Genomic DNA, 57,671 nt, shown 5'->3' with positions numbered 1-57,671 from the left:
TTGATACTTGACAACTACGACTCGTTTACTTACAACATCGTACACTCGGTAAGAGAAATGGGAATAATCCCCGATGTAATACGCAACGACAAAATATCGCTCGACGACATCGACCGATACGACAAGATAATAATATCGCCGGGACCGGGCATACCGTCGGAAGCCGGTGTGCTGCCACAGATGCTCAAGCGTTACTCACCGGTGAAGCCGATACTCGGAATATGCCTCGGCGAACAGGCCATAGGCGAATGCTTCGGAGCTCGACTCAAAAACCTCTCGACAGTATATCACGGCATTCAATCGACGATCGACATAACCGCAAGCGACTATCTGTTTGAAGGGCTTCCCGATAAAATAGAAGTTGGACGCTATCACTCTTGGGTCGTCGACCGTGAGGATTTCCCCGACAACGATCTTGAAGTGACGGCAATGAGCAGCGACGGCAACATCATGGCCATCCGTCACCGGATATACGATGTGCGGGGAGTACAATTCCATCCCGAATCAATACTCACCCCGTCAGGCGACACTATAATAAGGAATTGGATTAATCATTAAAACACGACTAACGATGAAGGATCTATTATATAAAATGTTTGAACACAAAAGCCTTTCGCGCAATGAGGCGCGCGATGTGCTGCATAACATTGCTGACGGACGATATAACGACTCGCAGCTCTCGGCGTTCATGACTGTATATCTCATGCGCAGCATAACACTTGACGAACTGATCGGCTTCCGCGATGCACTCATTGAGCGTCGGCGACCATTGGACTTCGACGATGTGAAATCGATTGACATCGTAGGCACCGGAGGTGACGGCAAAAACACCTTCAACATCTCGACAGCGACATGCTTTGTTGTCGCCGGCACAGGCCGCAAGGTCATCAAGCACGGCAACTACGGCGCAAGCTCAATATCGGGAGCGTCAAATGTGCTGGAACAGCACGGAGTCAAGTTCACGAGCGACCCTGACCGGCTTCGCAAATCGCTCGATGAAAGCGGAGTGTGCTATCTGCATGCACCATTCTTCAGTCCGGCACTCAAAAGCGTAGGCCCGGTGAGGAGATCGCTCGGTGTGAGAACATTCTTCAATATGCTCGGACCGCTTGTCAATCCCACTCTGCCGAAGCATCAGCTGCTGGGTGTCTACAACCTCAAGCTGCTCCGATTATACAACTACATCGCTCAGCACGAAGGCATAAACTGCACTGTCGTACACTCACTTGACGGATACGACGAAATATCGTTGACCTCGCCATTCAAGGTTGCGTCATCACAAGGCGAACGCATCTACACTCCTGAATCGCTTGGATGGAACCGAATCGCTCAAAAGGAGCTGTCGGGAGGAAATTCAATTGAAGACGCCGCGAAAATATTCGACAATGTGCTGCACAATACGGCGACCGAAGCTCAGCTCAATTGCGTCATAGCCAACGCCGCTTTCGCAATTGTCACGCTTGAACCCGAAATTGAACTTAACGATGCCATAGAGCAAGCCACCGACTCGATAAAAAGTGGCCGTGCACTAAGCGCATTTGAACGATTTGTCCAACTAAACAACTAACAACGATGGATTCAATACTCAATGCAATAGTCGACAACAAGCGTCGCGAAGTAGAAGCCAAGGCCATGCTAGGAATTTACGACAAGGCGTTGTCCCATGCCACAAAGTCGGTCTACACACCGGTGTCGATGAGCCGCAGCATCACCGATAATGAAGTTGGAATAATTGCCGAATTCAAGCGTCGATCGCCGTCACGCGGCGACATCCACCCCGGTGCAGTAGCCGACGAGATAGTAAAGGGATACACCAAATCAGGTGCCGCTGCATGCTCGATTCTCACCGACACCGTATATTTCGGAGGCGCATTGAGCGACCTGGCTCTTGCCCGAAAAAGCACTTCGCTACCGTTGCTGCGTAAGGAATTCATAGTCGATTCATGCCAGATATTCGAGGCTCGGATATATGGTGCCGATGCCATACTACTTATAGCATCAATCCTGTCATTCAACGACATCGTGAAGTTCACCGACACTGCCCATCAATTGGGAATGGAAGTGCTGCTTGAGCTGCACGACATGGATGAGCTCGACCGATTCAATCCCGAGGTCGACATGGTGGGAATCAACAATCGCAATCTATCGACATTCGTCACCGACACCGATGTTTCGCTCCGAATGGCATCGGCCCTCCCCGACGACATTGTAAAGGTGGCTGAAAGCGGCCTCTCCTCCATCGCTGAAATTCATAGGCTCCGCGATGCCGGCTATCGTGGATTCCTGATAGGCGAAACATTCATGAAGCATCAACACCCCGGCAACGCTCTTAAAGATTTCATCAATGCAACAGAATAAATCCACATTCCCCACTCCTCGCCACAGCGAGATGATGATTAAGATATGCGGCATGCGCGAGCCCGACAACATCGCCCAAGTCGCATCGCTGGCACCTATGCTTATGGGATTCATTTTCTATCCCAAATCGCCTCGCAACGCCTGTGAATTGGATCCCATGACAGTAATGTCGCTTCCCGGCTTCATAAGACCCGTCGCCGTATTTGTAAATGACGATTACAACCACATAATCGATATCTGCAACCGTTACAGCTTCAAGATAATCCAGCTCCACAGTGAGGAATCGCCCGAACTGTGCCGCCGGCTGCGCGACAGCGGACTTACAGTGTTCAAGGCCGTAAGCGTAGGCAGCGAAATCGACTGGACAAGCCTTCAGCAATATGACGGAAGCGTCGACATGTTCCTGTTTGACAACGTAACGCCATCGTCACACGGAGGCACAGGCCGCAAGTTTGACTGGCAGCTTCTCGACGACTATCCGTTATCCATTCCCTACATGTTAAGCGGAGGCATAGGCCCCGACGATGTCGACTCGATAGTCAATGCAATGCGTCCGGGAATGGCCGGAATCGACATAAACAGCCGATTTGAGTCAAGACCGGGCCACAAAGACCTCCACAAATTAATCAACTTCATCCTTTCACTAAGAAAATTCAACGAAAATGAACCGACTGCAACACCTTTTTGGGAGAAAACAAAATAATATCCTGTCAGTGTACTTCACCGCCGGATTCCCCGCCATCGACTCAACCGGCGAAATAATAAAGCAACTTGCCTCACAAGGCGTCGACATGATTGAAATAGGCGTACCCTTCTCCGACCCAATGGCCGACGGCAAGACCATACAGCACAGCTCGACCGTGGCACTCAACAACGGCATGAACCTGCAGCTGCTCTTGTCGCAAATAGCCGAGGCAAGAAAGGAAGCACCCGACACACCGCTCGTGCTGATGGGCTACCTTAATCCCATGATTCAATATGGAATCGAGCGACTGTTTGAACGCTGCAAGGAAGTGGGTATAGACGCATTGATAATTCCCGACCTGCCGTTTGGCGAATATATGTCGGATTACAAAGCTCTTTGCGATAAGTACGACATACCCATAATAATGCTCATCACCCCCGAAACCGATGAACAACGCATCCAGTTGATCGACAAAAACTGCTCGGGATTCATCTACATGGTTTCATCGGCATCGACCACCGGCACCAAGGATCGCTTCACCGATGAACAGATAGCCTATTTCAAGCGCATCAACCGCATGCCGCTACAACACAACAGGCTCATAGGATTCGGTATATCCAACCCCGCGACACTGCAAGAGGCCTTCGGCAACTCATCGGGGGCCATAATCGGGTCATTGTTCATAAAATGCCTCAACCGGCACAGCGACAATATATCGCAAGCTGTCAGCGAGTTATTAACGACGATAGGAATTAAGTGACAAAAAAACGCAAAACTATTTTGCAGCGTCCAAAACAATTTGTAATTTTGTCGCCGTAAAACTCCAAGGAAAGATGCCGGAGTGGTCGATCGGGACGGTCTCGAAAACCGTTGTACCCTTACGGGTACCCAGGGTTCGAATCCCTGTCTTTCCGCAACCTAAGCGGACAAAAGTCGGCTTAATCAAGACAAACCACGGACTATCAACAAGTTCCGTGGTTTTTTTGTGCCCTGACGCCAATAACGCCGGACGCACGAAAGCCCACGAAAACGGCATTACGGACATTTATTTGCTACAAATTGGCTACACACTTTTGAAGATGCCGAAAATGTAGCAAGTGTGTAGCAAATTCGGCTGTAACAATTTGATATAACACGACTTACAAAGACGTACATCGGACTGTAACGGTCATAAATCAGCCAAATTTAAGCTCAAAATCATAAAATCGGACAAATGTGTAGCTAATTTGTAGCAAGTTGCGTTGTAACACATTGATAATATGCGATATACATCAATGTAACTTGTTCAAACATCGGAAATCCGATGTCCGGTGTCTGACGCGAAAACATTTTGTCCGTAACGTGTCCTCCATTGGCTTGAATCTGTCTCAACTCAAATTATTCACTAATCGTTTCAATGCTGAACACTAAATCCAGCATTTGAAATAAAAAATGATTTAAGATGAAACAGAACACCTTCAACATTCTCTTCTACATCAGGAGAGGACAACTGAACAAGCAAGGGGAAGGGGGTATAATGGTGCGCCTTTCCATCAACGGAGAAAGGGAAATGTTCTCTACCAAACTTGCAGTCAATCCCGAAATATGGGATTCAAAAAGCGGCAGAGCCATAGGCAAGACCGCCAAAATAAAGGAGCTTAACGGCAAACTGTCGGATATTCAGGTTCTCCTTAAACGACACTACTATGACCTTGAACAGCGTCATGGCTATGTGACCGCAGAAATGGTGAAGAATGCCTATATGGGCATTACCGCCAAAGCAGAATCCCTTATTCCTTTATATAAGGAGTTTCTTGAAGACACCAAGAAGATGATAGGGATTAACCGCAGCGACAAGACCTATCAGAAATATGAACGCTGCTACCGACGTGTGGTGGAGTTTATGAAGGAGAAATATAATATCTCCGACATACCTCTGCGTGAACTGAAACAAAAATTCCTTGTAGATTTTGAGGTTTTCCTCGCTACCCGATACAAGTGCGGGCAAAACACGGTTTACAAGTTTCTCCAACTTTTCCGCATGGTGCTGTTGAAAGCGCAGCGTGAGGGTATCGCTTTCCGCGATCCGTATCTCAATCACAAGATGAAGAAAGAGAAGGTTGACCGAGGCTACCTCTCGGAAGATGAAGTTCTCGCCATCGCCAAAAAAGAAATCTCCATCAAACGGCTCGATCAAGTACGCGACGTGTTCATATTCGCCTGCTATACCGGATTGGCTTATGCCGATATAGCCGCGTTAAGGGCAGATAACATCAAAAAGATGTTCGATGGCAGATTGTGGATAGTAACTCACCGTCAGAAAACCAAGACCAACGTGAACGTGCCACTCCTGCCTATGGCGGAGAAAATCCTCCAAAAGTACGAAGGTCAATTCCAAGACGGTGAAATCCTGCCAATACTGAGCAATCAGAAGATGAATGCCTATCTTAAAGAAATCGGCGACATTTGCGAAATAGAAAAGAAGATTACCTTTCACCTCGCGCGTCATACTTTATACTTCTCTAAAACTATGATTATAACTATCTAAATATCAACACAATTCAAACTTACATAAATTTACGACTAACACGAAGGTAACATATTCGTCGAAAAAAATTAGCCTGATTTATAATTGAAAGACAGTTGCAAATATACTACTTTTACCTTTTCGTTGGAATTATTTTTTGCCTTCAAAGAAAAAAACAAGCCCAATTATCCGCTTCCCTCTTTTTTATACCCATTCAAAATCGTCTTTGCTTTCGACCTTGTTCAAAGATATACATGAACAGGTCAATAAATATGTCAGTCAGTTCATGTATATATAGTACATGACTTCTGACTTGTTTTGTCTTTAGACCGAATCCGATTTCATTGTCATCGTAGAGACCCGTCTTTAATCAAGTCAGAATATTAGTCAGTCAGTTCGTGTATATATAACACGACTTTCTGACTTGTTTCGTATAAGGTCTTTTTTCTTTTTTTGAAGGCCTCTTCTTTTTTTGTTCCACGTTGTGTTAATGATGTTCCATTTATAGAGCTTTCAGCATTTACGATTCCCACGAAAGTTTGTTTTCGTGTGCAAAGTTACGGAGAGAGAACGTCCACCAAGAAGCGTTCCCTATCTTCAGCAAAATTTGACGGAAACTTTCCGCAATCACAGATTCCGGCATTTCATAAAATTTTATCCTTGATTTCTTGTCTATCGTCCTTTCACTCTCCGTCTGAAACGGCACATGAAAACAATCCTTTCAGGAGAAGTCGAAAGACCTTGAGTAAAGGGGAACAAGTTTAACAAATTAAAGTTTAAGAATATGCCTAACTGGTGCTGCACAGCGTATGCGATAGAGGGCGACGCAAAGGAATTACAAAGCCTCTATGATTTGATGAACAAGCTACAGGAGTCAAAAGACCCTTCTGTTCCGAATGGATTTGGGACTACTTGGTTGGGATGTCTTGTTGATGCCCTTGGCGAAAAATGGGAAGATGTATCTTGCCGTGGAAGCTGGAACGATTTGGAGTTTGACGGCAGAGTGCTTACTTTCAATACAGAAACAGCATGGGCTCCATGCAATGAGACGCTCGATGTGGTATGTAGGAAATATCCGGCATTAAACTATCTATATCGGTCGGAGGAACCAGGAATGGCTCTGTATTATACCAATGACGATGAAGGCAGATACTTTCCTGATAGATTTGTTGTCGAAGTGTGCATTTCAAAAAAGGAATACTACACCGAGTATTTTACAGATTTACAGAGTGTATATGAGTGGTTGGAGGAAATCTGCGATATGCAAGTCCAGTCAAAGCTGGATGTGGATGCGATTGTAGGACAATGGAGAAAAAAATATGCACATGCCCACTGCTATATCCACGAGTACAAAATTTCCGCTTGACCGATTTTTCAAAGGCATAGATAAGGCTGAAAATTCCTAATTTATAATGCTGAAATCCGTATTGGCTTAATTCCGATACGGATTTTTAAAATTCAGTCTGCCGACAGTTGCGCCCTGTTATAAGGTACAAGGATTTGTTCAAAACCTTTGCAAGTTATCCGGTTATAATCTTTTTTTCTTTTATAAGGCTTCCAGCAGCTTTTTCTCTGCGCCCTGTGGAGGATTCTATTTTTCTACGAAGGTAAATCGGCTTTCCCAATCATGTCAATGCCGACTGTAGTCGCGAGTGAACCGTAAAATCTTCCTCTTCTCCGTCGAGCGTATTTTTCGTATCAGCCTTGCAGGATTGCCCCAGCCTCCTTCTTTATTGCAGAAAAATAAATCCCAACGGTCGCAAACAGGCCGAATAAAGGGAAATAATAACAACCAAATAAAAAGACAATGGGCAAATACGATTTTATCAAGACAGGCAACCTGCTTTATTGGAATGACCCCGACAACGGCATATCCAGTGGGGGCTACAAAGTTATTTCCGTTCCTGAAGAAGTGTATGAGGACAGCATCATTTTGATTGCAAGCGACCACTCTGAAGCGGAGGTACTGGCTTCCGAATTATCACCGATACCCCCGACAAGAAGCCATAAGGAGGAATTTCTGAAATGGAGAGAGAAACAAGAAGCGGACGGTACTGCGTTTTACAATAGGCTTTCAGAAGTTATTGCTACCGAGATTGATTTGGAAGTCGGCGACATGGTGGCGTTCACAAATGATTACGGCGTTGTATTCGGTCCGTATGAAATACTCGCTTTCGGCAAACCTTGGAACGGTGACAGATGTGTGTACCTTGACAGTGATGCCTATTGGTTTGCAGACCGTCCGAACCAACTCACACTGATGAGCAAGGGGACTTCAGAATAACAGACCTAAGCATAGACCATCCGCTACAATACGGGTGGTCTTATACCTCAAGACCATATCGGGCTATACCTTTTATAGTTCCGCTTCATGCTTATCCTATTTTATCCATCCAATATCCCTGTATAAAGCCGGATCTGCTTGCCGTGACATCGCCACGGTTTGTTTTCCTGTGCAAAGTTACGGTGGACGAACACCGTTCAAGTATCGCCGTGCTACCTCTGATGAAATTTGACGGAAACTTTCCGCAATCACAGATTCCGGCTTTTCATAAAATTTCATTCCCGGTTCCTTGCCCTCTGTTCTTGCCTCCCCCGTTTGAGCCGCACGTAAAACAAACCCTTACGGTGAAGTCAGAAGGCTTCAAAGGCAGGGAAATTAAATAATTGAAATATGAAAGTGATATGTACGAAATGCGGAGGTATGAATGTGGCGTGTGAAGCCATGATTAACCCCAATGACAAATCTTTCCGTAATTATACGGACGAAGCATTTATTTACGGATGGTGTGATGACTGCGGCAACGGTGTTGTCCTCTCTGATGTCGATGAAATCAAAGAGGATATTGACAAACTCTATGCAAATTTTTGTGCCGAGCATGGAACAGAGCCGCTTTATGCGATGTGTGAAATCGTGTGGAAAGATGAAAAATTTATTGAGCCGTCCCCTGTAACCGTAAAGTTGTCCTCAGATGCGGACGATGCCACTGATGAAAAGATATTCTTCTATTGCGATGGTATCGAAGACCTTAAATCTCTCGCTGTATTTGGAGTGGAAGATTTCGTCATTACATCCTGCAACTATTTAACCAATGAATTATAACAAGATGAATAAGTACAACTGGAAAGGCTATGATTTTATAGGGACAGTACCCGAATTTGCAGAAAAGTTCGGGTACTGCAAGACCCCTACTTTTGTCAATGCAGTAAAAAGAGTTCCACGGCACAAATACAACTGCATGGACGCAGTGGAGCAAAGAGCCTATGAGGAAAAGCGCAAACGTGCGAAGCGAGCCTACTGCATCTATATGAACGAAGAGATGACTGACAGCTACATCATCACGAAAGAGGAGTATATGGCAACAAACCTCCCAATAAAGGAGAAGCGTCACGAACCATTCTTGCTCTCGTATCGTAACAGGGTATTGCCATATAACTTCATCGGAAACAGCCATGATGAAATCCCTGTCAAATCCGCCATGGTGAAATACTCTGCCGAAGCTGTGAAATTCGCCGAACAACTTTTGCTTGCCGCAGGATATTTCAACGGAAGCGACCCTGTGGAAAAGCCATCGGTAAAGGTAAACTACACTTCGCTATACCTGACTTATGCCAACGGCATCAGCATTACATTTGATTCCGAACGGAACCATGACGGAGTGGGCAACTGCCATCTGGAGGTTATAGACTTTAACGGAGAAAGGATTTACAACGGCTGGCGGAGATTAAGCAGCGTCGATGAAATCCTACACTATACCACCATAAACAAGGACAGCAAAGACGCCTCTTGCTATTTGGGGTGACAATGACGGACAGGCAGGGAAGCCCCTGCCTGTTTTCTTAAATCATCCGTTGCCATTTCTCTTGTATTCCACGGAGTTCACCTGTGGTTATATCTACGATTTCCTGTTATAGCCATACATGACAGTCCATTTATATAGTCAACTCCGTCCTTTTCTATTTTGGATTTATCAATTCCTGCTTGTCGGTCGGGGTTACAGAATATTACGGTGCAAAGGTAGAAGCCGCTGTCAGATCGTCAAGGTCTGGCACACGGTGTTTGTCACTGCAAGATGGAGACTCCGCTCTATCTTTCCCTCCAAAACCTTGCCTTGTCTGCCATGCGCCACCTTTACAGGCACTGTAATATTCAAAATCCCGACGCACAAGCGAAAAGGCAGGGATAAAAACCAATAACTTTAACACAGACAAAACCATGTATGAGACAGAAGAAACATCGGACATCATCGGCGCATACTGCACGCTTATAGAGGACTATCAAGGCATCTGTGACGGTCAGATTGTTGGAGATTACGGCACAGAGGTCGTAGTACGGCTTTCAAACGGCATAGAGATGGCAACCCATCGGGACGAAGTGATTGTTTTCGATTGACACGTGCCAATGTATGGATGCGGCAATCCGGGCAACATGCTCGGATTGTACCGTCCTGGTATTTCCTGTTATATTTCTTTTTTGAAGGCCTCCCTTTATATTCCACCAGATACGGTTACTGTAAGATTTCCTTTTTTATCTTACAATCCCTTTGTTAATGGCAGACTGTTTCGCCGATGCAGTCAGTCCGTGCCCTCCTTGGAGACACGCCTGGAGCGTGCATTTCCTTTTTGGGCTTGCTCTTTCTGCTTTTGCCGGATTTATTCTGTCAGCGGTTAGCCGGATGCGGCAAAGACTGCGGCACTTCATCCGTCATCTTTCCAATCATCCATTATCCGTATGGACATCGACCATGGGCCAGCCATTCTTGAGAAGCGGTCAATACGTCCACGTACAGCCGCACTCACATACACAGCCACGAGGCGGTCTCTTTGCTGTCGGTACTGCGTCAAAATGAAAGGAACGTGCAATATTCGGTTTCCGAGTTTATGCGGAAGTCGCCATGACGTACAGCCAACCGGTAAAGTATGGTGTCGCCAAGTCACCACAACAGTGTTACGGCGAGTCATACACACTTATTTTTCCTGATGCGAAGTTATGATCATGGCGGAGCTTTGGCTCCTACGGGACGGACATTGCCTTTGACCAACGGCTTTCAACAAATCTTCCTTTTTCTTTTCACAGGCTCAACAAAAAGAGTATTTGCCGAACCTTCCGCTGGTGCTACCCTATGCCCATGTCATCTTTTTGCATCGTAAAAATTAAATGTTTAACTCTTTAATACTTAAAGTTATGGCAACTTCAACAAACAACACCAACTCTTTCAACCTCAGTGGCTTCGTAGCCGTCAACGCAAACATCCGCAACTTCGAGAAGAACTCGGTTGCCCGTTTCCCCCTCTCCATCAGCCGCACGGAAACCAACGGTGACGAGACCACCCGCAAGTCGGCCCTTGTAAACTGCGAGTGCTGGCGCAAGTCCGAAGAGGCATCGACCTTCGAGCTTCTCAAGAAAGGCAAGCTCGTCCAGGTTTCAGGCTTCATCCGTCCGGAAGAATGGACATCGGAAGACGGAACCAAGCACAGCCGCATCGTCTTCGTCGCCACATCCGTCAGCGAACTGTCCACCGAAAAGAAAACCGATGGCAAAAAGCCGGCGAAAGGCAAGACTTCCAAGAAGAAGGCTGCGTGACGCTTCCAAACCTCTCTTCTCAAAAGACGGCTACGGCCGTCTTTTCTTTTGCTCACCGGCTGCGGTCAAGCCCTTTATATATTCTGGCTGTCACCGGTTGTAAATCCCAATCACCAGTTATATCTCATTGTTCATCCGGCGGCCGGTCATCCGTTTTCTGCGGCGAATTTGGAGGTGGCAGGGCAAACATCAAGGCACACTCCGTTCTGAAGGCCTTGCCTAATTCCCCTTATGGCCACCATCCCCTCAATGCCGCAAGAAAACAGGAATGGCCGATCCGCAAGCCGGGCTAAGGCAGGGAAAAGGTCATCCCACAAGTCTAACAGTTAAATTCAAAAGAAAATGGAAAAGAGCATCGAAAAAATCCCGACCTACGCATTGCCTTATCTGGTGAATGGCGATGCAAGTAACCTGAACGCTGACGAGATTAAGCAGATTGACGACATCTGCCGCGAACAGGGCATCGAAGTCGTCGTCCCCATCACAGAAAGCGAAGAAGGAGGCGCAGAACCGTATTTCAGCAGCGTCCCTTTGTTCAGGCAGCCGACCGAAGTGGAGGATTGCATCATTATCTATAAAAATAATGATTAGTGCCATGAATACAGATGACCGCAACATCGTGTTCAGCAAAGCCACGCTGGATGAGATAAGGCAGGATGGGCAAACCGTCCTGTCAAGCAGTGACGGTGTTTCTATTCCGATGATATTCCGAAATCTTAGCGGTAAGAACTTTTCGAGAGCGGAATACCTGGACTACCTCAAACACGTGGCATACGGTGATATGGGTTTCGTTCCCGGCACAATCACGTTGTGGCATGGCGGGATTCTGACAGCGGAAGCTGTACTGGAGAAACCGGCATACTGACAATCAAACCTCTAAAATTGTTGATTATGGAAAAAGAAAAACTGACAGCCCATGACGAGGAACTGATAGAACTCGCATACTCCACGACCTACCGCAGCAGCATCCGCACGATGATACGGGAAGCTGATACAGAACGATGCCGTATAGTCCTACGGCACATCATGGAAGATGCCGATGTGGATTGGGAAGATTGAGCATGACAGAGGGACTGCTGACATCCGGCAGTCCTTTTCCATGCGAAATCCATTTATAGCAGACATGATGTCCTTGAACTTGCCTTTTATAAGGTTTCGTCAACGCTGGCGAGCCACTGGGACATCCGACGCTGCCAGTCACGCTGACACCCTGCATTACGTTCAAGTCCGAGCGGCCTCCGGCACAGGGCGAGCGTGGGCCGGCAGAGTGTGTCATGCTTCCACACACAGCCTGTCGGTGACACCCACGGTTCGCTCTTCACCCCGACTTACCCTCCACTCCGGGCTGTCGTGCCTGTGCTACGGCCAGTCCCGTGACCTTCGCCTGCTTACTCTTATAGCAATTTAGGAGCCTTTTATAATGACGCTTGTCCGACATGGCCGATACTCCCTTTATAATCTTTGGTAACGCTGGCGGATCGCAGGGACACCCGATGCTGCCAGTCACGCCGACACCCTGTATTACGTTCAAGTCCGGGCGGTCTCCGTCACAGGGCGAGTGTGGGCCGGCAGAGTGTGTCATGCTTCCACACACAGCCTGTCAATGACACCCACAGTTCGCTCTTTGCCCCAACTTTACCTTCATTTCGGGATGCGTGCCTATGTTGCAGCAGGTCCCGCGATTTCCGCCGCCACCCTTTATAAATACTCACCGCCATTTTTAGAAAATTCTTTTCTGTTCGGAACCGTCACTACCTGTGGTTATCGGCGCGAAGTTCGGCATCCGGGCTTATATGCCAAGGTTGTACGGAGTTTCTGCGAGATTTTACTGCCGTGCGGTAAAATCATCTTGAAAACCTTGTCCCTAAAGCCTCTTAGATGCCCCTGTGTTGCGCAGATAACCACCTTGCGGACGGCTCCTGAAGGAGCAGGAAGTAAGGGAAGAAATAAATCTTCAACATTAAGGTCAGATATGAGATACAACAAGAAAAAGGCATTAGCCGACAATGTGAACGCCATTGAGACAGCGTTGGCGGTACACAGTCAGGGCAGACAAGCCACTGACAGCGAGAAAAAGACATTAGCCCTTTATTCGGGTTTCGGAGGTATCAAAGAGGTGCTGAACATCGGCACGGATAAACCCATGCCCGACGGCATGGCAGAGCCTATGATGCGGTTACAGGAACTCTTGCAGAAATTCGCAGACGGCAAGGAAGCGGAATATAAGGCATTGGTTGACGGAATAAAGGCATCCGTGCTGACTGCTTTTTACACTCCGCAATTCATCATTGACACCGTGGCAGCGCAGATACACACCATCTTCAGCGACAACGGTATGCGGATGCGTTCTTTTCTTGAGCCAAGCGCAGGGATTGGTGGCTTTTTGAAAACAGCCATGCAGGGAGCAAACACATACGCTTTTGAGAAAGACCCCATGACAGGACTTATCCTGTCGCTTCTCAATGACAAGACAACTACCGTCACGGCAGGGTTTGAGACTATCGGGGAGCAAGACCTACAGGACAAGGGCTTTGATGTCATTGCCTCCAACATTCCGTTTGGCAATTTCCGTGTGTTCGATGCCGACATGTGGAAAAAGGGCGGCATATACGAGCAATCCACCAAGACCATACACAACTACTTTTTTATAAAGTCAATGGAACTGCTCAATGAGGGCGGCATACTTGCCTTTGTGACCTCAAGGGGCATAGCTGACACTCCGGGCAACAAATTTGTTCGTGAGTATCTTGTGAACCATGCCGACCTAATCACGGCATTACGGCTTCCCGACAATATCTTCATGGAAACAGGCGGCATCGAGGTAGGCACAGACCTGTTGGTATTCCAGAAGCACACAAGGAAAACAACCCTGTCACAGCGTGAGAGGCTGTTTGTTCAGACCGCCAAAGAAAACGGAGCGGACGGCATAGTAACGGAATATGCCAACAAACTTTTCGCACAGCCCAAGACCGCACTCGCCACTGACAGCCGTATCGCCATGAACCAGTTTGGGAAATATGTAAGGAAATACCAGTGGCAGGGCGAGGAAGCGATGATGCGGCAATACTTCTCCGCATTGCTCAAAATGGATTTCGACCGTTTCTTCCATAAGAGCCTTTTCCTTAATGACGGACAGGACGCACAGGGGCAAATGTCGCTTTTTGACCTTTTCGGTGAGGAAATCACACCGCAACCGAAAGACAGGGGCAAACGTGCATATACCGACAAAGTGGCATGGTGGATGAAAGACGGAGCAATGGTGATGTTTGAGGAACAGCTCGGCAACCTCAAGATGCGCAAGTCAAGCCGTTATGCTGATGTTGCGGTGGATTTTGTGCCTATGGCTGACATTGAAGCGGCGAAAGAAAGGGCAAATGACTATTTCCCCATCCGTGAAACCTATTTTGAACTGTCATACAAAGAGCGTGAGAAAGAACAGGAATACCCCGAATTGAGGGAACGTCTTAATGCGCTATATGACAAGTTCACAGCCAAGTGGGGGCTGTTTCACGACAACGACAACAAGGAATTTATCATGCTTGACAGCCTCGGCATCGAGGTATTCACCATTGAAATGCAGTCGGGTGACACCATCGGCAAGGCTGACATCATGCGTGAGCCTGTGGCATTCAAGAAGATAGATGCCATGACCGTGCTTTCCCCCATGGAAGCGTTGGCGACAAGCCTCAATTTTTACGGCAAGGTGGATATGCCGTTTATCGCCCGAAGCTCGGACAGAAGCGAGACGGATGCCATAAATGACCTAAAGGGCGAGATATTCTATAACCCCATATCGGGAGAATGGGAGAACAAAGGGAAATTCATTGCCGGGAATGTGATTGCAAAACACAAGGAAATCATGTCATTGCTGCAGGAACTTGACGGAAACGAAAAGGAGTATGCGGAAACCTCGCTGAAAGCATTGGAGGAAGCGACCCCCGAAGCAATCCCCTATGAGGAACTGGATATAAATATGGGTGAGCGTTGGATTGACTCAAGCCTGTATGCCGCTTTCGCAAAAGAACTTTTCGAGACCGATACAACGGTTATGTATTTCGATGTGAACGACACCTATGTTGTTTCCTTGCAGGGATATTCAGCTGTAGCCTATCACACCTATTCTGTCCGCAACTATAACGGTGAAGACTTGTTTGTCCATGCCCTGCAGGACACCGTGCCCGAAATCACAAAAGAGGTGTACCGCAAAGGTGACAAGGTGCGTGTGCCGGACGAGGAAGCCATACAGGAAGCGGCTACCAAGATACAGGAAATCCGCAGCAAGTTCAATGCATGGCTTGACAGCCAGCCCATAGAGGTGCGTGATAACCTTGTGAGAGCCTACAACGAGCGGTTTAACTGTTATGTCCGTCCGCATTATGACGGCTCGGCGCAGACATTCCCCGGTCTCTCGTTTGAACAGTTCCCTTACGATGACCTCTATTCCTCACAAAAGGATGCTATCTGGATGATTAAGCAGAACGGCGGCGGCATCTGCTGGCATGAGGTCGGTACAGGAAAGACCATGATAATGTGCGTAGCCGCATACGAAATGAAACGTCTCGGACTTGTTCGCAAGCCTATCATTATAGGGTTGAAAGCCAACGTGCATGAAATAGCCGACACTTTCAGAAAGGCTTATCCGTCAGCGAAGATACTCTATCCGGGCAAAGAGGATTTCACTCCAGCCAACCGTAAAGAGGTGTTCTCAAAAATCCAAAACAATAACTGGGACTGCATCATTCTCACACACGACCAGTTTGCCAAGATACCGCAGTCAGATGAAACGATGTTTGAGATATTTTCGGAAGAACTGCAGGATGTCGAGCGTAGCCTTGAGGTATTGGAGGAAAGCACCATGCGCTACCGAAGTGGCAGGATGCAGAGCGGATTGGAGAAACGCCAACAGAACCTACAGGCGAAACTCGCCAACCTGCGCATGAGCATCAACAGCCGCAAGGATGATACGGTCGATTTCCACTCCATGGGAATAGACCATATTTTCGTGGACGAGTGCCACATGTTCAAGAACTTAATGTTTCAGACACGCCACACGAGGGTTGCAGGCATCGGAAACACGAAAGGCTCACAAAGGGCAGCGAACCTGCTTTTCGCAATTCGTGACATACAGAAGCGGACAGGGCACGATTTGGGTGCGACATTCCTGTCGGGTACTGTCGTAGTCAATGCCCTTACAGAGCTTTATGTGATGTTCAAGTATCTGCGTCCTGATGAACTGAAACGGCAGAGGATAAGCTGCTTTGACGCATGGGCGGCAATATTCACCAAGAAATGCGCCGACTACGAGCTGAACGTGACAGGAAACATCAAACGCAAAGAGCGTTTCCGCACCTACATCAAAGTGCCGGAACTCGCCGCTTTCCTGCGTGAGATAACGGACTACCGCACAGCCGACATGATTAACCTCGATGTGCCGGAGAAGAACGTGCGCTTCCTTTCCCATGCCCCGACCATGGCACAGGAAGAAATGATAGGGCGTCTTGTATCATTCGCCAGTTCCGGAAATTGGACGGATCTGGGGCTTGACATTCCCGAACCGGACAATCTCGACAAGGCGAAAATGCTTATCGCTACCAACGTGGCAAGAAAAATGGCTCTTGACATGAGGCTGCTCGGCGACAAATTCCTTGACGATGAAAACAACAAGGCTTCCATCTGCGCAAGGACGGTCTATGACTACTATGTGCGCTCAAACGCAAACCGTGGCACACAGTTCGTTTTCAGCGACCTTTCCACCTACAAGCCTAATGAGTGGAACATCTATTGCGACATAAAGGAGAAACTGATAATGCTCGGCATCCCTGCAGGTGAGATACAGTTTATCCAGTGCGCCACCACCGAGAGGGCGAGGAAACGGCTGTTTGACGATATGAACACAGGCAGGGTACGTGTGCTTTTCGGCTCTACATCCATGTTGGGTACAGGTGTAAACGCCCAGCAGAGGGCTGTTGCGGTGCATCACCTTGAGATACCTTGGCGACCTGCCGACATGGAACAGCGCAACGGTCGGGCGGTACGCAAGGGCAACACCGTGAAGCTGTGGGGAAACAATACCGTGGATGTGGTAATCTATGGTACAGAAAAGACACTTGATGCCTACAAGTTCAACCTCTTAAAGAACAAGCAAATGTTTATCAATCAGATAAACAATGGCACGATAGCCGTGCGCCGCATCGACGAGGACAGCATGGACGAGGACAACGGCATGAACTTTGCGGAGTTCGTGGCAATCCTTTCGGGAAATACCGACCTGCTGAACAAGGCGAAGCTCGACAATAAAATCATGCAGCTTGAAAAGGAGTTTGCCATATTCAAGAAAGAGCGCGGACGTGCGGAGCGCAAGATTGCGCAGAACGGACAGGACACGGAAAAAGCGGCATCCTTTATTCAGCGTATGGAAGATGACCTTGAGTATGTGGCATCATACAGCGGCGACAAAATCGCTTCCCTGCTCTCGACCGGCGAGGACACGGCGGAAAAGACAGGCCGTGAGCTTCACAGGATAGCAAAGGCATATCGGGGGAACGCCTATACCGTCATAGGCTCATACATGGGGCTTGACCTCTTGGTAAAGAGCGAGTACAACCTTGACGGCTCATTTGACCGCAACACTTTCTTTGTCGAGGGCAAAAGCGGTCTGAAATACCGTTACGGAATTTCCGGTGCATTGCCATTGGGCTTTGCAGACACGGCACTCTATCCGCAGACCACGCTTGACAAACTGCCCTCTATCATAAAGCAGCAGCGTGAGCGCATAGCCAAACTGGAAAGCGAGCTTCCCACATTACAGGCTATCGTCAGCCGCACATGGGGCAGACAGGATGAACTGACCGCACTCAAACAGGAATGTGACGAGTTGAAAAAGCGGATTGACGAGAGTCTTAAGGACAACAGACCGGAACAGGAAGAGGCGGAAACAGACATGCCTCCGATACCCGGCAGAAGAGCGACTGATTACGCTGCCTGATTACAATATAATTTCTGACCTTTCCCTCTGTTTGGTTGTGATAACCGGGCAGAGGGTTTCTTCTGTATAGAAAAAGATTGTCTCGGATGCTTCTCGGACTATAACCGGCATACCTATTATACATATCAGATACCCTCTTATCCACTGTCCACCGGTCCCTTTTTTACATAGTGGGAACCACCTGATCCTACTTGCCTTTTGTATGTAGAAGCACCTGTTATACTCATCTTTTTAGAGTATCTTTCCTTGAAAGCCGTCCGACCGTGGTTTACGGCGCGAAGTTCGGCATCCGGGAGCGATGTGCAAGGTCAGGCTTTGTTTCAGCGAGATTTTGCAGCATGGTGAAAAATCATCTTGAAAACCTTGCCTTTCGCCCCTTGACGATGCCATTGTTATGCGCAGATAAACCTCTTGCGGAAGGCTTCGGAAGGAAGATTCCAAGATAGGGAAATAAAAATTAAAACAAAATTCAGCGATGCGAACAAAAAGAATGACAGCAGAACAAGGCAGAAGATGTGGCATCAGCCGCTTCCCAAACTTCCATTGCACTGGCTCAATAAAGGGCATGAAGAAACTCTATTACGGAAATGATGCGCTTCTCGTAAGGTGTGGGCAGTATGTCTATAATGTGACAAGCGAGCCGTCAATATACAATCAAGCAACAATATAATTTCATACGGACATGAAACAGATAATATGGACAAGTGACTATCTTTTAGATGATAAAGCGAGAAAGGAATACGAGAACTCACAGCGTTACCTACTCGATGATGACGATTACAAAGTCAGCGATGCGGAATGGACAGAGGTTACCAACGATAATCTGACGGACGAGCGCATGAACCTTGACAAACAGATAGAAGGTGTTGTCATAGCATTTGCCGACCTCGGTTTATGGAACGGCAGACGGCAAGGGTACAAGATACTCGGACATAACATCAACGGCATATTCAACGTGTCGGAAGATGAAAACGAATGGTATGGTGACGGCTTCAACATCCGTGGCAGCCTCTCACATCATGACGGCACCCATTATGTACTTTACCGTGTGGCGAAAGACATTGACGAGGCGGAACGTATAGGTGAAATGATTTACAACCGTGAAATAGACGAAGCCGGCTTCCGCAAAAAAACACGCTCGCTTTATCCGTATGTAGCGGAGATTTATGGGTGGAAAACAGGACGTTTCAGAAGGGCTTTTCAAAAAGCGGTGTGACCGATGACACGCTGATTTCTCCATGAGGGGTTGTAAAAAATTCTTTATGGTGGAACGGCGTGCCGTCCTTTCCCTTTATATCTCCGTCTGCCATCCGACCTATTTATACGGAATATTCCCTTTTGTGACATAGGCTCCCCGCCCTGTAATAGCGGAATGTCTGTAAATTTCCAGCAAAACATCAGGAGCGAGGACCGAATGGCCGGCATCACGCTTCTTTCTTTTTTTGCAGGAAATCTTATCGGCAAACATGACACATGCCGTATGCTGACACAAACGGCAAGAGTCATTCTTCAGTTTGCCTGGCAGACCATCTTATTACCCACCCGTGCCTATGCCTTTCAAGTCGTCCATGCGGCCGATTCCTGTTTTTAGCCAACAGATTTCATGGTAAGAACTTGCCTTTAGTCAATAGCCACCTTATTTATCTCGGTCTGCAGTATATCGAGGAATTTTGCGGCATGGGCACCGTCCATCTGAGTGTGGTGGAATTGGAAAGATAAAGTCAACTTTGTTTTGAACCAACTCTTACGGTATCGCCCCCATATCATAAACGGATTGTTGAAGATACCACTATACATCCCCACGGCTCCGTCGATTGCATATTGGACCAATGCGGATGTGCCGATCACCATGCTGTCGGTTATATCATGATTCTCGCAAGTCTCCGCCACTTGTTGCGTCAGACGGAGATAATTGGCATTGAATTTAGCCACATCCGGAGAATATGGAATGTCGCATGAACTTACTTCTCCGGTCTTGTTGGCAACAATGGTATTGACCGCTATCGAATCATAGCGGACAAGTCTGTCGCCCACAGGAAGCATAAAGAACTCTTTTACCTGGCTTGCCGCTTTGCCGATACACCAGCAAAGCAGCATATTGAATTTCAAACCGCTTCGTTTACTGATTTTTCGCAATTTGCTGACATCTATGGTACGAAACAATGTAACCATAGGCATTGGGGCTTTCATCCACATTTCAAATGCGTATGCGCGGGTTGTCTCCGCAGGATTGACTTCTTGCATCATTTTTTTGATGCAAAGTTACGCTGACATTTTTGCATGGGATAGAAGAAAAGAGACATTCACACAGGATGGGTGAACAAATCGGAATATGGCTCACAATGGTTCAATAGTGATTTGGGTGTGTAGCCACTCATAACCTTGAAGTCCCGGATAAAATGCGACTGGTCGGTAAAACCGCAGTGGTAAGCTATATAGGCATAATCCCGTGAACCGCATTGCAACATCCTGAGCGATTTTTGAAATCTGACAATCCGGGCATATTCCTTCGGATTCATGCCCACCTGTTCACGAAACACACGTTCGTATTGTTTCTTGCTCAGACAAGCGTTGTCGGCAAGGATATTGATTGGAATGGCCGAGGTGTTCAATAGTTCCCTTATCGAATTGCCTATTCTTTGAATATTCAATGTCGGTTTTACTTTACCCAGCAGCCACCGTTCAAGGATGCCAAGGGATTCGTCACTACTTTGGCAATCGAATATCTTTGTGGCAATCTCGCTGAGCTGTCGGTTATCAATATCATATCCCGAAATCTCCCGGTTGTAAAAGGCAGATGGCGGTGTGTCTATGAACATCCCTATAGTATGCGGATAAAACACAGCCACAATCATGTCCAAATTTCCATCCGATTGAATATGTGACGGGAAATTCACTTGCCCACTTATAGTAAACCTGTTCTGGAGACTATTTAGTTCGGGAACATATAGTGGTGATTTGCGGTGGAATATAATCTGAGGACAACCAATGGGAAATGTCAGGACACTGAACGGCTCATCGTCCTCCAGCATCCAGTAATAACGTACATACGGGCGTAACTCTTGTTTCGGTTGGATAATCCTCATGACATACGTGTTTTGTATGTGAATACTGTTTCCCTTTATTTTGCAGTCTGATCTGAATGTCTGGAGATGAACTCAACAGATTCTTTCACGGAACGGCAGAATGCCGTCGGCTGTCCGGCAACCGTTATAAACAGATGGACTGATCCGGGAATCAGAACATATTTCAGTTCCACCCCAAGTTGCGTCAGCCTGTCTGCGAAGCCTGCCCCTTGACACCGGAGTATGTCTCGTTCAGCCGCCACAAGCAATGTTGGTGGCAGTTTGGCAAGAGCCGAATCAGCCGCTTCTGCAGGAGATACCAACGGATGGTGTGGTTCTGAGGTATAAGCATCGTTGAAAGCGTTCATTAGTTCACTGTCAAGTCCGAACCCTTTCCCGAATTGTTTCCATGATTCAGAGTCGTCTGCATAAGCTTTTGTGACAGGATAGAAGGTAATCAGACTGTTGAAAGTATTCTCGGGGAAACTCAGTGCCACGGCTATGGCAAGATTTCCGCCTGAACTGTCTCCACCAACAGAGATGCTGTCACATTTCCACTCCGTCATCTTGCTTTGAGCAAATTTTATGGCATCAATGCAATCGTTCAAACCTTCGGGAAAAGGATGCTCAGGCGCAAGCCTGTAATCTACGGCAAGCACAGCAATGCCCTTCTCAGCCATTGCTGCGCAATATCGGGAACAACTGTTTACACTGCCAATCACCCAACCGCCACCGTGGAAATAGACAAGTAGTGGTATCGTGTCGTTATCATAGCGATCGCTACGGAAGAATGTCAGGTTGTTGCCTATGTCAGTGCGGGTCACTCCAATGGGTAATTCAGCTGCCAGGTTTCTTGCATTTCTTACGTTAAAAAGCAAGTCGTCATCGCCGGCAATCGCCTTGCGGATCGCTTCTGTCTGGTATTCCTGAAGTTTGTCCGGCATATTGGCAAGAAATGAATCGGCTTCAATACGTTCCGTATTCTTGTCGCAGTCGGTATTTGCGGAATATAGTGAGCATGCGCACCATATTACAAGTGCAACAATAAGCAACCTGTTGAATTTTGACATCAAAAACATTGATCTAAATGGAATTATCTTTATAGAAAAAAGAGTCCTTTATGTTGTCTATACTTCTTTTGATATATATGGAGGATAATCGTCTTTTGATAATCTTTTTTCCAATGTTTTCGGATTGACATCCCAAAGTGTAGGAAGATACTCATATACAACTTTTCCTTCATTAAGATAAACACGGATTCTGGAATCAAAAGCTACAGGCTTATATTTATCCTCATCAATAGGATTATCCCTATACAGTAATTGGTTTTCCTGCCAACAGAGTTCCTTTCCATCAAAGACGACATCAAATATACCACATACAACTGCATCCATCGTTTGGTTTTGAACTGTCGTGGAAACACAATGCATATACCCTGTTAATTGATTTGTACTTTTCCTCATTGCCAATTCATAACAAAACACACTTGTACCTGTATAGTCTTTAGCGATGGTAGTTCTCACACCGTTCTCATCTAAATTAAAAATCTGTTCATGGGTTATGGTAGTGAGATTAAACTTAAAGCCATTTACTGTTCTTTCCAGATTGGAAAACACCATTTGGTCGCTGTATATACCTTCCAAATTCCCATCTCCAAGTGTATAGACAACCTCATCAGTAGCCAATTTCTTGCCAATAAGGTGATTCTCTAAAAAGTGAATAATTTTATCTTTCATATCTAAACAATTATTAGTCTTTCCAGTATTGGAATTGAATTTATTTTCCATATATTCTACTTTACTGCTTTTTTATTGCATGACATTTGCGTAAGGTCATCTCATCGGCAAATGCCTGTTCACCACGTTCACGGATATAGTTGATACATGCAGGACGGTCTGACCCGAACAAGAGACCTAAAACATTTCCTATAGGATTGGAGAAGATCCTGCAATCTGTAACATCCTTATCGCACTCAGCACAGGTGTGAAAACCGCAGCCTTTGGCACATGTCCTGATTTTGCACCATGAAGTTTTCTCATTAAGGTGGCAACCGGGGCATTGTTCCGTAAGATACTTACGACATGCGCCACAGTACAGCCCGCACGCAGCTATCAGTTGTTTGTTTGCTTCAATCTTTTTCACTACTATTCACATGTGCGCCCCATAGTCCAATAAGGCTGATTATTAAATGCAAAAGCGCGGACCGCAATACCACTTCTAATTTGGAGGTCGTAGGAAACCTTGCATACAGATGTAGTAATAGCAGCCCACGCTATAGCGTGAGAACCACCATGCCATCTTAGTATGCAATTTGAAAATTTCCTACGTTTCCAAATACTTGATGAGCATAACGCTTCTTATCTTTTCGTATGTTTCGGACAAGAGTTGCCTCTATCCGGGTGCAAAGTTACTCATTTTTTGCGGCAATCTCTTATAATTTAATGGCTTTCTGCGTTTGGGCTGTAAGATTTTGCCTCACATCGTATTCTCGCACTCCCCAAAATCCAGTTATATGAAATCAGAACACGCTATGTTCTGAAACACCTCTTCTATATTGTCTTTTTTGTGTTCGTTCGGTTGGCCGGCCTCAGATGATTGTTTTACCGCGAAGTTAAGTCCGTCCGGCAACCGTCAAGGCCATACCTGTCGGTGACTTCCGAAAATCTTCCTCCTGCGGAGCGTATTTTCGTGTCAGCCTTGCCTTTATGCCTGCCGTTAGCTTCGTGTTTGCAGTAAAAAATTCCTCTAAGTCCGGAACACACCGGAAGAAAGGGAAAAGTAAACTTAAAAAATATCAGTTATGGACAACAGACCCAACAAGGAACAGGAACTTGCAAAACAGGTGGAAATGGCTCTAAACTCCTTCAGCTTCAGCCCCAAACTGTTTGCAGCAGTTATCCCGACAATGCACCGCACGTTACAGCAGTCGCTTTGGCGGCTCATAAAGGAGTGCATTAAGGTTATCGCTGACGATAAGACAGGACACGATGACCGCAACATGGCGTCACATCTTGAAGCCAAGGAGATGCTTGAATACTTAAACAAACATGGACGGCACATTCCGTTCGTATAAAATCTTATGGATATGGAACAGACATTCTATCTACTTACAACCCTCATTGAAATGCAGGACAGCGTTTCTGACGGACACGCCCCATATCGTTCACTTGACGATGCGATGAAAGCATTTGAAGATGAAATCGCTGATTGCCAAGAAAACTTCAACGTGCAACACGGTAGCACTCTGATAGACCTGCCACGGTGCAAGGAATGGAGGACAGAGGACGGTTACGGCTATACGGTGACAGTCGAAGAAATGACACTGCTATGAAAAAGCCAAAATACAACTACATCTACAGACTGATTGACCGGATAACCAAGTCCGGTCAATCAAATAATGACAGTTTTACCTATTACGGGCATCTTGTGGAACTGCAAAGCGGTACAAGAGGCTATGTTTCTGTGACACTGTACAAAACAGATGACAGATATGGTGGAGAACTCGCAGATTTCAGTTTCGACTATTGGACGCTTGAACTGCATTTTATCAGCACAGTAGGAAAGGCTCTAACGGAAAGCATCATCTATGCTTTCAGACATTTTTATACTCCCCGGACTATTCGCATATCATACGATGAATACGAGTATGAGGACGAGGATACGACCTATGAGTATGACGAAACAGATTGGGACAAGCCGCCTGTAAAACGGTTCAACAAGTGATAACCATCAAACAAAAAGTATTATGACATTCGATTACAACAAGGAACACAAGACATCCATGTCGCTGGTGCTTGAGAACGGTATTTCAGTAGAGGGCGAGTTTATCGACCTCAGAATAACAGTCGATACCCTGCCAAAAGGGAAGCAGTGGTATCAGATACGTCACAGTGACGATGATGGCTCAGAACCCGCATCGCTAAAAAGGGGGTGCGTGGTTGTAAACTTCTTCGGCACTTTCATCTGCGACCCGATAGACGAAATGAAAGACGGTGACGAACTGGAGATAACAGAATGGGGTTGGTAAATGACCGCCCCTGTATATAACTTAAAATCATGGATATATGAAAGTAAAGAATTTTGCGACATTCGGGCTGTTTGTTGACGGCGAAATTATAGACAGCGGAAGCATACACGCTATGGAGAACGAGGCGACACGAAGAATCTTAAGCGGTCAGTCTGAAGCCGCCCACATATCTGTCTTTGACTTCGACGGCGACAAGGTTGTGGAGAAAGCACCTGTCTTATCGCTCCGCAGAAACAATGACAATATCATCATCGCCAATATGTTGTTGCCCGACAATTCCGAAAACGTCAGGAAAAACCTCACGCTGATTGAGATAAAGGATATTGTCGATGAGATAATGGAGTGTGACTCTTTGGTTGACCGTACCGAGTTTGACACGGTACGGTGCAACATCGGCGGCGGTATGCTGTGGCTCTGTGACCTTGAGAAACTGCAACGGCATTTCGACATAAAGGGTGTTATCGCCGAAGGAGATAATATCGCCCTGCTTATCCGCAATTACCAACTTTGACCTTTTTCCCTTTGCCTTCCCCACCGAGGCAAAGGGAGCCTGCTTTTTTATAACGCTGAAGCGCAACCCCTTTTTAATGCGTAACAGTCCATACCTGTTTTATCTTCCGGTTTTATCCGTCGTACCTGCCAGTTATAGTTCTCTGCCATGATTTCATACATACCGCCTTACCTCTACGGATTATTTCTGCAAAGGTAGCGGCAGGCTTTGTCAAACGGCAAATCCCGGACGGCAAGCCTTATGGGAAATCTTCCTCCATTTGCATGGAGCGTATTTCTCATCCTTGATTTGCCTTTTTGCCGCCATGCCCCTTTGCCGGCAGAAAAATCCCTCGCGGCAAGCCGGACAGCTTCCGAAAAAAGGGAAATGACAAAAATTAAACATATCATATTATGGCAAAGGTAACTGATGAAAAAGTCAAGAGACAGCTGGAGAAAAAGACTACGTTCTTCCTTAAATACTTCCCCGTGCGCATAAAGAACGTGGGCGAGGACGCTGTGGAAGCACGCAAATTGGTCTGGGCGTTCAAGGATGCGGAAGACGGAGCATGTGAGAAAGTGGCACGAATGACTTCCGACTACATAAACAAGGAGTATGGAGGTAGAGCCAAAGACATCGTATTTGTCTGTGTTCCTGCAAGCACGCAGGAGCAGAACGAAAACCGCTACCGAAAGTTCTGTGAGAGGGTCAACGAAATGACAGGCATCCGCAACGGCTTTCCGCACGTGAGAATATCGTGTGACAGACTTGCAGTGCATGAGCACCGCCACGACAAGACTGTCCGCATGGCTCAAGTGATAGAGTTTGATGATGATTATTTCTACGGAAAGGATGTCGTGGTCATGGATGACATCATCACCACCGGCATGAGTTACGCATTGTTCGCCAACCAACTTGAAGTGTTCGGGGCAAACGTATTGGGCGGCATCTTCCTTGGACGCACACATTACCGATATGGGAAATAACATAAATCCAACTGCCATTAACAGGCGGTGTTCCGCAGCCTTTACGGGACACCGCTCATTTCCCCATGGAGGAACGGCAAACGTAAAGGCTGCCTTGACGGAGCTTATCAGAGATTGGCACGGAGAAGGTATCACCAATTATATGTGCGGCATGGCATTGGGCTTCGACCTTATGGCGGCAGAATGTGTGCTGCAGGCAAAAGCGGATTTCAACGACATCACGCTTACAGCCGTTATACCATTCCGCGACCAGTGCGGGATGTGGAATTGGAGTGACCGCCAACGCTACCATGCCATTTTACAACAGGCGGATTTTCACATATTACTGAGCGAGGTGTATTACAAAGGCTGTTTGCTTGTGCGAAATGATTTCATGCTCAAACATGCGAGCCGTATTGTTGCCTACTATGACGGGCGACGTCGTGGTGGCACATACTATACCTGCAACAAGGCTGGAGTCATGAACATTCCTGTCCTTAACTTGTATGACCATTTGTCGGGATGACACACTAAGGATTGTCCGTCCGTGGAGAGGGAATAAACCTCTTCACGGAAAGCGCAAGGCTGCCCTCTTATATCCCGGCCGGTCATGCAGGTCGTCTTAACCTGTTTTACCGCATTTACCTTGTTTACAACCTCTCGGTGTTCTCCTGCTTATATCATTCACATTCTCTGGTCTTGCCCTGGTTCTTTCCCTTCGTCACCGGTTTGGTTTTATCAGATGCGAAGTTCGGCCGTCCCGCTTGATCCGGCGGCTTGAAGTGCATTTCTTGCAAAATCTTCCTCCAGTGGAGAGTATTTGGCAAGAAAAGCCGTCGTATGAAGCTGATAAGACAGCCGTGTGTTGCATCTGTAAAACTCCAAAGCGGTTCCGGGAAAAAGGGACTGAAGAAAGGGGAAAATAAACATTCAATAATAACCCATAAATTCAAAAAAATGGAAGCAACATTAAATCAGACAGCAGTAAAGGACATCACAATGGTTGCAATCTCTGCAATCCGTCCTAATGGTTTCAACCCACGCAAGCACTTTGATGAAGTGAGTTTGAACGAACTCGCAGAAAGTATTCGTCAGCAAGGAATACTACAGCCTGTCACCGTGCGCCCCATAGCAGACAGCAACGACTATGAACTTGTGTTCGGTGAGCGCAGATACCGTGCTGCAACGATTGTCGGCATGCAGGAAATCCCTGCCATAATCAATGACCTTTCCGATGAAGAAGCCGAGGAAATCGCCATTACCGAGAACCTCCAGCGCAAAGATGTGACACCCATGGAAGAAGCCAATGCCTACCAACGGCTCATGGAAAGCGGACGGCACGACCTTTCTTCCCTTGCTGTGCAGTTCGGCAAGAGTGAGGCTTATATCCGTACAAGACTGAAATTCGCATCGCTTATTCCCGAAATCGCCGCCTTGTTGGAAACGGACGAAATCACGGTCAGCGTGGCAAGCGAAATCTGCCGTTACGGTGAGGACATACAGCGTGAGGTGTACGAACAGCACCTGAAAGAAGATGTGACATATAGCAGTTGGCGAGGGCAGAAAGCCTCTGAAATCGCAAGGAGCATTGAACGGCAGTACACCGCAGACCTTGACCGTTATTCTTTTGACAAGACCCTGTGCCTGTCATGCCCCCACAACACAAACAACATGTCGCTTTTCTGTGAGGGTTGTGGAAAATGTGCAAATCGCACATGCCTTGCCGAAATGAACGCATCGTACCTTGTGGAAAAAACCCTGCAGGTATTGGCGGAGAACCCCACCGCAACGCTCGGACATACCGACTATGACTACAACCTTATCGCTGTGGAGCGTCTTATGGCTATGGGACATGAGGTGGAGAGTGCCATGCCATACGGTACGGCTTATCCCCGACAGCCCGAAGCACCTGAAAAAGAGGACTACGACAACGAGGAAGCCTATGAAACGGCATGCAGTGATTACGAGCAGGAACAGAGCGACTATAGGGAAAGATGCGCTGAAATACACCGCCAAAGCGAGAACGGCGAAATATCGCTCTACGTGAAAATAGGAAGCAACAACATAACGCTGTGCTATGTAAAGAAGAACAACACCGCAGACGATACGACACAAGGACAGCCACTTTCTCCTGTGGAAAAGTTGGAGAAACAGGACAAGCGAAACAAGGAAATCGCCCTTGAAAAGACTATCGAGGACACCAAGAAGCAAATCCTTAACATAGATGTGGCAGAAGCCAAGTTCGGAGCGGACGAGGACAGAATGGTTTATTTCTTTTTGCTGTCAAGCCTACGGAGAGAGAACTTTGCCCTGTTAGGTATATCCGAAGAACACTCCCCATACCTCAATGACGAGGACAAGATGAACATCATCGCCAATCTGACGGCAAAGACAAAGGCTGTTATCCGCAGGGATTATCTGATAGCGCAGTTCAAAGACGCATACAGGAACAATGCCACAGCAGACCTTATGCTTGACTTCGCACGTAAGCACATGCCGAATGAACTTGCTGAAATTGAGGACGGCTATAACCAAATCTATGAGAAGCGACACCAACGCATTGAGGAAAGGAAAGCCGCTATCGTGGCTAAGGAAAAGCCAACGGACGAAAATGACGATGCAGCAGAGGCATCCTCCGAAGATGCGAAGCCGGAAGAAGCTGCGGCATAATGAGCAACAGGCAGGGTGGAGAAATCCGTCCTGCCTGTATGCTTAACATACCGTCAGACAACAACGGGCGGCGACACTTCCTGTTATACTAATTCTCGATTCATCCTCCAGTTATAAACTTTTATACTAATCCTTTTGGGCTTCCTCCATTTATACACGCTGGTGTTGTATCATATCAACCGTCCTGTCGGCTCTGTTTTTCTCTTGCAAAGTTACTGCGAGGTGAATTTGGCCCAAGTACCGCCATACTATCCAGACTTTATTTTGCGGAAGCCTTCCTCGATTTGTAGCCAAATCGGGTGTTCCATAAAATAAAGTCCGGATTTCTTGTGCATATTCTCCTGTCTTCGCAGTGATGGGCGCAAGTAAAAATCAAATCCCGACCGGACGGAACGAAGCTCCTGATGTGAGGGGAAATAAAAATTATTCATAAACACTTAAACATGAGCGTCTATATGGAAAAAGATTATGTGATGTCTGTTGCTGAAACGGCAAAGCAACAACTATTTGGCATGACCCGGACTTCTGTTCTTATGTCATGGGGCATAAGTGGTTTATATGCCACAGAGTTCAAGGACATGCCGGCATTGAAACTTAAAGTCAATGGAAGATTGTTCAAGGGGTTTGTAGTAATAGCCCTGAACGGAAGCGACTATTACGAGGTCTATCTCACAAATGATACCGAGACGAGACTTGTCAGCGATGAAGTCTGCTTTGACGAACTTGGAGAACTGATTGACCGCCATATCGAGCGTGGAGACAATCAAGAAGAATACGATAAGTTTTGTAACATCCAACTGATGAAGCTCGTGACGGGTTAATGGCTTATGACAAATACAAGGCGGTGAGATGTCCGAGGATGTCCCACCGCCTTATATGCTACAGATTGATGATACCACTTATAAGAGCATTTTATATCACTGTTTCTTTTGCGGATAATAAGATGCTAAATTCCAGTTTTTCCATAATAGTCCAAGCGGACACAATTCAGCTTCACTTGCTCTTACCCATGGCGTATGAAGACATTTATCTTCTGTTGGGTTTAATCCTTCTTCAGGGTGCTCATTGAAACTTCGTACACACCAGGGATATAATGAACATTGAAAATTCCCATCATGGAGGATCTTGTATATTTGATGCACAGATTTCAAAACTTCCACATTCCAACCAGCTATCCCTTGTGGTTTAACGGTATAGTAATCTTTCTGCTTATTCTTCATCATGGGAGTACCTAAATCATTTACTATCTGAGTAAATAATCCACTGGTTGAAGCAGGTGAATCAGCAATAATATCTAATAAATATGATGGATTATGTTTTCGTAAATACAATGCTTTATCAATAACTGTATCAACCCATCCCTGATATGCTTCGTGTAATTCCGGATGTTCAGGAACCCTATAATAGGATTTCAGTTTTTTTCTTGCCTCATTAGCAATACCTTCAAAAAAATCAAATAGTTTAATGTCTGTATTAACCTTGGCGTTTCCTAATTGAGAATATATATCTTGAGCCTTTTCTGGATTGTATTTTTTATCTCTAAACTGATACAGCATATCAACAAAAACGTGACCAGGATTAGAAAACATCAATGAGCAATCAGCCAATGCTAATACATTTAATATCCTTTGCCCAAACTCAGGGAATATGGCACTTGCAACTTTTTCCGCTGAAGAATATGGAAAATCATCAGATTCTTCATATTCTCTACAACAATGTCTTTCCATTATATAGGCAATGCTCTCTTTTATTGCCGATGCGCCAAAAGATATTATATCATCTTCATTTGCTTGAATACAAACGGCCGGGATACTTGGTAAGTTTTGTTCTTTTCCGAATTTCAATTCAAAATTCTCTACAGAAACCCTTACATTGTCCAAGGTTTTTATATTGGTATCCCAGTCTCCCAATGTAACATCTTGAACCTGTTCATTAAGTCTGATATTATCTTTGTTATCATCATATATATACGGAACTTCAAAGGCTTGTTTACCTTTTGCATATATATCATTGACCACACTTTGAACATACTCTCCATAGGCGTAGCATGTGGTTAGTCCATAGGTGGTAGTTATATCTTGTAAAAAATGGATATATTCATGAAAGAAAAGAGAAAAGTCTCTTTCCGAAAGCTTGTTCAAATCAATTTCTCCATCAATCTTTAGATACATTTCAAAGAAAGCGGGTATATATTCACCTCTATTAGCTTTTTGTCTGTAATCCATATTTCCTTTTCTAAATTTTCATTCGAGATATATGACACAACATTGTCCAGTATGACAATGCTTCCCCTCTCAGTCCTCCTTCTTCTTTCGAGGGCCGAGTGGTCCTTTCCAGCGACCGCGATCAAGCTGCACATTGGCTTCGTTCAGGATGCGGAACACGCTGCTCCGACTACTAAATCCAGACTCCTTGAAAATTTCATCAATGGAGAATCCTTCGAGATACATGTTGACAATACGCTTGTTACGCTCGGCACGCCCCATCGCTTTGTCGCTAATGCTCTCAATATGCTTCTTTATCCTGCTTATATGGTGCGAGGACTTACGGATAGCGTTTGCTTCCTGCGGCAGCAGGGCAATGGCGGTAAGCACGTCACTTGTCTGCGTTCCGGGAAAAAGCTCGTTGCCCGAATCAATCCTGTCACGGATGGACACCAGTCTGATGTTCTTCACCCGGCAGAACTCCAGAAAGAAGACGAGCTGCCTCGCACCACGCAAAGCATTCGACAGTTTGGGTATGACAACAGTATCCCCGAACTGGACACGCCCCATAAGGCTGTCCCACATTGTCCTTGCCTTGTCCGCAGACAACAGTTCCTCTCTTACAATCTCCACACAACCGAAGTCTTCCATCCATCCGCTGTCCGCAGAGAAGTCCTCGTAACCGGGAGCCGTCATTATATATCCTATTTTTGCCATCGTGTATAAGAGTATGATTTTGTCTGCAAAGTTAGCTAAATAATCCGACAACTTATCAGACTCTTCCCAAAATCAGCCATTCTGACGCCATTTCTATGATTATTTATCGGATATAACTGCTAAACGTTATAAAGTTAGTCATATTCACAGATTATTATATGCTGTTAGCAACAGATTTTTCACAGCAAAAAATGAGTATGATTACACTCATTTACAGATTGTCTTTCAATGTCTTTCCTTTGCAACCCCAAAAGTTACAGCCATTTGCAAAAATCGCATTTAGAGTATGATATTTCAATTTAATATAAATATAATTACGATTGTACTTATATCTCGAAATTATACTCTACTTTCGCAGCATCAAACAATCGCTTGTGCGACAAAAACAGATATTGATATGACTGATTATCCGTCAAAAAAGACAATGGCGCGGCAGATTGCCGCCTTGTTACCAATGTTCTTGCTGGGAATGTTGGTTTCCGCCTGCAACGGCAGTGATTCAGAAGCAAAAAGTTTTTCTGACGCCAATGCTGCGTTGGAAGATTACGAAGCCTTCCTGCGCTCTGTATCTAAACAGAAGACACTTTCAAACTCAGAGCTTGTATCTTCCGTTTTGGAATGGAAAGCTCTCGATGATTCAGTGACAGCTGCCATGTTCCGTGACAGCGTACATACGAACCGTGCAGTTGTTGATTCGACATATTTTTCCCTGCGCGATTCCATTACCGATAAACTGACTTCGCTTGTTGACAGCCGTAAGCGGTCGTTTCAGGATTATCTTGACTTCTCGCTGGCCGTCAACAGACCGAGACTTGACTCGCTCTCAAACCAGTTGATGATGTCAGCACACAGATTCTATGCCTCGATGGATTCCGTCCCTGTTTTCAACATGGACAATGTTTCTACCATTCACAGGTATGAAGACATCCTCGATGATGCAACCCGCCGTGGGATTCATACAAAACGAGACCTGTTCTTGTTCCTTCGGAATGAGGACAGAGCCTTCCGCTCTTTTCTCGTTCATCTGCCGACACTCGGTGGCATCCCTCTCGCCAAAGTCCGCGACAGCTCGTCTGCCCTGATGAAAGAGATGGTCGAGTTGTGCCAAGGAGATAATCCGGCATTTACCACTTCCGAAGTTGTCATACTGCTTACGATGCGCAATAACCGACGTCTGTTGCAGAATGCCCTGCAATGCGTGAACGACATCAACAACCGCAAAGTCAAGGGCGGAGATCAGGCGGCAGCCTATCTGTGGATGCTGTTACAGCCATGGATTTCATTTGACGGCTTCGCCCTCTCGCTTATGAGCGAAGCACAAATAGGCACACTGAAGATATTGGCAACAGAAACGCCAAAGTGCGTGGTCAAACTTGGGAAACCGCAGTTCCCCATTGATACGGATGAGCTTCCTTCGCTGCTCATCAAAACCACCATCACAAATCTCTGACACGAAAAACGAATACAATTATGCTGAAACACAAAATTGAGAGATTCCTCACATACATCTCCATGCAGATGCCGTCACTGATGTCACGCGCGAACTATGCCGGTGCAGAAATCTTCGACGGTATGGCCATCCTTGAGTTCAAGTTACCGAAGCCCTGTAACATAAGCGACCTGCTTGACGAGTTCGACGACCAGATGGAACTGATTATCCTTTACCATATCATTCCGTCTGAAGCAACAGTCATGGGACACCAGTGCTGTGCCTATTCCAATCCGTCATTCGATTATCTGTACAAGGTCAACGGTATCAGTGATGACAATGGCATCTGCGATACCCTGTACGCCTCGCTTTATGATTCGCTTGAGAATTTCGGGCTTGACTTGCAGGCCGAGCTTAACGACCAGACGGCGAAAAGCAAGGTCGTCTTTGCCCGCAAGGAGGAAGATCTCCTGCGCGACTTCATGAAATAAACCAGAGCCACTTATAGGATGAAAGAGACCGCATACAACAGAATTGTCGAGATAATCCGTGCAAGGCGCACCTGGATAACCGTGCTTCATGCCGACAGGGAACGTAACATGATGGTTCAGGTAGGACGTGAACTTCGGGAAGTACGTTGCCGTGTGCTTACACTTGTCGCCCTGCGTAAACACGGGCTGTATGAGCAAGGCCATGTGTGGGACATTCCGGAGTACAATCTTGAAAAGGCAGTGCGCTCACTCAAACGCGGTTCTCGTTTCAAGGAGCGGTGGAACAAAGAAACAATAAGTCCTGATGACATTGAAGAGATTATAAACCGTGCATCCTATGGATTCATCCGGCTCGAACTTTCCGATTTATAACTAACAACTCAAATAACACAACCATGCTGATAAAGATTCTCTATTCACTGATGTTTCCGACATTCCTTGTCGTACCGTTCCTGTATAAAAACAAACGGCCTGCCATGCTCGTCTTCTACCGTAACATGGCGATGAGTTTCGCTTTCAGGAAAGTGTACACCAAAATGTTGCTGCTTTTTCTGCTGGCATTCCATTTCTATCACCTGACGATTTTCCAGAACCATTATGACCTCATCCCGTCATCGGTGCTGTGCTTTGCGATGTTCTCCCACAGTCTCTGTGAAAGATTTATCTACTTCCTTCAGGATTGCCGTGTCCTGTGGGTCGGCATGGTTCTCTCCTTGACGTGCCTCTTCATTCCGCACTTCATGCCTCTTGGCTTCTCCATCGGTGTACTGCTCTGCGGAACAGTATTCTATCCGTCCCGTCTGCTCAGAGACTTAATGCTCCTGACGGAATGTGCGTACCGCCCGGATTGCTACGAAGACCTGCTGGAGCTTTCCGAATTATATTTCCGTTGGGATGAATCAGGAAACTCTATGTTGCAGGAATCCGAGCGAGAACGGAAGCATGTGTTTAACGAAGAGATAGAGGATGCAGAGTTTGAAGAGATCGGACATGAACAGGACGAAGTGTAATCATAAACCAGACAATATGAAATCAGAAGATACTTTTAGTCTCACGACAAATATGGCCCTGCTCCGCAGCCTTCAGGAAGACAGGCCTGCTGATGGCGGACGGCTGTCACGTTACAGTGCGTTTGTCTATTTGTTGGAACGTGCGAACAAAGAGCCGAGCACAGCAATATCCTTCGGACAGGAATTTCATCTTTCCGTTGGCCAGCTTGTGACTTCATATAGCGAGCTTGCTGTCGTTTGGGGATGGTCACGCGACAACGTGCGCAATTTCTTTCTTGAGATGACCAAGACTGGGGCCATTTCGGTTGAACGCCGGGGGAAGGCGACGGTCATATCCATTCCCGTATGCATGTCCGGCACTCCGACACTTACACGGCTTCCGTCCCGTGAAGAACGTGACCGTCTGCGTTTCATCTTCGGCACGATGTCCATCGAGGAACTGGCGGACATGTTCGACTCTGTGATTTCAAAGACCGAACATGATGTCGAGAAGTTGGATGCGGACGACCCGCACGACATTAAAATCGGACGACGGCTGCACCGGTTGGTCAATCATCTTGTGTTGCATCCTTCCGGTTTCTTTCCAAAAGACGACCGTGTGGCGGATGCCTTGCGTTGTCTGTTCATTGATGATTGCGATTCCGATTTTGCAAGGTTCTTCACCTTGCTTACTATCGGTGGACTCAAACTGATAGATGACCGCTGCGACAACACGGAGTTCCCGCCGTCGTTACCGGACACTACGATGCAACGGCTCGCTGCGGTCCTCGAATATTATTCTCCTTTTATAAGGCACGGTGTCCTCACCAATCCGACCGTCTTTGGCTATCAGGGACGGGCTGCGCCCGAAACAGGAACCGATACGACTCCGCATACGGGATAACACGGCGGCTTGCCGCCTCATTATCGGACGGGCTACGCCCAAAAAGGCCGCTTTGCGGCTGTTGGGAAGCATAATACCCCGGATTTTCAGCAGAAAACCGGGACAGACCGCCAAAAGCGGCAGCAAGCTGTGAAGTTATGGAAGAATTTTCTTCGCAAAATTCAAAAAAAATGAAGTCGGATGGCTCCCAAAAAGCCTTCGGAAAATCAAAAAAACGACGAAAAAATCATGGCAAATTCACAAAAACAAGTCATGGATCTCAAGGTTGCAAAGGGCTTCACCGAAGCTCAAAGCGATGAGCATAAACGTAACTGGGACGATAAAAAATGGGGCCGGGCATCGGGATATGGAGCCTACGACCGCACACGCGACGGCCTGAATTTTGAAATCGTGAAGGGAAAAATCGTTCCTCTTGATAAGACAAAATCCATCCCTGAACGCATCCGTGAGATACTGTCGGCGCGTGGAATCAAAGACCCTAACGAGGGATTGCCGGAGCCGAAATTCCGCACGGTGGTGAACTTTATTTTCGGTGGTTCACGAGCAAGGATGCACGAGTTAGCTTTCGGAACTCAGACTGTAAATCTGAATAAGGATGCCGACAATTCCCATATAAAACGCTGTCCGGACATTGAGAAATGGGCACTGGATGTGTATCGTTTTGTCGCCGACAAATGGGGCGAAGAGAACATTGCCGGATTTGTCGTGCATCTCGATGAGACGAACCCACATTGCCATTGCACCCTGCTTCCGATAAGGGATGGACGCTTCGCTTTCAAGAAAATATTCGGAGGGAAAGACTTGTACGACTACAAGGACTATATGCGGTCGCTCCACGATGAATTTGCCAAAGTGAATGAGAAATGGGGATTGGTGCGAGGATCCGACATAACTAAGACCGGGGCAAGAAATATCCCTCCGTATGAATACAGACGACTGTTGAGCAGGGAATGTGCAGACCTTGAGACGCAAATCGAATCGGACAAATCGTTGCTGCAACAGTTGAAACTTGAAGTATCTCATGCTGAAAGAAGGGTAAAAGGACTGACCACAATGATAGCCAATCTGGAGAACCGCAAAGCAGAACTGGAGCAGGAAATGGTACAGCTCTCTACCGATTTGCAAGCCGGAAAAGGAAATGCTGACGAGTTGCAAAAGAACATTGACAGGCTTAGCAAGGACTATGAGAAAGTGCTGGATTCCCTTACGGACAAGCGTCAGAAACTGACCGAGGCAAGTCGGAAATTATCTGAATACCGGGAGCTGGAGGAAGAATCCAAAGAGAAAGCCAACGAATACCGGCAACAGGCAGAGGACTACAAGAAAGATGTCCGAGAGGCATCCGGTGACCTTGCCCAACAGGTTCGTTTTCGCATTGCGGATGCTTTCGTGAATAATGTCATTGACAGCCTTAAAAGCACTTTGCCAACGCTCGGCGATGCAGGTTCAGTATTTAACAACACGCTGCTTGGAGACCTTGCGGAACGTGGAGAGGAGATTCTAAAATGCGCCGGACTGTTGTTCGCCGGATATGTTGATGGTGCCACAACTTTTGCCGAGGGACACGGTGGCGGAGGAGGCGGAAGCGACCTGCCCTGGGGACGGAAAGATGACGAGGACGACCTTCTTTGGGCACGGCGTTGTCTCTTCCGTGCGGCAAAAATGATGCGTCCGTCAGGCGGAAAATCTGTAAAACGTAAATGATATAACACTAATTCAAATAATTCAAACGATGAAGAAAATCTTATTTTCAATGCTTGTGACCTTTGTGGCACTGCTTGACGCGAATGCCCATGCGGTCAGCCATGCGGAGATGAAATTGAAGGAAATCGAAGCCGCACAAAAGGAAATTACGCTCCGCAAAAAGCCGAAATATCTCTCCGGTGCAATCATTCCTTCATGGACAGACAACTGGTTTATAAGCGTCTCGGGAGGCGCATCATCCTTTATCGGTTCGCCGTTGGGGTGCGATGATCTGTTCGGACGCATCAAACCTGCCTTACAAATATCATTAGGCAAATGGCATACACCATCGGTGGGAAACCGTCTCGTATTTCAAGGCTTCGAGTGGAAAAGCGGGGCTTTGACGAACCAACAATACCGTCATTATCATGCCGACCTCCTTGTGAACCTGATGCCGTCGATAGCTAAGGGTGATAAGGAATGTCGGTGGGATATTATTCCCTTTGTCGGTGTCGGATTGATTGACAACCGTGATGCCGGGCGCAATCCTTTCGCTTTCAATTATGGTGTCCAAGGGCGTTTTCGCATTGCCGATGGACTGCATATCACCGCTGAAATCGGTGACGCGACCACGTTCAAGGATGCCGACGGTCTTGGTTCTGCACGAGAAATCGGAGACCACCTACTGACGCTTTCGGCTGGTGTCTCATGGACTTTCGGAAAGAACCGTGGATGGAAAAAGGTCATTGACGCACGGCCTTATGTCATCCTCAATGAGCGACTGAAGGCTGCAGCATACGAACAAGAAAAAGAGAATGAAAGGCTTGCCAAAGAGAATGAAGCAAAAGCCAGGCTGATTGCCGAACTCCGAAAGATTCTTGAAATCGAGGGACTGCTTGACAAATATGCCGGATGTTTTGAACGTGTCGATGACCACGGTAATACCTCGGCAGGAGGCTATACCATGAACGACTACAACGGGCTTAACTCACTTAGAAAACGCCTCCGTGATGGCAAAAACGGCAGTCCCGAAAAGGATAACCGGTCAGAAAATGCAGTGTCCGGGGAAAGCAACGGAAGCAAGGCAGAAGTCGGCAGTGACGGGAACAATAACAGTTATGCGGATGATGTCATTAACGGCAATGCCGCACTCGGTGCACCCATATATTTCTTCTTTGAACTCGGCACCGACAATCTTGTAGAGGAATCACAACTGGTGAACATCGACGAGATTGCACGTATCGCTAAGAAATACAACCTTAGAATTGAAATTACAGGTTCGGCCGACAAAGCTACTGGTACGGAAATGATCAATTCAAATCTCGGTTCTCAAAGAGCCACCTTTATCGCCGGATGCCTGAAAGAACGAGGCATTCTGGAGAACAATATCAAGAAAATCTCAAGGGGCGGTATTGATGATTATACACCGGGAAAAGCAAACAGAAACACCATCGTCAGACTTTTCTTGCCATAATAGACGAGCACTAAGAAGCTAACTTTTTCATTTTTTTGCAGGCAGTCCCGACCGTGAGGTTAGGGCTGTCTTTTGCATAAACAGACATACAAAAAATGACTATTAAGAGAACGTCGAGGTACAAATATTTGCGCTTAAAACGCCTGATTTTACAAAAAAAATGAGTTTAGATACTACTATGTCTTGTGGTCGTTTCAATAAACAAAGGCGGCTTTACACTTGAAAAATCATCAAAATTTCAAAGGTTAAATCATCCTGTTCCCTGTCGTCAGGAAATAATAGAATCAATCTGAGTTTACGGTCAAAACGATACATGTCCATCGAATTTTGGAAAGAGACATAGGATTTATATTGATGTTCGGTTTTAGGAAATTAAAGTAAGGGAAAAAGTATGCGGACAACCTGAAATAACCTAATATATGCCGATTTGAGCATTGCGAAGAGGCTTGGTTGCTTCTATTGGGTGTAAAGGTAATAGTCTTTTCTATCTGCAAAAGATTTATGTCGTTTCGGACAATTTCGAGGCGTTTTTTATTCAGCTCGCATCCGAGCACATGAAAAATAAATTGAAAATAATCCGCTAAAAACTTGTGTATGTGCGGATTATTTTGTATCTTTAATATGGCAAATACTAACTTGGAAATAACAGAATATGGAAATAATACTTCTACTATTGGTCGGATGGTGGCTGTCGGGAGTCCTGGGCTTCCGTGAGCGTAAGAAGCCACGACGCAAACGTAAGCGTTCATTCTGGAAACCGGACATGGACGAATATGACTGGGAAGAGTTCAACAAGAGGAATGGACGCTGACACTTCCATGACTGCATAAAAAACAACCCGCCTAAGACAGGTGTCCCGGCGGATTGCGAAAGGTTTTACCGTGTTTAATCAGCGGCTGCGGTGAGTCCTTTGGAACGGCACTTCCTCGTCCTCACGCATCATGTCGAAAGGTGTATCCTCTATATGAACGACCTCTGTCGTGTTGCCGTCATTGTCGATGTCATAGACATCGGGGTATTCGGTCGTATGTCCGGGAGTGGCTTGGTAGCTGTCTATCTGTCCTTGAACAATGTCGATGCGGTGGTTTATCATGGATGTGGCACGACGTACATCTTGCAGGGTTGTCTTGATAAACTCGGGGGATTCTTTGAGGCTGTCGAGCCATGACTTGAGGTATGCTGCTGATTCATCCTTGACATTCTTCACGATGCCGTAGCGCGAAGCTACAAGGGCACTGCCCAGTTCGGCCACAAGTTCCTCACGGGCATAATCATCCGAACCGAATGTCGTTGGCTTCAGCCTGTTGAGACGGTTCTCGGAACCGGTCGAATGTGTCATTTCGTGAAACGCCGTTCCATAGAACGCCTCCCCGTTGATGAACTGCGATTTCTCTGGCAGAACTATCTCATCCTTTGATATGGAATAGTATGCCTGGTCCTGATGTGTCGGCTTAATGGGACACAGCCACAGCCCACGTTTGATTATCTCATCCATGGCAGGAAAAGAGAATTTCTCACCATCAAGGGATGCCGGTCTGGTGATCTGGTTCTGTGCTTCCAACTTGGCATACAGTTCAGGACGGGCCTCTTTCAGATTGGTCTGGTCCACGTTGAACACATTATATACGTTCAGCTTCGGATAGACATTATACTGCTTTTTCTCTTCCTCGGAGAGTCTTTTGTAATCCTCGTATTTGATTTTCTCCTTGGTCTCGCGGTTCACTACCGTAAAACTGGTGAGGAATATCGGGAATGACTTCTCTCCCTTGTTGACTGTGACGGCCGGGAGTTTCTCTCCGTTACCATCCACCAGCGGCTTGCGGCTGCCGTCCTTCCCAACGGAGTAATTCATTCCGGTTACACGGTTGAAGGTACAGAACACAGGAAGCTGGTAGTTGTTCTTCTCACACAGGAGCATGAGCATCACGGCGTTCATACCGTTATACTCCCTCCCGTTCAGGTTCTTGGGCCATTTCAGGCTGCCCTCGGTAAACCAAGGTTTCTGCCAGTCTGACTGGAGATTTTTTATTTTCTCCACCATGAGGTCTGCGAACCTGTCAAGGGCGCGGTCTTCGGCACTGCGTCCGTCACCGTTGTCGTTGTATTTCCTGTATGCCATATCAGATCGGTGGGTTTTCGTTGTCCTTTGTCTGTGGGAATGGCTGGCGTTCCCACGGTTTGACCTCTTCCAGACGGCAGTCAAGGTCAATACGGCCATTGTATGCCGATACTGTCAGCTTACCGGTGGCATGTATCTTCGCCTTGGCTTCGAGAAACGCTTCTTTGACATAATCGAACTTGATGAAGCGTACCCATGTGAACTGCAGAGCATCCCCGGACTTTTCTGTGGAATATGCCGAGAACGACACATATTTTCCACCTTTCTTGTCGGTTTTCTCATCAACTCCCTTGCCGACAGTCCCCTTGAACTCCATTGTGCCCTCAATGGCATCCTTGGACGATTCGGGGCTGAGATTCACCGTGTCTGCATGGAAATTGAAATAGAGGTTGTCGCCGGTCTTTCGGAAGGTCAGTGTTCCAGTCGCCTCTATACGTGTTCCTGCTGCGAGGGAAGGCAACTCCGATTCGTCCCCGTCCTTACTTACGGATATGGACAGTTCCTTACCCGGCATATTGTTACGCGAACCTGGTACAGAGAGTTTAACAAGGAAACCGATGAATTTTTTACCGTCTCCAGACACACGGATTGTTGCCGGTTTGCTGATGATGCCGTTGATTGTTGCTTGTACTTTAATCATACTGTTTTGTTTTAATGTGAGTGATTATTTGATTGAAATATTCTCTGATTGTGACTGCTGCGATATTCCCTGACGGTAATCCTGCGACAACTGGGCGTTGAGCGCGATATTACCGATGATACCGGAAATACGTTCTTTCTTTTCGTCGGCGGTCAGGGTACTGTCCGACAGGACGAGGTTCATACGGTTCATGTCTGACGAAGACAGCTGTGCCGTGAAACGGTTTGTACCGGTATCTACGGACAGTAACGGAGTCTCGCCTTCCTTGACCTGAAGCGTACATTCCCTCATTCCCTGCACAAGCGGTGTAAGGTCTATGCGCTTGTCAAGGGCGGCGGCTGTTGCTGCAGCCATCTTCTCTTCTTCTGTCTTGCTATCTATCTGCACGGCCAATGCCATGAGGGAAGTGAACAGCGTCATAGCCATCTCCATGACCGGATCCTGTCCAAATCCGCCCATACCGATACCGCTGTCTTCGGATGACAGGAGTTTCTTCATCCATTCTTCCGGGGATAACGAGGTGTCTATTGCCGGGCTGTTAGGGTTCTGGCTTTTGTATTTCGCCAACAGGTTCTGACCGTCGTGCATGGCGGTGAGACGGATATTTCCTTTTTCGGCTATCTCCGCAAGATAAGCGGCGGGATCCATGTCCCTGGTAGTACCGTCCGCTGCAATCTGCTTCACACCTAAATGCAGGTGCGGTCCAGTGGTCCGGGTTCCAGTATTTCCGGAAACGCCTATCTGCTGTCCGGCATTTACTGTATCGCCGACCTTGACAGAAAATGAATTAAGGTGCAGGTAGCTGACCTGTACCTTGGCTCCGCCTTCACGAGTATATTCTACGGTGACCGACTTTCCACCAGCTGTGTTGGCGTTTTCATTCACCGCTACAACCTTGCCGTTCTTTTCCGTCGCCAGCACAGCTTCATTGTTGCATTGTATATCCATCCCCTTGTGCATCTGCTTTTTGGAAGTATCTGTCGGATCTGAACGCATACCGAAAGGCGATGTAACGAACAGGAACTCTTCTCGTTTCAACGGGAAAGAATAATCATGTTCCGCACTGTTGTTATTGCCGGACTGCAACTGTGGGATTCCTTGCCCCGGTTTCAGCCCTTTGGCGTTCATCTCTTCCATTACCATACGGTCATATCGCTGAAGGTCGTTACGCTCGATAATGGATATAAGCGCGGGCGCATATTTCCCGGCTGTAGCATATCCGGCTTTATCAAGCCCCTGTGCCCATCCTTTGTAATCGTCCGCATCAAGTTTGAAACAGGATGCGTACCGGGAGTTCTCCTTCAAAAATCTGGAATGATGGGCATAGGAATCGCCCACACTGTCGTAGCTGCAGAATTTCTCATTCGGTTTGTCATCGGAGTAGAGACCGTATTTGCCACCGTTGGCTATCCATGACTGCGTGGCCTTGATGCCGAAATGGTTGTTCTCGTTCTGTGCGAGACGGCTCTGGCCGCTTGCACTCTCAAGGATGCCCTGAGCAAGCGTTACCGAAGCCGGTATGCCGTACAGACGCATCTGCTCCATCGCAAATTCCGCATATCTTTCTGCGTATGCCTGATTCTTTCCTGCCATAGCCTACATTCTTATTCCTGTGTGACGTTCCATATTTTCCGCTGCGCTAACTGCATTTTGAGGAAGTGACATACCGGCTTTTCTGTCAGCAGAAATGTTTTCAACAGCATCGCAAATGGCTACCCTTGCTCCTGACCGCACGAGTCTCGGCAGATAGACATCCAGCATATCTGTCGGGAATGACACTTTCACGGCATGGACATCTTCCTTTTGGTTTCCGAATTCGATTTTTTCAAGTCCCAATGTCTTTTCCATACTTGGCACATCATCCTGATAAGCCTCATAATTGCCGCCGTGACGGAACAGCAGGATGACATCGGGATGCTTTTCTTTCAACTCTTCATATTGCTGGAGTTCGGGACGCACTGCCGCCACATCAGGACGGACAACGGCAGCGTCCTCTTCCTGCTGCTTTTCTACGGTTTGTTCCTCCGTTTTCTGCATCAGCAGGTCAGAGAACAACGTAGCGGCGAGACAGGTCTTGTATTGGGCCACATCTTCTGCCACCCACATCCGTTGCCATTGTTGCTTGCTCACTTCGCGCGGTTGCACCTTGTCGATGCCATCGATTACGGGGACACACAGTATCTTGTCGTCCTTGCTCTTGAACACGTTCACGCGCTTGATGCGCAGCGGGTCGATACCGTCCGGCATGGCACCGAACAGGTCAACCTTCAGGTTGGGTTCAGCCTGTGCGAGAGCATAGTATTTCTGAGCCAGTTCGTTGCGTACCGCACCTGCAGCCACACGGTCATCCTGCTTGACGGTGGAAAAGAAACGGTTGATGTCATTCTTGTCCGGACGGATGCTGAACGACGGCTCGTTTTCAGGCTTGAGGTACAATGCCCATCCGCCCGTGTCGTCACGGAGCATCTGGATTCGCTCGAACTGCACTTCCGTAGCGCGGCTGACTGCCTCGCTGACATCAAAAGCGGAAACATTTCTTATCTCCCTTCCGTCCAGTCTGGCCGAATACACCTGCTTGTCTGCAAAATAGGAATCATCAGGATGGTAGCGCAACTGCCCGTCCTTATTATAGAACCTAACGTATGAGGCACCCTGAGCCATCAACGCAGCCGCTATCTTCTCTTTATTAAATCCGGGAATCGTATGCGATACTACTCTCGCACCGGCTTCTTTGCGCTCATCGGCTGTCATCACCTCGTCGGGTGACATCCAGTAGTTGCGGCGGTCACCGTTGGGCATCACGACATCGCCTCCTGAACGGGCGGAAGTGGGAAGTACCACATCGGCAATCCCCGTGTTCTTGTCGAGTACCACCACGAACTCACGGCTGCGCTTGTCCGGAACGGCATTAATGTCGTCAGCTATAACATGCGCACCTTTTTCCTCCCATTCCTGCGGTAGCCATTCGCTGCAAAGGCGATGGATACATGCAGCAGAACCGGCAGCCTGTGTATAGGCTATATTGACAAGCTCCGGGTCGTCATGCTTCAGACGTGCATTGGTGAGTGAGTCCTGTGTCAGCGTGTCGTAATGTCCAAGTCCGTCAAAGCGGGCCAGGAACTCACGCTTGTCATCCTGTCCTCCCGGGAAATTACGGTCATTGATTTCCATACCTCCCTTGCGGAGAATGTCCTGCAATACCAGCGCATCCGCAACTGATACCTGCGGCCGTCCCTCTTCCTGTTCCCTGAGTTCCTCCGTCTGCTGCTTGTTGCGCTCGTGGGCCGATTCCATGCGTTCTCCCTTTTCAGCCTTGCGGATGACATCAAGGGCATTGTTCACATCGCTCTCCACAGCGTCTATCAGGCAGGGATTCTCCTTCAGTTCCTCTGTCCAGTATTCCACCATGCCACGACTTTCAGGTGACAGTTTCGCCGGCAGACCGAACTCCGCCATCTTCAGACCGGAGGCTATCTCGGCGATAAGACGCTCATAGCGCAAGGCATCACCTGACGGTGCTTTGCCGCCGTTCATCACCATGCCTTCCCTCGACATACGCTCACGGTGGCCGGTGGCACTCACCACCTGACGCACCAGTTCCTGCACATAATCCATGTAATTGCCGAAATGCTTCTGATCGGGAATATAGACGGCATCCTTGCCAGTGTCGTATGCCGCCGTTCCCGTGGTCGATTTCCTTATTGGTACAAGGTTCTGCGAAATCTGCTCACGAAACCTGTTGACTGCGGAACGTGTCTGGCGTTCCTCCGCAAGGATGTTGCCTCGGTCGGTTCGTCCGCCGAACTGCTGTCGCAACTTCTCGAACTCCTTTTCATCCACATGGGGAAGAGTGGTCTGCTCCACATTGAAAAGTGTGTGTATCTCACGTTTTCTTACTGCCTTGTACTGTTCCTGTTGCACAGGAGGAAGGCTGCGGTAGTCGTCACGGGATATAATGTCTCTCTCGTCGTGCTTGTTGACGTATGAGTCCCACCGGTACCAGTTCATCGGTACGGAGCGTTCGTCCTTGAGGACGGATTCGCCACGTTTCCTTGCTTCCGAAAACGTAGTGTACAAGGCGGTGGAATATCCATGGCTGTCAGCGTCGAGCATCAGCGTGAGGCTGTTGAACGGGCTGAGTGCAGCCCCTTTGGGATAGATTCTCGGAGAGAGGCGTCCCGACACGTTCAGCCAGTATCCTTCCGTAGATGCCCCGTTGAGAGCGTTTGACAGCAGCTCCACCTGTCTGGCGGCCGCCGTCTGTTCCTGTGGTGTCTTTTCTTTCATTGCTATATATTGATGTATTGGTTTATCTGAGGATTATGCCGCGTTCCTGCTGCCGTTCCTGTTCGATTTCCAGACTGCGGTAATTGTCTTCCGCCATCGCCTTCATGCGGTCGTGACGGGCAAGCACCGCATTGGCAAGCGTATTCAAAGGCAATGCTCCGGCGGCGTATGCCTGTGCCGCATTTTCGGGCAGCATCACCGAGCAAGGCACGTTGTCAATGGTGGCTATCAGCGTGTTGCCCCGTATGACAGCACCGGATATGCGTGGATTCAGTTCTTCATCGTCATACTGCCTGTAGCGGACGGTCGGACTGTGTCCGTCCTGTTCACGCTCTATCGCCTCATGTCCGATTTTGTTTACAAGGTTGGCACCACCCATACCTATCAGCACCATCTTCAGAAGAGGATTCCTGACGAACATTCCTACAAGGATGGAAGCCAGAGGCATCATTCCGCTTTTGAGGTTTAAGGAGGTGGTCTTGCCGGTGAACAGTCCAACAAGCATATCCGGCAGCATGGCTATTACATAAGGGAGGTTACGTCCGATGTCACCGATGCCGTCCAGCCCGACCGACCTGAGAAGATTCACCCAGCCGTCGTTATTGTCTTGTGCCTGTGTCTCCTTTTCCCTTTCTTCACCGTTGTCCTCAATTTCTTGAGTGTTATCGTTTGTCGTTTCCTGTCCACGTGATTCAGTTTTTTCTTCTGTTGCGGGACTTTCCTGTTGCGCTTTCTGTGCCTGCTCCCTGTCATGCTGCGTTTTCCAGTCAAGGTATGCCTGTTCCTGACCTGGAGCGATGACAGACGGCACGTTGGCGAAGTTCTTTCCACAATCTGCCGTCTGAGGTTTGCCAAGAGTTATCGGAGAGAACTTGAAAGGCACAAGTCCTTTTCCCTGATTCAAAAAAGGATTCTGCAAATTGCCGAGGTTCCAGTCCATTTCCCATGCCGGCTTTTCTTTCAGAATGGGCATCTTTTTGGACAGAGTGCCGTTGACTGACTGGATATAGTTGCTCTCGTATGTCTTGATGCGCAAACTTTCCTTGCGTATATCCGAGAGTGTATTGCCATTACCGAACAGTCCCGTGCTGACACATTGGTCAACCGTCAATCCCTGTTTCTGCTGTTTCTTGTCAAGTACGGACTCAAGTCCTGAGAACACAACTTCCGCACCGGCAAGTCTGGCAAGCGAGCCCCATGAGTACACGCCGCCAAAAGCCACCACGTCCGCTGCGAAACTCACACCCTTAGCCGTGCCTTTTTCCGCTTTCGACGGTTTGTATATGGCTTCGCCACGTTCCTCTATCTCACGTTGCAACGGTGACTTCATCATTTCCTGTGGCAATCCGAAAAGGCTGCCGGCCGCCCCCTTGCGGATGATATAGTCGAAAGATCCTTTGGGCATCTGCTCACGCACCATACGGTCAACCATCATCTGCTCGATACGGTGATCGACATAGGCGAGTGCCAGGTCTGAACCGATTTTTGCGGAAAGTTCGTCATAACGCTTGCGTCCCACTTCGGCCACCACCGCATTGCGCCATTCCCCGGCAAGACGCTGGAGGTCGGCTACGAAATCCTTGTTGCCGAGTATGCTCTCCTTGCACATCCCCACGTAGTCCTCCGCGGTCTTGGAACATTCCTTGCCGGTAAGCCGTAGGTACTGCATGGTATCATCGGGACCCGGTATGCCTGCGGAAGAGGATGATTGTGCAAGCGACCGCATGATGCCGGCAAATGAAGTGGAATAGTCCGCTATCTCTTTTGCCTGTGCCGTCTGCAATGCCGATTTCTCCCGGTTCATGACCGGCACGAAGTGTGCGTTGAAATAGCTGCTAAGGCAGTATTCCACCTCTGACAGCCTTTTTGTATTTTTCGGTTGCGCCATTATGATATGTTCAGTTGTTTCAATAAATTTTCTTTTGTCTGCTCGATGGCATTGTGATACACCTCCATCTGTTTGGGATAATACTCCTCAAGCATCCTCTCTTTGTCTATCCGGTCAAGCAGGAACTGTATCGCACATTCACGCTCTATCTCCACGGCCGCCTCACCGTCTTCCGAACCGTTGAACCAGGCTTTCGTCCACCAGCGTATGCCGGACCTGTCAGGATAGACAGTCACCAGCCGCTGGATGTCGAAGCTCCGCACGTCGATGTCAAGGTCGGCAAGCGGGTCTATGATTCCGGCGGTGGCGACGGCTTCGTCATAGCTTTTTTTTTACTCGCTTCATCCATGACCGACAGGAATATCCTGTGCCGAAGGGCGAGATAGTTGAGAAAATCCCCGATAAGCAGGTTCTGCACTTTGGCGGCGATAGGCACCGACCGTTCAGACAGTCCGAGCGGATTGGCCATCGACGGTATGGCGTCATAGAAATAGCTCCGTGCCGCCGACAGGGAGAAGATGTTGCGCAGGGACTGTTCTGTCTTGTCGGGAACGACGTACAGACCTCCGGCCACCTCCATCAGGTATTCGGGATAGAACCTTGCCATCAGGCCCTCGATCTCTTCCATGTTCTCGTCATAATCCGTCGGGATGTCCATATCGAGGGTCTCGAAGTCGGGCATGCCGCTTTCCGTGCCGGACATCTTCATGTTACCGAAAAGCATTTTCAAAAACTCTACGGGGTCTATCTCCGCTCCGTCATACTTCACCTCCAGATGAAGAGTGTTACCGCTGATGGAAAGGATGCTTCCGGCTTTGACACGTTTGCCGAAAGCAACCATAGCGTTGCGTATGCCGCCGTAGGTCACATCGTATTTCCCGTAACGGGCCGTCTGGTATAGACCGTGTACCCTGTCCGTGCCGATGGCGGTAACGATGCCGTCCGCCACCGCACGCAGCACATAGCGGTCTGCGGCGAGGTCTATGCCGTGGTTGAAACTCCCGTCCTCCTGTTTTCCATAAGTCCGGGTCAGCACCACTTCTTCTTTCTTGTCATTGAACGGCATACAGTAGCCGCTCTCTGACTGCAGGTTCATTTCCTGTGTATATTCCATATCCTTTTTATATGTTTACCTGTTGTCTTGTCAAACTTGTTCGGGTACGGTTCATCTGTGCCGTCCTCCCGGTTGTCGGTTCTCTGCCTGCGGGTTCTCCTGCACCTGTGCCACATGGGAATTATTGCCGATAAGCATCATGGCGAGCAGTGCGCCGCCAATCTTGCCGAGCCAGCCGAACCGTCCGAATATCATCAGTCCGGCGGCAAGCAGTCCGACGATGCTCAGTCCGGACACGTTGCCTTTCCCTATGTTGGAGAAGAAATTGCCGAACATATCGGCACCGTTGCCCCCACATACGTTCTTCAGGAAATCGGAGATGCCTCCGAATGTGCTGTTGGCCTGTTGCACGGTACCGCTCAGACCGGACACGGATTCCTTTACATCCCGTACCGTTTCCTGCACGCTATCGACGGTCTTGCTTGTGGTGTCCACCACTGCATCCACATTGTCGCTTCCTATCGCTATGTCGGCGACCGTCCTCACCACCGGCTTGTCATTGACAAGTGCCTCCCAGCCGAGATAGCCCACACCGGCTCCGACCGTGGCGGTTTTCACGGCGCGACCTGCGCCCACAAGGGTGCGCTGGGGATGGATGACGGCTCCGCCAAGGCTTCTTGTCGCCGGGTTGTTGAAGATGTATTTGCCACCTTTGAATATTGTTGCCCATTTGCCCATATCTGTTGTATTTTAGAGTGTTATCGTATTATCCGTTTGAAAATAAGCCTCGCACCTGAATCCTTTCCGTGGTGAGAAGTCTCTGAAACTGCATGACTTGAAAAGCATCGGCTTGTTGACGTATTGCGCGAGATCCTTCGCATACTGCGAGGGCTGTGTTCTGTTGTCGAAGTCACGATACGGCATCACATAAGGCTTGATGCCCAGTTCCCGGCACCGCTCGATGCGGTATAAGTCCTGCTCCATGGTCGAGTTGTAGCCGACGAGGATGTAGCACATGATCTTCCACGGCTTTATGTATCGAGTTACTTCTGTGATTTTTTTGGTCAGGTCTATCTGCGGCAAGTCCCATGCGATATGTATGGACTTGTAAAGACGGAGCCTGTTGAGCCAGTATGCCTGTTCCTCGTCCATGATGCGCACATCAACACCGTGGAGATTGACTTTTTGCCCTGCCTTCAGCAGATAGTCGATAGCAGATCGCCATTCCGGATTGGCGAAAAAATTGTTGTCAAGCACCTCGATATGCATTCCGTTGGGGTTCAGCTGCACTGGTTCCACGGGGTGTATGCCGCCCTCCTTGTCATGAACCAAGCAGAACGGACAATGACGGATGCAGCCGCGAGAGAATAACTGTATGGAATAGTCGTATTGCGGATAGAGGGAATAATCCATCAGGGATGATACTTCAATTTCCGGAGCCAGCTGGCTCTTTATGTCGTACCCGGTGCCGCCCTTGATAACCTCACAGGTCCAGGGACTGTTCTCGTCCGGCGAGAATGTGAATATCTTTGATTTGTAAATACGGTCATAGCCGTTTCCGAACATCGCGTCTGCCCATTCGACAATGTCACCTTTTGATTTGTGCCATGCCGATAGTTTCATCAGTGCGAAATTCGGGAAGTGGTGTCCGTCAACGTCTATCAGTCCAATCTTCATAAGCCTTGTTACAAGTTGTTCATGTTTTATTTTCCGGGTCTTATCTTACTGTTACTCCGCCAGCGCGAGAAGGCTTCGTCCGTAATTTTCCATTTGTCCACATCGTAACTCTTTGCCCTGCAGTCTATCTCCCGCCACACATCAGACAGGGAGGTGTATTTGACGGCAAGCGTGAGCCGGCGCAGGTTGCGGTTCATCAGATGGAGTTTCGGGCGTATGCCGAATACAATCTCAATGCGCTCCTTCTCCGTCATTTTCACGTTAGAGAGGCATACCTGCCGGATGTCGTTCACGATGTCCACGCTGCCGAGTATCAGTTCCCGGTATATACCGCTCCGGCGAGGTGTGAGTGCCACGGCAAGCGCGTTTTCAGGAGATTTCTCCAACTGGCGGCTCAATGCGCCCATGTTCTCTGTTAGTTTCCCGATTTCGTGGTAGAAACCGTATATCTGTGCCGCATAGCTGATTACCGAGCGAAACGAGTCGAGATAGTCGTTAAACTGCCGCTGGAAGTCGGTCGTGGCTTCCACTTCCTCCTTCGTCCATATATGCCCGGTAGTCTGCAGCAACATTACTTTCTCCTGTGACTTGAGCTGCTTCTCTGCCTTGTCGGTATATAGGACAATCATTCCGGACAATACAGGGTCTGTCTGTGCGTGACCCTTGCAGATGCCGAAAACCAATATCAATATGATCAGTACCGTCCTTATCATGCCGTCTCCTTTATTTTAATGTTCTTGCTGCCCGTTTCCACCGGCCGAAGGCATCACCGGCAATACTGCCGATGTCTCTGTCCATCATTCCTGCACTGACGTTGTTCCACACATCGGTAAGCGTATAGTACCGTATGCTCAGGTACAGCCTGTTGAGCTTTTTATAAAATGTGCCGAGTTTGTCGGACAATGCCCACAACGTCTGCGAGCGTTCCGCACCGGTGAGCATATTTGTCTTTCCTCCCGTGGCGATGGCCTCCTTCAAGAGTGTATAGACAGAGATAAGCTCTGTCGCCGTTTCCAGATAGAGGTTGTTCATTGACATGGTAGCGACAATGCCCTGCGGATTGGAACCGATGGCTTTCTTGAGCTTGCCCAGGGTGATGAAGATACGCACACCGTCTTCATACAGTGTGGCGGACGCTTTCAGTGAAGAGGCAAAACCGGAAACGGTCTGCAGGTAGCCGGAGTATTTCTTTTCCCATTCGTGCATCTTGGTGAACTCGGCGGCTATGGTGTTCTGCAGAACCGCTGTCCGGGTCTGTGCATCGGTCTGGTCTTTCACCTGTCCGTTGATGGCCTCGTTACCCTCGGCGAGGGCAAGCCATTCCAACGGATTGGACACGACAACCTGCGCCCTCGCTGACACAGCGGCGAAGACGGCAAGTACAACTGTCAGTATTTTAGCGGTTCGTAATCTCATATATTCCATTTCGTTTGCGGTTTGCACTTACACGTTCACGTATAAAGGGGACAAGATTGCTGCTCTTGTCCATGCCCACCATGTCAAGGCGGGGTGTGGAACGGTCGCCGGAATAGATATGTATGGTTTTCAGTCCGAACAACTGCTGTAAGAAGCTGCTCTCTTCCCGGAAATCGACCACACGGTAGAGTTCCATGAAGTCACGAGTGCGCTGGAACACGCCATGCTCATAGATGAATTGTTCGTCTGTGATGACAAACCTCATGCTCCGCAGATAAAGGAAGCGGTATATGAGGCAGAGGGCGATTGCCAGCGATGCCCACAACAGGATGTTACCCATGAACATGCCGTCAATTCCGGCCACGGCAAGCCCGGCTATGCAGACGATGGTAATAATCAGGTCATTGGCGAAATATTGCCTGATTCGGGGACGGAACACCAATGTCCCGAAACTGTATGATGGTTGTGTCTGTGTTTTCATCGTCTCATCCCTTTTGTTTGCGTTTCCTCATTGTTCATGGGCTTGTCAAGCAGCTGGTCGTTCCAGTCCTTATACCTTTCGTCGCAAGGCTCATATCCGATTCCGCGCCTGTCGATTCCCAGCCTTTCACAAATGTCTTTGAAGTCAAACGGTTCCATCGACAGCTCGTGACGTTTGACGCCTTTGGTCATGTCGGTAACAACAAGACGCTCCTTGTCCGGCGACAGGTGGGAGGTGAACACCCTTCCTTCTTTTTGCAGGGCGAAGTTGACTGCGAACATACGTCCGGCACGGTCCCGGTCGAAACAGAGGTGGTGGATGGCCTCGGGCGTATGCTCGATCATCGACGAGAACTGCTTTTTTGTCGGAGAGCCGCCGGTGGACACATACACGGCGTTGGAAAGGTCATGAAAGCCCACGTTCCCCGGCTCGTTCATCTTCAGTTGGTAAAAGGCCATCGCATCAAACGCACTCTCGAACCAATAGACATCCTTCGCTTTGTCAATGGGTCGGGTGAAGCCCATGTCGCTGCGGTTGTTTTCCAGACGGGCTATCCAGAGACCTTCTGCGGCATTGCTGCCTGCGGCCATACCTTTATAGGCGGTCTTGCCATCGGCATTGGGGCGGCTGCGCTCTTCCAGTCCCACGATGTCCTTGCCCGGCCATGCGGCAAGCGACAGCGGGAATGACAGGTTGGTGTATGTCTTGCCGCCACGTTCCCTTGTGGCAAGGAAGAAATGGTCGGAGAAGGCCCGCTGGGTCTGGAGGCTGATACCTCTGTTCTGGAAATAGGGATAGAAACGTTTCTGCGATTCCCAGTCGCCATTGATAAAGCCCTGTGTCTCGTATTCGTAGATGTCAAAAGACCGTGTCTCGCGCTGCCGCCCGAAATCTCGTGGCACACGGTCGTTCACGGGATTGTTCAGGAGGCGGTTGCAGACAAGGTTGACAAGCCTGTCACCCGACATGCCGGGTCTGTACTCGGCGAAGAGGTTCGGATGCTCCTTGATGAAGCTGATGACATTGTAGTTCTTTCTCTCAGGGGGCTGGAAACAGCACAGGCCGTTGGCGGTCACAATGAACTTGTCGCCATGCACGCGCTTACCGTCGCTGCCGATACGGACATACGAGGGATAGCGCATGCCGTCCCTGCGGTTGAGCCGGTAGCCGGCGTCCACCAACAAGTCCTGGATGTTCACCCTGCTTTTGAAATCGTCGTATGTAAGTTCTGACATGGCCGCTGGTTTATGTTACAGTTAAAGGCCGTGTCCCATGCCGGGGACACGGTCGTCTGGCAGATTCCTCATGGCGTCGAACTGCCGTGCGGCGACATCTGCCGGTGAATCGACACCGGGTTTGAAATAGACATGCGGCATCGGGCCTCGGTGTCCTTCCATATAGATGTCCGGCATGGGACGGGGACCGCGCAGGAGGTCATGTGTAACCACGGCTCCCGCAAACAGGGCGGCGGTGATTTTCGTGCCAAGCCCCACGGGATAGCGGTCTTTCATATCCACCTCCTTGAACACTTTTGAAAAGAGCTTCATGCGGTGCAGGTCGTCCAATGCCATGAATTTCTCATACTGCTTCTGCGAAATCTCGTGACTGACCACCTCGCCGTCAATGACGGCAGTCATACGGTATTTCGCCTCACCCTCGCCTTGCACGGGTTCCACACGGATGTCATCGACGGTGACTTCACGCCCGTGCCGCCCTTCACGGAACCATCCTTTGTTCTCGTCTATAAGGCCCAGATCGTTGCCGTCCATGACCACGCCGCCTTTGGGCCGATTGTCACGGAGTGATGGCTCACGCTCCACCTGTAAGTCCTGCTGATTATCCTGCTGTCGGTAATATTCGTCCTGTCGGGTAATCTGTTGGTCGAGATCTGCCTGAACTTCGGGATGGAGCTTTATGTCAATCTGTTTGTCGCTGTTGAGCATGTCCATGGTGACGGCATCGGCGAAATCCTCTTTGATGACACCGTTAAGCGTCTCAAGGCGTTTGGCTATAGGCTGGTCTTTGATGGAGTTGGAAGTCAATACAGCCAGTTCCTCGTCGGTGAGGTTGTACTGCAGGTCTGCTTCCAGTGCCGAGGACTGTATGGTGACGGTCTTCTTCTCCGCATCCACCAGTATGCCGTGGCTCGCCAGCACCTCCTGCCATTTCTCATTGGAGAAATAGACATCGGAAGTGATGGCTTCCTTATACGAAATTGCCGGAGTGGTCGGTCTTTGCGGCTGTCTGACAGGGGTTATTACCGTCTGCAATTCGGACAGCACATCCTTTCCTGCCACGGGAGCGGTGTTATAGCCTTTGTAATAGAAGCCATAGCCGCCGGATTGCAGTTCTCCGGGCTTCATGCGTCCATCGGGTCGGTTCGGAACCATTGGGGCACCGGGGTAATAGAGTTGTCCTCCGATACGGCGCAGGTGGAATCCTTCTTGCATCCTCGGTGTCCACCCCAAGAATGACCACCCCATCATGTGATGCGGCGGCATGGGTGGACGACGGTGCGGAGCTACTCTGCCGTATTCGCCCACGCCGATACGGTAGCCGTGTAAGCCCATCGCCACACGACCGTTGGCATTGCGGGCATGCACAAAGTCTTTCGGCATATCGAAGTCGGCGGCGACAATGCTGGCGAATGTGTTGTAAGCCTTGCGGTTGGCGGTGTTTGTTCCCCAGTCGGTCAGGGCTTTCAGCTGTTTCTCGGTAATCGGATAGTTCAGCAACGGGGAATCATGCCCCTGCACGAGCAAGGCGAAACCGTTGCTGCTTGCGGCCACATGAGCCTGCATCCCGTTTCGGAGCAGGATGTCCTGCAGTTCGGGAGTGAGTTCAAGCGGGCGCGGATTGGTGTTTGTCCTTATAGGCATGATACTTATTGTTTATGCGTTTCCGTTTTCCAGTGCCTCGTCAAGCAGGGCGTTCTTCATTTCCATGAAGTTGACAGCCGATTCTTCCAAATTGGGGTCAAGCCCTTGGCGGTGGCAGTACCATTCGTATTCCTGTGCCAGCTCGCGCGAGTGGCGGGTGATGTATTCTTTCCAACCGTATTCGCCGGACTGTACGTTCTCGATAAGTTTCTCTTCAGGTTCGTATTTCATCTTGCTTGCGGTTTAGTGTTTGAGGGTCATGTTGTTGCGTTTGCGCATCTCTTCCCACAGTTCCTCGGTATAGGATGCTTCGGGAACATAGTCGAGGTTGCCTTCTTCGTCGGAGACCCAGCAACCGTTCAGTCCGAAGTTGTATCTGCCGAAGCCCTGTCGCTGTTCCTCGCGCCATTTCTTCTCGTCACCATGCGTGAGACGCACACCGGTCTTTTCATTGAGGTCAATGCCGATGGTGTAGAGGTCATCGCCGTCCATGACGCTAATGGGCAATCCTTTCTGCAGACAGGTAAGCTCCGCATTGGTGAGCTTCATTTCGTTGGCTGCGTATTCGAGATTGCGGCCAATGACGGGTGTAGGCACGTAGATGATCTGGTTGGTGCCCTGGTCTATCTGATGAAATGCCTGTATCTCCCTTCCTTCGGGAGTGGTGACTGGGGCGATGACGGGACGGTGCTCAAGCAAAGCCTTGCGCTCTTCCTCGGTGAAGCGGTCGAGGCGGCCGGCTTTGAGTTGTGGATAGAACACCACATCGACGCTGTCGTCGTCCATGCGGATGAACGCGAAGCGGGTGCGGGCATGGATTTCCTCGCCGCTTTCGTCGGTGACGCTGATGGGCAGCACCGGGGAACGGCGACCGTCAAGAATGTCCTCTATCGCCTTCTGGGGCAGGTCTTCGAGCATATCCTGTGTCAGCCCGAATCTGTCGAGTATGCCGTAAGGCAGTTCCTCGCTCTGAAATCTTTGAATTTTCATTTTTATAATTTTATGGGTTGTCGTTTTCCGCAAAATTATATGTGTTGTTCCGATTCAGAGGTGTTTGTAAGTATGATTTTACTTTGGTTTATGCTTATTTAATATAAGACATAATAATCATACTTACTTTTATACTCTGATGCGATATAAACAAGTATTACAGTTGCTTAGAGTATGATATTTTGCTTAAACTGATATATGTAAAAATAGAATGTGGTTTGATATGGTATTGTTACCTTTGCGCCATGTTAAGGAATTTATTGCTCATGACGGGGTTGGGCTGTTGCATGGCTGCATCGGCACAGTTCCATACAATAACGCCCCATGCGGCACGTTACAGGATTGAACGTGTCACACAGGGGACGGTAGGGAAAACAAAAGAGATTACGGAAGAAGCGGCATCGGCGGAGTCGTCAGCCGACACCGCTTCAATGCGGAAGCAGTGGATTGACAGCTATCTTAGCGTGTCATATCCGCTGAAGGAGATTTTTGTGACTTCGCCTTTTGGCGTGCGTACAGACCCGTTCACGAAAAAACGCAGGAAACACAACGGACTGGACTTGAAGGCTGACCGGTGCGAGACATACGCCATGATGCACGGCATCGTGGTGAAGGTCGGACAGGACAAGGTGTCCGGGAAATATGTCACTGTGCGGCACGGGGACTTCTCTGTCAGCTACTGCCATCTGTCCGAATGGCGAGTGAAGAAAGGTGACTGTGTGAGACCGGGGGAGGTGGTAGGTATAAGCGGCAACACAGGACGTTCAACCGGGCCGCATCTGCACCTGACCGTCAGAATGGGGCGGCGACACATAGACCCGGGTGTGCTACTGCAGTTCATCGACGAGACAAGGCAGCAGGCATTGGAAAAACTATCCGATTACAACCGTTGACACGCCGTTTTGGGGATTAAAACCGTCTCGAACCGTCTCGTAACAAGTTTTTTTGGTGATTATCTGCAATATTGTCCTAAATAATTTTTGAGTGCTACTCAACGTGCAGAGGCATCAGCCT

The 57,671-nt window shown here is 48.3% G+C and carries 57 protein-coding genes, 1 tRNA gene and 1 pseudogene (1 of these 59 running past the window's edge); 37 read left to right on the top strand and 22 right to left on the bottom strand.

The features are described from left to right. The 19 genes from E5354_RS11625 to E5354_RS11535 all read left to right on the top strand — a co-directional run. A protein-coding gene (locus E5354_RS11625; RefSeq protein ID WP_135947553.1) for an anthranilate synthase component II crosses the window boundary here: on the top strand, nucleotides 1-558 show its 3' portion. Its footprint begins 9 nt before the window's first position; only the last 558 of its 567 coding nucleotides appear in the window; its start codon lies beyond the left edge, outside the window; it ends in the stop codon at nucleotides 556-558. A gap of 13 nt (nucleotides 559-571) precedes the next feature. After that, nucleotides 572-1,567 (top strand): anthranilate phosphoribosyltransferase, encoded by a 996-nt coding sequence (trpD, locus tag E5354_RS11620; protein WP_123397210.1) that lies wholly within the window; start codon nucleotides 572-574, stop codon nucleotides 1,565-1,567. Nucleotides 1,568-1,572: 5 nt separating this feature from the next. Continuing rightward, on the top strand, nucleotides 1,573-2,358 hold the full coding sequence (gene trpC / locus E5354_RS11615) for an indole-3-glycerol phosphate synthase TrpC (protein WP_135947552.1): 786 nt from the start codon (nucleotides 1,573-1,575) through the stop codon (nucleotides 2,356-2,358). Beyond that, a complete protein-coding gene (locus tag E5354_RS11610; RefSeq protein ID WP_135947551.1) occupies nucleotides 2,345-3,061 on the top strand; it encodes a phosphoribosylanthranilate isomerase in 717 nt (238 codons plus the stop codon). The genes trpC and E5354_RS11610 overlap by 14 nt, the downstream gene beginning before the upstream one ends. Then, entirely contained in the window at nucleotides 3,021-3,803 is a 783-nt protein-coding gene (trpA, locus tag E5354_RS11605) for a tryptophan synthase subunit alpha (RefSeq protein WP_135947550.1), read from the top strand. The genes E5354_RS11610 and trpA overlap by 41 nt, the downstream gene beginning before the upstream one ends. A gap of 67 nt (nucleotides 3,804-3,870) precedes the next feature. Next, nucleotides 3,871-3,957: transfer RNA gene (locus E5354_RS11600), tRNA-Ser, on the top strand. Nucleotides 3,958-4,484: 527 nt separating this feature from the next. Continuing rightward, nucleotides 4,485-5,570, top strand: coding sequence for a site-specific integrase (locus tag E5354_RS11595; RefSeq protein ID WP_135947549.1), 1,086 nt, complete (start codon nucleotides 4,485-4,487; stop codon nucleotides 5,568-5,570). A 763-nt stretch (nucleotides 5,571-6,333) separates the two neighbouring features. Next, nucleotides 6,334-6,915 carry a hypothetical protein gene (locus E5354_RS11590; protein WP_123482737.1) on the top strand — a complete coding sequence of 194 codons (582 nt, stop codon included), beginning with the start codon at nucleotides 6,334-6,336 and terminating at the stop codon, nucleotides 6,913-6,915. 441 nt (nucleotides 6,916-7,356) lie between these two features. Continuing rightward, nucleotides 7,357-7,833: a hypothetical protein gene (locus E5354_RS11585; protein ID WP_123408028.1), complete on the top strand. Its 477-nt coding sequence runs from the start codon at nucleotides 7,357-7,359 to the stop codon at nucleotides 7,831-7,833. A gap of 390 nt (nucleotides 7,834-8,223) precedes the next feature. After that, nucleotides 8,224-8,652, top strand: a complete 429-nt coding sequence (locus E5354_RS11575; protein ID WP_246863805.1) for a hypothetical protein — start codon at nucleotides 8,224-8,226, stop codon at nucleotides 8,650-8,652. Further along, nucleotides 8,642-9,352: a hypothetical protein gene (locus tag E5354_RS11570; RefSeq protein ID WP_246863804.1), complete on the top strand. Its 711-nt coding sequence runs from the start codon at nucleotides 8,642-8,644 to the stop codon at nucleotides 9,350-9,352. Before E5354_RS11575 ends, E5354_RS11570 begins: the two co-directional genes overlap by 11 nt. Nucleotides 9,353-9,765: 413 nt before the next feature. Beyond that, nucleotides 9,766-9,942: a ribonuclease P gene (locus tag E5354_RS11565; RefSeq protein WP_094401811.1), complete on the top strand. Its 177-nt coding sequence runs from the start codon at nucleotides 9,766-9,768 to the stop codon at nucleotides 9,940-9,942. A gap of 792 nt (nucleotides 9,943-10,734) precedes the next feature. Beyond that, entirely contained in the window at nucleotides 10,735-11,133 is a 399-nt protein-coding gene (locus tag E5354_RS11560) for a single-stranded DNA-binding protein (RefSeq protein ID WP_094401813.1), read from the top strand. A gap of 342 nt (nucleotides 11,134-11,475) precedes the next feature. Beyond that, complete coding sequence (locus tag E5354_RS11555) at nucleotides 11,476-11,724, top strand: DUF6926 domain-containing protein (RefSeq protein WP_135947548.1); 249 nt, start codon at nucleotides 11,476-11,478, stop codon at nucleotides 11,722-11,724. A 4-nt stretch (nucleotides 11,725-11,728) separates the two neighbouring features. Then, entirely contained in the window at nucleotides 11,729-11,998 is a 270-nt protein-coding gene (locus E5354_RS11550; RefSeq protein WP_123482809.1) for a hypothetical protein, read from the top strand. A 26-nt stretch (nucleotides 11,999-12,024) separates the two neighbouring features. Then, nucleotides 12,025-12,192: a hypothetical protein gene (locus E5354_RS14240; protein WP_160246875.1), complete on the top strand. Its 168-nt coding sequence runs from the start codon at nucleotides 12,025-12,027 to the stop codon at nucleotides 12,190-12,192. Nucleotides 12,193-13,105: 913 nt separating this feature from the next. After that, nucleotides 13,106-18,118: an N-6 DNA methylase gene (locus tag E5354_RS11545; RefSeq protein WP_135939737.1), complete on the top strand. Its 5,013-nt coding sequence runs from the start codon at nucleotides 13,106-13,108 to the stop codon at nucleotides 18,116-18,118. 475 nt (nucleotides 18,119-18,593) lie between these two features. Further along, entirely contained in the window at nucleotides 18,594-18,788 is a 195-nt protein-coding gene (locus E5354_RS14375) for a hypothetical protein (protein WP_123482741.1), read from the top strand. Between the two features lie 12 nt (nucleotides 18,789-18,800). Beyond that, entirely contained in the window at nucleotides 18,801-19,334 is a 534-nt protein-coding gene (locus E5354_RS11535) for a hypothetical protein (RefSeq protein ID WP_123482742.1), read from the top strand. Between the two features lie 404 nt (nucleotides 19,335-19,738). Here the strand turns inward: E5354_RS11535 and E5354_RS11530 are convergent, their stop codons facing one another. From E5354_RS11530 to E5354_RS11515, 4 genes are read right to left on the bottom strand one after another with little or no spacing between them, the layout of a single operon-like run. Then, entirely contained in the window at nucleotides 19,739-20,362 is a 624-nt protein-coding gene (locus E5354_RS11530) for a CatA-like O-acetyltransferase, family 2 (RefSeq protein WP_123482810.1), read from the bottom strand. 59 nt (nucleotides 20,363-20,421) lie between these two features. Next, nucleotides 20,422-21,204 (bottom strand): helix-turn-helix transcriptional regulator, encoded by a 783-nt coding sequence (locus E5354_RS11525; protein WP_123482743.1) that lies wholly within the window; start codon nucleotides 21,202-21,204, stop codon nucleotides 20,422-20,424. Nucleotides 21,205-21,239: 35 nt separating this feature from the next. Further along, nucleotides 21,240-22,253, bottom strand: a complete 1,014-nt coding sequence (locus E5354_RS11520) for an alpha/beta hydrolase (RefSeq protein ID WP_123482744.1) — start codon at nucleotides 22,251-22,253, stop codon at nucleotides 21,240-21,242. 57 nt (nucleotides 22,254-22,310) lie between these two features. Then, nucleotides 22,311-22,919, bottom strand: coding sequence for a hypothetical protein (locus E5354_RS11515; protein ID WP_094401917.1), 609 nt, complete (start codon nucleotides 22,917-22,919; stop codon nucleotides 22,311-22,313). A gap of 1,064 nt (nucleotides 22,920-23,983) precedes the next feature. Here E5354_RS11515 and E5354_RS11505 point away from each other — a divergent pair. From E5354_RS11505 to E5354_RS11460, 9 genes are all read left to right on the top strand, one after another. Beyond that, nucleotides 23,984-24,256: a hypothetical protein gene (locus tag E5354_RS11505; RefSeq protein WP_094401825.1), complete on the top strand. Its 273-nt coding sequence runs from the start codon at nucleotides 23,984-23,986 to the stop codon at nucleotides 24,254-24,256. Nucleotides 24,257-24,262: 6 nt separating this feature from the next. Beyond that, on the top strand, nucleotides 24,263-24,514 hold the full coding sequence (locus tag E5354_RS11500) for a hypothetical protein (protein ID WP_246863803.1): 252 nt from the start codon (nucleotides 24,263-24,265) through the stop codon (nucleotides 24,512-24,514). Then, a complete protein-coding gene (locus E5354_RS11495) occupies nucleotides 24,511-24,906 on the top strand; it encodes a hypothetical protein (protein WP_185155197.1) in 396 nt (131 codons plus the stop codon). Before E5354_RS11500 ends, E5354_RS11495 begins: the two co-directional genes overlap by 4 nt. Before the next feature lie 22 nt (nucleotides 24,907-24,928). After that, the gene (locus tag E5354_RS11490) at nucleotides 24,929-25,210 is read left to right on the top strand and encodes an LPD28 domain-containing protein (RefSeq protein WP_123482746.1); all 282 of its coding nucleotides are present in this window, start codon (nucleotides 24,929-24,931) and stop codon (nucleotides 25,208-25,210) included. 37 nt (nucleotides 25,211-25,247) lie between these two features. Beyond that, on the top strand, nucleotides 25,248-25,721 hold the full coding sequence (locus E5354_RS11485; RefSeq protein ID WP_135939736.1) for a hypothetical protein: 474 nt from the start codon (nucleotides 25,248-25,250) through the stop codon (nucleotides 25,719-25,721). Between the two features lie 392 nt (nucleotides 25,722-26,113). Next, nucleotides 26,114-26,686: a phosphoribosyltransferase gene (locus E5354_RS11480; protein WP_123482748.1), complete on the top strand. Its 573-nt coding sequence runs from the start codon at nucleotides 26,114-26,116 to the stop codon at nucleotides 26,684-26,686. Beyond that, a complete protein-coding gene (locus E5354_RS11475; RefSeq protein ID WP_123482749.1) occupies nucleotides 26,676-27,191 on the top strand; it encodes an SLOG family protein in 516 nt (171 codons plus the stop codon). Before E5354_RS11480 ends, E5354_RS11475 begins: the two co-directional genes overlap by 11 nt. A 431-nt stretch (nucleotides 27,192-27,622) precedes the next feature. Further along, nucleotides 27,623-29,335 carry a ParB/RepB/Spo0J family partition protein gene (locus E5354_RS11465; protein ID WP_123482750.1) on the top strand — a complete coding sequence of 571 codons (1,713 nt, stop codon included), beginning with the start codon at nucleotides 27,623-27,625 and terminating at the stop codon, nucleotides 29,333-29,335. Nucleotides 29,336-29,790: 455 nt separating this feature from the next. Continuing rightward, entirely contained in the window at nucleotides 29,791-30,156 is a 366-nt protein-coding gene (locus tag E5354_RS11460; protein WP_123482812.1) for a hypothetical protein, read from the top strand. 96 nt (nucleotides 30,157-30,252) lie between these two features. Here E5354_RS11460 and E5354_RS11455 read toward each other — a convergent pair whose 3' ends face one another. Together E5354_RS11455 and E5354_RS11450 are read right to left on the bottom strand one after the other, a co-directional pair. After that, complete coding sequence (locus E5354_RS11455) at nucleotides 30,253-31,560, bottom strand: hypothetical protein (protein ID WP_123482751.1); 1,308 nt, start codon at nucleotides 31,558-31,560, stop codon at nucleotides 30,253-30,255. 69 nt (nucleotides 31,561-31,629) lie between these two features. Next, nucleotides 31,630-32,256 (bottom strand): recombinase family protein, encoded by a 627-nt coding sequence (locus tag E5354_RS11450; RefSeq protein WP_123482752.1) that lies wholly within the window; start codon nucleotides 32,254-32,256, stop codon nucleotides 31,630-31,632. 397 nt (nucleotides 32,257-32,653) lie between these two features. On the opposite strand from E5354_RS11450, the gene E5354_RS11445 reads away from it, so the two are divergent. The 8 genes from E5354_RS11445 to E5354_RS14235 all read left to right on the top strand — a co-directional run bounded on the left by E5354_RS11445 (nucleotide 32,654) and on the right by E5354_RS14235 (nucleotide 40,037). After that, nucleotides 32,654-33,706 carry a hypothetical protein gene (locus E5354_RS11445; RefSeq protein WP_123482753.1) on the top strand — a complete coding sequence of 351 codons (1,053 nt, stop codon included), beginning with the start codon at nucleotides 32,654-32,656 and terminating at the stop codon, nucleotides 33,704-33,706. Between the two features lie 20 nt (nucleotides 33,707-33,726). Beyond that, entirely contained in the window at nucleotides 33,727-34,176 is a 450-nt protein-coding gene (locus E5354_RS11440) for a hypothetical protein (RefSeq protein ID WP_123482754.1), read from the top strand. A gap of 18 nt (nucleotides 34,177-34,194) precedes the next feature. After that, nucleotides 34,195-34,548 (top strand): hypothetical protein, encoded by a 354-nt coding sequence (locus E5354_RS11435; protein ID WP_123482755.1) that lies wholly within the window; start codon nucleotides 34,195-34,197, stop codon nucleotides 34,546-34,548. A gap of 23 nt (nucleotides 34,549-34,571) precedes the next feature. Next, on the top strand, nucleotides 34,572-35,186 hold the full coding sequence (locus tag E5354_RS11430) for a hypothetical protein (protein ID WP_123482756.1): 615 nt from the start codon (nucleotides 34,572-34,574) through the stop codon (nucleotides 35,184-35,186). Between the two features lie 16 nt (nucleotides 35,187-35,202). After that, a complete protein-coding gene (locus tag E5354_RS11425; RefSeq protein WP_135939735.1) occupies nucleotides 35,203-36,069 on the top strand; it encodes a hypothetical protein in 867 nt (288 codons plus the stop codon). Between the two features lie 228 nt (nucleotides 36,070-36,297). Further along, on the top strand, nucleotides 36,298-37,773 hold the full coding sequence (gene mobV / locus E5354_RS11420) for a MobV family relaxase (protein ID WP_123482813.1): 1,476 nt from the start codon (nucleotides 36,298-36,300) through the stop codon (nucleotides 37,771-37,773). Nucleotides 37,774-37,801: 28 nt separating this feature from the next. Further along, nucleotides 37,802-39,226: an OmpA family protein gene (locus tag E5354_RS11415; RefSeq protein WP_123482758.1), complete on the top strand. Its 1,425-nt coding sequence runs from the start codon at nucleotides 37,802-37,804 to the stop codon at nucleotides 39,224-39,226. A 652-nt stretch (nucleotides 39,227-39,878) separates the two neighbouring features. Continuing rightward, nucleotides 39,879-40,037, top strand: a complete 159-nt coding sequence (locus E5354_RS14235; RefSeq protein ID WP_160246872.1) for a hypothetical protein — start codon at nucleotides 39,879-39,881, stop codon at nucleotides 40,035-40,037. A 237-nt stretch (nucleotides 40,038-40,274) separates the two neighbouring features. Here the strand turns inward: E5354_RS14235 and E5354_RS11410 are convergent. From E5354_RS11410 to E5354_RS11335, 16 genes and pseudogenes are all read right to left on the bottom strand, one after another. Further along, nucleotides 40,275-41,345, bottom strand: a pseudogene (locus E5354_RS11410) (ArdC family protein); the annotation flags it as partial. Nucleotide 41,346: 1 nt separating this feature from the next. Then, nucleotides 41,347-41,985, bottom strand: coding sequence for a hypothetical protein (locus E5354_RS11405; protein WP_123482760.1), 639 nt, complete (start codon nucleotides 41,983-41,985; stop codon nucleotides 41,347-41,349). Nucleotides 41,986-42,009: 24 nt separating this feature from the next. Continuing rightward, a complete protein-coding gene (locus E5354_RS14430) occupies nucleotides 42,010-43,578 on the bottom strand; it encodes a glucosaminidase domain-containing protein (protein ID WP_123482761.1) in 1,569 nt (522 codons plus the stop codon). Nucleotides 43,579-43,581: 3 nt separating this feature from the next. Beyond that, nucleotides 43,582-46,272 (bottom strand): zincin-like metallopeptidase domain-containing protein, encoded by a 2,691-nt coding sequence (locus tag E5354_RS11395; protein WP_123482762.1) that lies wholly within the window; start codon nucleotides 46,270-46,272, stop codon nucleotides 43,582-43,584. A gap of 22 nt (nucleotides 46,273-46,294) precedes the next feature. Next, nucleotides 46,295-48,124 (bottom strand): hypothetical protein, encoded by a 1,830-nt coding sequence (locus tag E5354_RS11390; RefSeq protein WP_246863802.1) that lies wholly within the window; start codon nucleotides 48,122-48,124, stop codon nucleotides 46,295-46,297. A gap of 35 nt (nucleotides 48,125-48,159) precedes the next feature. Continuing rightward, nucleotides 48,160-48,456, bottom strand: a complete 297-nt coding sequence (locus E5354_RS11385; RefSeq protein WP_123482764.1) for a hypothetical protein — start codon at nucleotides 48,454-48,456, stop codon at nucleotides 48,160-48,162. Further along, nucleotides 48,450-49,274: a M23 family metallopeptidase gene (locus tag E5354_RS11380; RefSeq protein WP_123482765.1), complete on the bottom strand. Its 825-nt coding sequence runs from the start codon at nucleotides 49,272-49,274 to the stop codon at nucleotides 48,450-48,452. The genes E5354_RS11385 and E5354_RS11380 overlap by 7 nt, the downstream gene beginning before the upstream one ends. Before the next feature lie 51 nt (nucleotides 49,275-49,325). Next, nucleotides 49,326-49,952 (bottom strand): antitoxin, encoded by a 627-nt coding sequence (locus tag E5354_RS11375; protein WP_123482766.1) that lies wholly within the window; start codon nucleotides 49,950-49,952, stop codon nucleotides 49,326-49,328. A gap of 12 nt (nucleotides 49,953-49,964) precedes the next feature. Beyond that, nucleotides 49,965-50,891, bottom strand: coding sequence for a hypothetical protein (locus E5354_RS11370; protein WP_123482767.1), 927 nt, complete (start codon nucleotides 50,889-50,891; stop codon nucleotides 49,965-49,967). Nucleotides 50,892-50,917: 26 nt separating this feature from the next. After that, a complete protein-coding gene (locus tag E5354_RS11365; RefSeq protein ID WP_123482768.1) occupies nucleotides 50,918-51,604 on the bottom strand; it encodes a hypothetical protein in 687 nt (228 codons plus the stop codon). Nucleotides 51,605-51,614: 10 nt separating this feature from the next. Beyond that, nucleotides 51,615-52,307, bottom strand: coding sequence for a hypothetical protein (locus tag E5354_RS11360; RefSeq protein ID WP_123482814.1), 693 nt, complete (start codon nucleotides 52,305-52,307; stop codon nucleotides 51,615-51,617). Then, a complete protein-coding gene (locus E5354_RS11355) occupies nucleotides 52,288-52,788 on the bottom strand; it encodes a PH domain-containing protein (protein WP_123482769.1) in 501 nt (166 codons plus the stop codon). Before E5354_RS11355 ends, E5354_RS11360 begins: the two co-directional genes overlap by 20 nt. Beyond that, nucleotides 52,785-54,023, bottom strand: coding sequence for a toprim domain-containing protein (locus tag E5354_RS11350; protein ID WP_123482770.1), 1,239 nt, complete (start codon nucleotides 54,021-54,023; stop codon nucleotides 52,785-52,787). The genes E5354_RS11355 and E5354_RS11350 overlap by 4 nt, the downstream gene beginning before the upstream one ends. Before the next feature lie 21 nt (nucleotides 54,024-54,044). Continuing rightward, nucleotides 54,045-55,667 (bottom strand): hypothetical protein, encoded by a 1,623-nt coding sequence (locus E5354_RS11345; RefSeq protein ID WP_123482771.1) that lies wholly within the window; start codon nucleotides 55,665-55,667, stop codon nucleotides 54,045-54,047. Nucleotides 55,668-55,679: 12 nt separating this feature from the next. After that, entirely contained in the window at nucleotides 55,680-55,898 is a 219-nt protein-coding gene (locus E5354_RS11340) for a hypothetical protein (RefSeq protein ID WP_123482772.1), read from the bottom strand. A 12-nt stretch (nucleotides 55,899-55,910) separates the two neighbouring features. Next, nucleotides 55,911-56,657, bottom strand: a complete 747-nt coding sequence (locus E5354_RS11335) for a DUF4099 domain-containing protein (protein WP_123482773.1) — start codon at nucleotides 56,655-56,657, stop codon at nucleotides 55,911-55,913. Between the two features lie 245 nt (nucleotides 56,658-56,902). Between E5354_RS11335 and E5354_RS11330 the strand changes: the two genes are divergently transcribed. Further along, nucleotides 56,903-57,550, top strand: a complete 648-nt coding sequence (locus E5354_RS11330; RefSeq protein ID WP_123482774.1) for a M23 family metallopeptidase — start codon at nucleotides 56,903-56,905, stop codon at nucleotides 57,548-57,550. The last annotated feature ends 121 nt before the right edge of the window (nucleotides 57,551-57,671 follow it).

Origin of the sequence: Muribaculum sp. NM65_B17, from assembly GCF_004793735.1 — a bacterium.
GTDB lineage: Bacteria > Bacteroidota > Bacteroidia > Bacteroidales > Muribaculaceae > Muribaculum > Muribaculum gordoncarteri.
The sequence above is the reverse complement of the archived record's forward strand: the minus strand, read 5'-3'. Positions and strand labels throughout refer to the sequence as shown.

What these genes read in the sequence shown, in the direction of transcription:
- trpD (WP_123397210.1), top strand. Translation starts at nt 572, where the DNA reads ATGAAGGATCTATTATATAAAATGTTTGAACACAAAAGCCTTTCGCGC.
- trpC (WP_135947552.1), top strand. Translation starts at nt 1,573, where the DNA reads ATGGATTCAATACTCAATGCAATAGTCGACAACAAGCGTCGCGAAGTA.
- E5354_RS11610 (WP_135947551.1), top strand. Translation starts at nt 2,345, where the DNA reads ATGCAACAGAATAAATCCACATTCCCCACTCCTCGCCACAGCGAGATG.
- trpA (WP_135947550.1), top strand. Translation starts at nt 3,021, where the DNA reads ATGAACCGACTGCAACACCTTTTTGGGAGAAAACAAAATAATATCCTG.
- E5354_RS11595 (WP_135947549.1), top strand. Translation starts at nt 4,485, where the DNA reads ATGAAACAGAACACCTTCAACATTCTCTTCTACATCAGGAGAGGACAA.
- E5354_RS11590 (WP_123482737.1), top strand. Translation starts at nt 6,334, where the DNA reads ATGCCTAACTGGTGCTGCACAGCGTATGCGATAGAGGGCGACGCAAAG.
- E5354_RS11585 (WP_123408028.1), top strand. Translation starts at nt 7,357, where the DNA reads ATGGGCAAATACGATTTTATCAAGACAGGCAACCTGCTTTATTGGAAT.
- E5354_RS11575 (WP_246863805.1), top strand. Translation starts at nt 8,224, where the DNA reads ATGAAAGTGATATGTACGAAATGCGGAGGTATGAATGTGGCGTGTGAA.
- E5354_RS11570 (WP_246863804.1), top strand. Translation starts at nt 8,642, where the DNA reads ATGAATTATAACAAGATGAATAAGTACAACTGGAAAGGCTATGATTTT.
- E5354_RS11565 (WP_094401811.1), top strand. Translation starts at nt 9,766, where the DNA reads ATGTATGAGACAGAAGAAACATCGGACATCATCGGCGCATACTGCACG.
- E5354_RS11560 (WP_094401813.1), top strand. Translation starts at nt 10,735, where the DNA reads ATGGCAACTTCAACAAACAACACCAACTCTTTCAACCTCAGTGGCTTC.
- E5354_RS11555 (WP_135947548.1), top strand. Translation starts at nt 11,476, where the DNA reads ATGGAAAAGAGCATCGAAAAAATCCCGACCTACGCATTGCCTTATCTG.
- E5354_RS11550 (WP_123482809.1), top strand. Translation starts at nt 11,729, where the DNA reads ATGAATACAGATGACCGCAACATCGTGTTCAGCAAAGCCACGCTGGAT.
- E5354_RS14240 (WP_160246875.1), top strand. Translation starts at nt 12,025, where the DNA reads ATGGAAAAAGAAAAACTGACAGCCCATGACGAGGAACTGATAGAACTC.
- E5354_RS11545 (WP_135939737.1), top strand. Translation starts at nt 13,106, where the DNA reads ATGAGATACAACAAGAAAAAGGCATTAGCCGACAATGTGAACGCCATT.
- E5354_RS14375 (WP_123482741.1), top strand. Translation starts at nt 18,594, where the DNA reads ATGCGAACAAAAAGAATGACAGCAGAACAAGGCAGAAGATGTGGCATC.
- E5354_RS11535 (WP_123482742.1), top strand. Translation starts at nt 18,801, where the DNA reads ATGAAACAGATAATATGGACAAGTGACTATCTTTTAGATGATAAAGCG.
- E5354_RS11530 (WP_123482810.1), bottom strand. Translation starts at nt 20,362, where the DNA reads ATGCAAGAAGTCAATCCTGCGGAGACAACCCGCGCATACGCATTTGAA.
- E5354_RS11525 (WP_123482743.1), bottom strand. Translation starts at nt 21,204, where the DNA reads ATGAGGATTATCCAACCGAAACAAGAGTTACGCCCGTATGTACGTTAT.
- E5354_RS11520 (WP_123482744.1), bottom strand. Translation starts at nt 22,253, where the DNA reads ATGTCAAAATTCAACAGGTTGCTTATTGTTGCACTTGTAATATGGTGC.
- E5354_RS11515 (WP_094401917.1), bottom strand. Translation starts at nt 22,919, where the DNA reads ATGAAAGATAAAATTATTCACTTTTTAGAGAATCACCTTATTGGCAAG.
- E5354_RS11505 (WP_094401825.1), top strand. Translation starts at nt 23,984, where the DNA reads ATGGACAACAGACCCAACAAGGAACAGGAACTTGCAAAACAGGTGGAA.
- E5354_RS11500 (WP_246863803.1), top strand. Translation starts at nt 24,263, where the DNA reads ATGGATATGGAACAGACATTCTATCTACTTACAACCCTCATTGAAATG.
- E5354_RS11495 (WP_185155197.1), top strand. Translation starts at nt 24,511, where the DNA reads ATGAAAAAGCCAAAATACAACTACATCTACAGACTGATTGACCGGATA.
- E5354_RS11490 (WP_123482746.1), top strand. Translation starts at nt 24,929, where the DNA reads ATGACATTCGATTACAACAAGGAACACAAGACATCCATGTCGCTGGTG.
- E5354_RS11485 (WP_135939736.1), top strand. Translation starts at nt 25,248, where the DNA reads ATGAAAGTAAAGAATTTTGCGACATTCGGGCTGTTTGTTGACGGCGAA.
- E5354_RS11480 (WP_123482748.1), top strand. Translation starts at nt 26,114, where the DNA reads ATGGCAAAGGTAACTGATGAAAAAGTCAAGAGACAGCTGGAGAAAAAG.
- E5354_RS11475 (WP_123482749.1), top strand. Translation starts at nt 26,676, where the DNA reads ATGGGAAATAACATAAATCCAACTGCCATTAACAGGCGGTGTTCCGCA.
- E5354_RS11465 (WP_123482750.1), top strand. Translation starts at nt 27,623, where the DNA reads ATGGAAGCAACATTAAATCAGACAGCAGTAAAGGACATCACAATGGTT.
- E5354_RS11460 (WP_123482812.1), top strand. Translation starts at nt 29,791, where the DNA reads ATGGAAAAAGATTATGTGATGTCTGTTGCTGAAACGGCAAAGCAACAA.
- E5354_RS11455 (WP_123482751.1), bottom strand. Translation starts at nt 31,560, where the DNA reads ATGGATTACAGACAAAAAGCTAATAGAGGTGAATATATACCCGCTTTC.
- E5354_RS11450 (WP_123482752.1), bottom strand. Translation starts at nt 32,256, where the DNA reads ATGGCAAAAATAGGATATATAATGACGGCTCCCGGTTACGAGGACTTC.
- E5354_RS11445 (WP_123482753.1), top strand. Translation starts at nt 32,654, where the DNA reads ATGACTGATTATCCGTCAAAAAAGACAATGGCGCGGCAGATTGCCGCC.
- E5354_RS11440 (WP_123482754.1), top strand. Translation starts at nt 33,727, where the DNA reads ATGCTGAAACACAAAATTGAGAGATTCCTCACATACATCTCCATGCAG.
- E5354_RS11435 (WP_123482755.1), top strand. Translation starts at nt 34,195, where the DNA reads ATGAAAGAGACCGCATACAACAGAATTGTCGAGATAATCCGTGCAAGG.
- E5354_RS11430 (WP_123482756.1), top strand. Translation starts at nt 34,572, where the DNA reads ATGCTGATAAAGATTCTCTATTCACTGATGTTTCCGACATTCCTTGTC.
- E5354_RS11425 (WP_135939735.1), top strand. Translation starts at nt 35,203, where the DNA reads ATGAAATCAGAAGATACTTTTAGTCTCACGACAAATATGGCCCTGCTC.
- mobV (WP_123482813.1), top strand. Translation starts at nt 36,298, where the DNA reads ATGGCAAATTCACAAAAACAAGTCATGGATCTCAAGGTTGCAAAGGGC.
- E5354_RS11415 (WP_123482758.1), top strand. Translation starts at nt 37,802, where the DNA reads ATGAAGAAAATCTTATTTTCAATGCTTGTGACCTTTGTGGCACTGCTT.
- E5354_RS14235 (WP_160246872.1), top strand. Translation starts at nt 39,879, where the DNA reads ATGGAAATAATACTTCTACTATTGGTCGGATGGTGGCTGTCGGGAGTC.
- E5354_RS11405 (WP_123482760.1), bottom strand. Translation starts at nt 41,985, where the DNA reads ATGATTAAAGTACAAGCAACAATCAACGGCATCATCAGCAAACCGGCA.
- E5354_RS14430 (WP_123482761.1), bottom strand. Translation starts at nt 43,578, where the DNA reads ATGGCAGGAAAGAATCAGGCATACGCAGAAAGATATGCGGAATTTGCG.
- E5354_RS11395 (WP_123482762.1), bottom strand. Translation starts at nt 46,272, where the DNA reads ATGAAAGAAAAGACACCACAGGAACAGACGGCGGCCGCCAGACAGGTG.
- E5354_RS11380 (WP_123482765.1), bottom strand. Translation starts at nt 49,274, where the DNA reads ATGGAATATACACAGGAAATGAACCTGCAGTCAGAGAGCGGCTACTGT.
- E5354_RS11375 (WP_123482766.1), bottom strand. Translation starts at nt 49,952, where the DNA reads ATGGGCAAATGGGCAACAATATTCAAAGGTGGCAAATACATCTTCAAC.
- E5354_RS11370 (WP_123482767.1), bottom strand. Translation starts at nt 50,891, where the DNA reads ATGAAGATTGGACTGATAGACGTTGACGGACACCACTTCCCGAATTTC.
- E5354_RS11365 (WP_123482768.1), bottom strand. Translation starts at nt 51,604, where the DNA reads ATGATAAGGACGGTACTGATCATATTGATATTGGTTTTCGGCATCTGC.
- E5354_RS11360 (WP_123482814.1), bottom strand. Translation starts at nt 52,307, where the DNA reads ATGAGATTACGAACCGCTAAAATACTGACAGTTGTACTTGCCGTCTTC.
- E5354_RS11355 (WP_123482769.1), bottom strand. Translation starts at nt 52,788, where the DNA reads ATGAAAACACAGACACAACCATCATACAGTTTCGGGACATTGGTGTTC.
- E5354_RS11350 (WP_123482770.1), bottom strand. Translation starts at nt 54,023, where the DNA reads ATGTCAGAACTTACATACGACGATTTCAAAAGCAGGGTGAACATCCAG.
- E5354_RS11345 (WP_123482771.1), bottom strand. Translation starts at nt 55,667, where the DNA reads ATGCCTATAAGGACAAACACCAATCCGCGCCCGCTTGAACTCACTCCC.
- E5354_RS11340 (WP_123482772.1), bottom strand. Translation starts at nt 55,898, where the DNA reads ATGAAATACGAACCTGAAGAGAAACTTATCGAGAACGTACAGTCCGGC.
- E5354_RS11335 (WP_123482773.1), bottom strand. Translation starts at nt 56,657, where the DNA reads ATGAAAATTCAAAGATTTCAGAGCGAGGAACTGCCTTACGGCATACTC.
- E5354_RS11330 (WP_123482774.1), top strand. Translation starts at nt 56,903, where the DNA reads ATGTTAAGGAATTTATTGCTCATGACGGGGTTGGGCTGTTGCATGGCT.